General features: G+C 62.1%; 58 protein-coding genes. 10 read left to right on the forward strand and 48 right to left on the reverse strand.

What is annotated here, in order from left to right:
- Positions 1-97 precede the first annotated feature (97 nt).
- From N4Q37_RS03245 to N4Q37_RS03265, 5 genes are all read right to left on the reverse strand, one after another.
- Positions 98-1,924 carry an ABC transporter ATP-binding protein gene (locus N4Q37_RS03245; RefSeq protein WP_260955272.1) on the reverse strand — a complete coding sequence of 609 codons (1,827 nt, stop codon included), beginning with the start codon at positions 1,922-1,924 and terminating at the stop codon, positions 98-100.
- Positions 1,917-2,552: a DsbA family protein gene (locus N4Q37_RS03250; RefSeq protein ID WP_260955274.1), complete on the reverse strand. Its 636-nt coding sequence runs from the start codon at positions 2,550-2,552 to the stop codon at positions 1,917-1,919. The genes N4Q37_RS03245 and N4Q37_RS03250 overlap by 8 nt, the downstream gene beginning before the upstream one ends.
- Before the next feature lie 3 nt (positions 2,553-2,555).
- Positions 2,556-3,497, reverse strand: a complete 942-nt coding sequence (trhO, locus tag N4Q37_RS03255) for an oxygen-dependent tRNA uridine(34) hydroxylase TrhO (RefSeq protein WP_260955276.1) — start codon at positions 3,495-3,497, stop codon at positions 2,556-2,558.
- Between the two features lie 428 nt (positions 3,498-3,925).
- Entirely contained in the window at positions 3,926-4,225 is a 300-nt protein-coding gene (locus tag N4Q37_RS03260) for a BolA family protein (RefSeq protein ID WP_260955278.1), read from the reverse strand.
- Between the two features lie 13 nt (positions 4,226-4,238).
- Positions 4,239-4,766, reverse strand: coding sequence for a DUF2059 domain-containing protein (locus N4Q37_RS03265; RefSeq protein WP_260955280.1), 528 nt, complete (start codon positions 4,764-4,766; stop codon positions 4,239-4,241).
- Positions 4,767-4,968: 202 nt separating this feature from the next.
- Here N4Q37_RS03265 and N4Q37_RS03270 point away from each other — a divergent pair, with 202 nt between their 5' ends.
- Positions 4,969-6,363 (forward strand): class II fumarate hydratase, encoded by a 1,395-nt coding sequence (locus tag N4Q37_RS03270; RefSeq protein ID WP_260955281.1) that lies wholly within the window; start codon positions 4,969-4,971, stop codon positions 6,361-6,363.
- 67 nt (positions 6,364-6,430) lie between these two features.
- Here N4Q37_RS03270 and N4Q37_RS03275 read toward each other — a convergent pair whose 3' ends face one another.
- The gene (locus tag N4Q37_RS03275; RefSeq protein WP_260955283.1) at positions 6,431-7,393 is read right to left on the reverse strand and encodes a DMT family transporter; all 963 of its coding nucleotides are present in this window, start codon (positions 7,391-7,393) and stop codon (positions 6,431-6,433) included.
- 177 nt (positions 7,394-7,570) lie between these two features.
- Here N4Q37_RS03275 and N4Q37_RS03280 point away from each other — a divergent pair, with 177 nt between their 5' ends.
- The gene (locus tag N4Q37_RS03280; protein ID WP_260955285.1) at positions 7,571-7,768 is read left to right on the forward strand and encodes a DUF6316 family protein; all 198 of its coding nucleotides are present in this window, start codon (positions 7,571-7,573) and stop codon (positions 7,766-7,768) included.
- 159 nt (positions 7,769-7,927) lie between these two features.
- Here N4Q37_RS03280 and N4Q37_RS03285 read toward each other — a convergent pair whose 3' ends face one another.
- Together N4Q37_RS03285 and pap are read right to left on the reverse strand one after the other, a co-directional pair.
- Entirely contained in the window at positions 7,928-9,112 is a 1,185-nt protein-coding gene (locus tag N4Q37_RS03285) for a thiolase family protein (protein ID WP_260955286.1), read from the reverse strand.
- Between the two features lie 101 nt (positions 9,113-9,213).
- Positions 9,214-10,734 (reverse strand): polyphosphate:AMP phosphotransferase, encoded by a 1,521-nt coding sequence (pap, locus tag N4Q37_RS03290; protein ID WP_260955287.1) that lies wholly within the window; start codon positions 10,732-10,734, stop codon positions 9,214-9,216.
- A gap of 152 nt (positions 10,735-10,886) precedes the next feature.
- Between pap and mnmC the strand changes: the two genes are divergently transcribed.
- The 5 genes from mnmC (at position 10,887) to N4Q37_RS03315 (ending at position 18,127) form a co-directional block, all read left to right on the forward strand.
- A complete protein-coding gene (gene mnmC, locus N4Q37_RS03295; protein WP_260955289.1) occupies positions 10,887-12,866 on the forward strand; it encodes a bifunctional tRNA (5-methylaminomethyl-2-thiouridine)(34)-methyltransferase MnmD/FAD-dependent 5-carboxymethylaminomethyl-2-thiouridine(34) oxidoreductase MnmC in 1,980 nt (659 codons plus the stop codon).
- Positions 12,867-13,009: 143 nt separating this feature from the next.
- Positions 13,010-14,782: an N-acetylglutaminylglutamine amidotransferase gene (locus tag N4Q37_RS03300; RefSeq protein ID WP_260955292.1), complete on the forward strand. Its 1,773-nt coding sequence runs from the start codon at positions 13,010-13,012 to the stop codon at positions 14,780-14,782.
- A 3-nt stretch (positions 14,783-14,785) separates the two neighbouring features.
- Complete coding sequence (ngg, locus tag N4Q37_RS03305; RefSeq protein ID WP_260955294.1) at positions 14,786-16,531, forward strand: N-acetylglutaminylglutamine synthetase; 1,746 nt, start codon at positions 14,786-14,788, stop codon at positions 16,529-16,531.
- A gap of 65 nt (positions 16,532-16,596) precedes the next feature.
- Positions 16,597-17,787: an osmoprotectant NAGGN system M42 family peptidase gene (locus N4Q37_RS03310; RefSeq protein WP_390897886.1), complete on the forward strand. Its 1,191-nt coding sequence runs from the start codon at positions 16,597-16,599 to the stop codon at positions 17,785-17,787.
- A 112-nt stretch (positions 17,788-17,899) separates the two neighbouring features.
- On the forward strand, positions 17,900-18,127 hold the full coding sequence (locus N4Q37_RS03315; protein WP_260955296.1) for a YheU family protein: 228 nt from the start codon (positions 17,900-17,902) through the stop codon (positions 18,125-18,127).
- Here N4Q37_RS03315 and csrA read toward each other — a convergent pair.
- The 3 genes from csrA to N4Q37_RS03330 form a co-directional block, all read right to left on the reverse strand.
- Positions 18,116-18,316, reverse strand: coding sequence for a carbon storage regulator CsrA (csrA, locus tag N4Q37_RS03320; RefSeq protein WP_260955298.1), 201 nt, complete (start codon positions 18,314-18,316; stop codon positions 18,116-18,118). The genes N4Q37_RS03315 and csrA overlap by 12 nt on opposite strands.
- Before the next feature lie 151 nt (positions 18,317-18,467).
- Entirely contained in the window at positions 18,468-18,800 is a 333-nt protein-coding gene (locus tag N4Q37_RS03325; protein ID WP_260955300.1) for a YnfA family protein, read from the reverse strand.
- 70 nt (positions 18,801-18,870) lie between these two features.
- A complete protein-coding gene (locus tag N4Q37_RS03330) occupies positions 18,871-19,686 on the reverse strand; it encodes an SDR family oxidoreductase (RefSeq protein WP_260955301.1) in 816 nt (271 codons plus the stop codon).
- Between the two features lie 230 nt (positions 19,687-19,916).
- Between N4Q37_RS03330 and N4Q37_RS03335 the strand changes: the two genes are divergently transcribed.
- Complete coding sequence (locus N4Q37_RS03335; protein WP_018606531.1) at positions 19,917-20,069, forward strand: DUF3309 family protein; 153 nt, start codon at positions 19,917-19,919, stop codon at positions 20,067-20,069.
- A gap of 56 nt (positions 20,070-20,125) precedes the next feature.
- Here the strand turns inward: N4Q37_RS03335 and N4Q37_RS03340 are convergent, their stop codons facing one another.
- The 11 genes from N4Q37_RS03340 to ccmA form a co-directional block, all read right to left on the reverse strand.
- Complete coding sequence (locus tag N4Q37_RS03340) at positions 20,126-22,219, reverse strand: LTA synthase family protein (protein ID WP_260955313.1); 2,094 nt, start codon at positions 22,217-22,219, stop codon at positions 20,126-20,128.
- Positions 22,220-22,546: 327 nt separating this feature from the next.
- Positions 22,547-22,954, reverse strand: coding sequence for a hypothetical protein (locus N4Q37_RS03345; RefSeq protein WP_260955315.1), 408 nt, complete (start codon positions 22,952-22,954; stop codon positions 22,547-22,549).
- Between the two features lie 14 nt (positions 22,955-22,968).
- Entirely contained in the window at positions 22,969-24,171 is a 1,203-nt protein-coding gene (gene ccmI / locus N4Q37_RS03350) for a c-type cytochrome biogenesis protein CcmI (protein WP_260955316.1), read from the reverse strand.
- Positions 24,164-24,637 carry a cytochrome c-type biogenesis protein gene (locus N4Q37_RS03355; protein WP_260955318.1) on the reverse strand — a complete coding sequence of 158 codons (474 nt, stop codon included), beginning with the start codon at positions 24,635-24,637 and terminating at the stop codon, positions 24,164-24,166. Before N4Q37_RS03355 ends, ccmI begins: the two co-directional genes overlap by 8 nt.
- Positions 24,634-25,170 (reverse strand): DsbE family thiol:disulfide interchange protein, encoded by a 537-nt coding sequence (locus N4Q37_RS03360; RefSeq protein WP_260955320.1) that lies wholly within the window; start codon positions 25,168-25,170, stop codon positions 24,634-24,636. The genes N4Q37_RS03355 and N4Q37_RS03360 overlap by 4 nt, the downstream gene beginning before the upstream one ends.
- Positions 25,167-27,155: a heme lyase CcmF/NrfE family subunit gene (locus N4Q37_RS03365; RefSeq protein ID WP_260955322.1), complete on the reverse strand. Its 1,989-nt coding sequence runs from the start codon at positions 27,153-27,155 to the stop codon at positions 25,167-25,169. Before N4Q37_RS03365 ends, N4Q37_RS03360 begins: the two co-directional genes overlap by 4 nt.
- A 3-nt stretch (positions 27,156-27,158) precedes the next feature.
- The gene (ccmE, locus tag N4Q37_RS03370; RefSeq protein ID WP_260955324.1) at positions 27,159-27,614 is read right to left on the reverse strand and encodes a cytochrome c maturation protein CcmE; all 456 of its coding nucleotides are present in this window, start codon (positions 27,612-27,614) and stop codon (positions 27,159-27,161) included.
- Positions 27,611-27,787 (reverse strand): heme exporter protein CcmD, encoded by a 177-nt coding sequence (ccmD, locus tag N4Q37_RS03375; RefSeq protein ID WP_260955326.1) that lies wholly within the window; start codon positions 27,785-27,787, stop codon positions 27,611-27,613. Before ccmD ends, ccmE begins: the two co-directional genes overlap by 4 nt.
- Positions 27,784-28,539, reverse strand: a complete 756-nt coding sequence (locus tag N4Q37_RS03380; RefSeq protein ID WP_260955327.1) for a heme ABC transporter permease — start codon at positions 28,537-28,539, stop codon at positions 27,784-27,786. The genes ccmD and N4Q37_RS03380 overlap by 4 nt, the downstream gene beginning before the upstream one ends.
- Positions 28,540-28,634: 95 nt before the next feature.
- Positions 28,635-29,303 (reverse strand): heme exporter protein CcmB, encoded by a 669-nt coding sequence (gene ccmB, locus N4Q37_RS03385; protein ID WP_003183957.1) that lies wholly within the window; start codon positions 29,301-29,303, stop codon positions 28,635-28,637.
- A complete protein-coding gene (gene ccmA / locus N4Q37_RS03390) occupies positions 29,300-29,935 on the reverse strand; it encodes a cytochrome c biogenesis heme-transporting ATPase CcmA (RefSeq protein ID WP_260955332.1) in 636 nt (211 codons plus the stop codon). Before ccmA ends, ccmB begins: the two co-directional genes overlap by 4 nt.
- Positions 29,936-30,133: 198 nt before the next feature.
- Here ccmA and fliK point away from each other — a divergent pair, with 198 nt between their 5' ends.
- A complete protein-coding gene (gene fliK, locus N4Q37_RS03395) occupies positions 30,134-31,711 on the forward strand; it encodes a flagellar hook-length control protein FliK (protein ID WP_260955335.1) in 1,578 nt (525 codons plus the stop codon).
- Entirely contained in the window at positions 31,708-32,037 is a 330-nt protein-coding gene (locus tag N4Q37_RS03400; protein WP_260955337.1) for an EscU/YscU/HrcU family type III secretion system export apparatus switch protein, read from the forward strand. The genes fliK and N4Q37_RS03400 overlap by 4 nt, the downstream gene beginning before the upstream one ends.
- A 183-nt stretch (positions 32,038-32,220) precedes the next feature.
- On the opposite strand, the gene N4Q37_RS03405 is transcribed toward N4Q37_RS03400, so the two are convergent.
- The 26 genes from N4Q37_RS03405 to N4Q37_RS03530 form a co-directional block, all read right to left on the reverse strand.
- Entirely contained in the window at positions 32,221-32,616 is a 396-nt protein-coding gene (locus tag N4Q37_RS03405; protein ID WP_260955339.1) for a DUF2802 domain-containing protein, read from the reverse strand.
- Complete coding sequence (locus N4Q37_RS03410) at positions 32,617-33,102, reverse strand: chemotaxis protein CheW (protein ID WP_024778681.1); 486 nt, start codon at positions 33,100-33,102, stop codon at positions 32,617-32,619.
- Between the two features lie 71 nt (positions 33,103-33,173).
- Positions 33,174-34,046, reverse strand: a complete 873-nt coding sequence (locus tag N4Q37_RS03415; RefSeq protein ID WP_260955343.1) for a CheW domain-containing protein — start codon at positions 34,044-34,046, stop codon at positions 33,174-33,176.
- A gap of 96 nt (positions 34,047-34,142) precedes the next feature.
- Positions 34,143-34,934, reverse strand: a complete 792-nt coding sequence (locus tag N4Q37_RS03420; RefSeq protein ID WP_260955344.1) for a ParA family protein — start codon at positions 34,932-34,934, stop codon at positions 34,143-34,145.
- Between the two features lie 49 nt (positions 34,935-34,983).
- Positions 34,984-35,868, reverse strand: a complete 885-nt coding sequence (gene motD / locus N4Q37_RS03425; RefSeq protein ID WP_260955345.1) for a flagellar motor protein MotD — start codon at positions 35,866-35,868, stop codon at positions 34,984-34,986.
- Between the two features lie 15 nt (positions 35,869-35,883).
- Positions 35,884-36,624, reverse strand: coding sequence for a flagellar motor protein (locus tag N4Q37_RS03430; protein ID WP_260955348.1), 741 nt, complete (start codon positions 36,622-36,624; stop codon positions 35,884-35,886).
- The gene (locus N4Q37_RS03435) at positions 36,624-37,766 is read right to left on the reverse strand and encodes a protein-glutamate methylesterase/protein-glutamine glutaminase (RefSeq protein ID WP_260955350.1); all 1,143 of its coding nucleotides are present in this window, start codon (positions 37,764-37,766) and stop codon (positions 36,624-36,626) included. Before N4Q37_RS03435 ends, N4Q37_RS03430 begins: the two co-directional genes overlap by 1 nt.
- 48 nt (positions 37,767-37,814) lie before the next feature.
- Complete coding sequence (locus tag N4Q37_RS03440) at positions 37,815-40,085, reverse strand: chemotaxis protein CheA (RefSeq protein WP_260955352.1); 2,271 nt, start codon at positions 40,083-40,085, stop codon at positions 37,815-37,817.
- A gap of 37 nt (positions 40,086-40,122) precedes the next feature.
- Complete coding sequence (locus tag N4Q37_RS03445) at positions 40,123-40,911, reverse strand: protein phosphatase CheZ (protein WP_260955354.1); 789 nt, start codon at positions 40,909-40,911, stop codon at positions 40,123-40,125.
- Positions 40,912-40,929: 18 nt separating this feature from the next.
- Complete coding sequence (locus N4Q37_RS03450; RefSeq protein ID WP_003199125.1) at positions 40,930-41,301, reverse strand: chemotaxis response regulator CheY; 372 nt, start codon at positions 41,299-41,301, stop codon at positions 40,930-40,932.
- A 165-nt stretch (positions 41,302-41,466) separates the two neighbouring features.
- On the reverse strand, positions 41,467-42,210 hold the full coding sequence (gene fliA, locus N4Q37_RS03455) for an RNA polymerase sigma factor FliA (RefSeq protein WP_260955361.1): 744 nt from the start codon (positions 42,208-42,210) through the stop codon (positions 41,467-41,469).
- Positions 42,207-43,037, reverse strand: a complete 831-nt coding sequence (fleN, locus tag N4Q37_RS03460; RefSeq protein ID WP_003222917.1) for a flagellar synthesis regulator FleN — start codon at positions 43,035-43,037, stop codon at positions 42,207-42,209. Before fleN ends, fliA begins: the two co-directional genes overlap by 4 nt.
- Before the next feature lie 114 nt (positions 43,038-43,151).
- Complete coding sequence (gene flhF / locus N4Q37_RS03465) at positions 43,152-44,501, reverse strand: flagellar biosynthesis protein FlhF (RefSeq protein ID WP_260955389.1); 1,350 nt, start codon at positions 44,499-44,501, stop codon at positions 43,152-43,154.
- A gap of 11 nt (positions 44,502-44,512) precedes the next feature.
- Entirely contained in the window at positions 44,513-46,642 is a 2,130-nt protein-coding gene (gene flhA / locus N4Q37_RS03470; protein ID WP_260955639.1) for a flagellar biosynthesis protein FlhA, read from the reverse strand.
- A 245-nt stretch (positions 46,643-46,887) separates the two neighbouring features.
- Positions 46,888-48,024: a flagellar biosynthesis protein FlhB gene (gene flhB, locus N4Q37_RS03475; protein WP_260955391.1), complete on the reverse strand. Its 1,137-nt coding sequence runs from the start codon at positions 48,022-48,024 to the stop codon at positions 46,888-46,890.
- Between the two features lie 3 nt (positions 48,025-48,027).
- Positions 48,028-48,810 (reverse strand): flagellar biosynthetic protein FliR, encoded by a 783-nt coding sequence (gene fliR, locus N4Q37_RS03480; RefSeq protein WP_260955392.1) that lies wholly within the window; start codon positions 48,808-48,810, stop codon positions 48,028-48,030.
- A 4-nt stretch (positions 48,811-48,814) separates the two neighbouring features.
- On the reverse strand, positions 48,815-49,084 hold the full coding sequence (fliQ, locus tag N4Q37_RS03485; RefSeq protein WP_260955393.1) for a flagellar biosynthesis protein FliQ: 270 nt from the start codon (positions 49,082-49,084) through the stop codon (positions 48,815-48,817).
- Between the two features lie 23 nt (positions 49,085-49,107).
- Positions 49,108-49,857: a flagellar type III secretion system pore protein FliP gene (gene fliP / locus N4Q37_RS03490; RefSeq protein WP_260955395.1), complete on the reverse strand. Its 750-nt coding sequence runs from the start codon at positions 49,855-49,857 to the stop codon at positions 49,108-49,110.
- A complete protein-coding gene (gene fliO, locus N4Q37_RS03495; RefSeq protein ID WP_260955397.1) occupies positions 49,857-50,306 on the reverse strand; it encodes a flagellar biosynthetic protein FliO in 450 nt (149 codons plus the stop codon). The genes fliP and fliO overlap by 1 nt, the downstream gene beginning before the upstream one ends.
- Positions 50,307-50,765 carry a flagellar motor switch protein FliN gene (fliN, locus tag N4Q37_RS03500; protein ID WP_260955399.1) on the reverse strand — a complete coding sequence of 153 codons (459 nt, stop codon included), beginning with the start codon at positions 50,763-50,765 and terminating at the stop codon, positions 50,307-50,309.
- Between the two features lie 54 nt (positions 50,766-50,819).
- Positions 50,820-51,788, reverse strand: coding sequence for a flagellar motor switch protein FliM (gene fliM, locus N4Q37_RS03505; protein ID WP_260955401.1), 969 nt, complete (start codon positions 51,786-51,788; stop codon positions 50,820-50,822).
- A gap of 9 nt (positions 51,789-51,797) precedes the next feature.
- Positions 51,798-52,301 carry a flagellar basal body-associated protein FliL gene (fliL, locus tag N4Q37_RS03510; RefSeq protein ID WP_260955402.1) on the reverse strand — a complete coding sequence of 168 codons (504 nt, stop codon included), beginning with the start codon at positions 52,299-52,301 and terminating at the stop codon, positions 51,798-51,800.
- Between the two features lie 171 nt (positions 52,302-52,472).
- Complete coding sequence (locus tag N4Q37_RS03515) at positions 52,473-53,837, reverse strand: flagellar hook-length control protein FliK (RefSeq protein WP_260955404.1); 1,365 nt, start codon at positions 53,835-53,837, stop codon at positions 52,473-52,475.
- A gap of 89 nt (positions 53,838-53,926) precedes the next feature.
- Complete coding sequence (locus tag N4Q37_RS03520; RefSeq protein ID WP_260955406.1) at positions 53,927-54,271, reverse strand: Hpt domain-containing protein; 345 nt, start codon at positions 54,269-54,271, stop codon at positions 53,927-53,929.
- Between the two features lie 31 nt (positions 54,272-54,302).
- On the reverse strand, positions 54,303-56,018 hold the full coding sequence (locus tag N4Q37_RS03525) for an ATP-binding SpoIIE family protein phosphatase (protein ID WP_260955407.1): 1,716 nt from the start codon (positions 56,016-56,018) through the stop codon (positions 54,303-54,305).
- A 5-nt stretch (positions 56,019-56,023) separates the two neighbouring features.
- On the reverse strand, positions 56,024-56,329 hold the full coding sequence (locus N4Q37_RS03530; protein ID WP_260955409.1) for an STAS domain-containing protein: 306 nt from the start codon (positions 56,327-56,329) through the stop codon (positions 56,024-56,026).
- Positions 56,330-56,334 lie beyond the last annotated feature (5 nt).

Raw genomic sequence — 56,334 nt, forward strand, 5'->3', positions numbered from 1 at the left:
GATGAACGGATCCACAGTTTTCAGGAGGATTTGGGGAAGAAACGGGGGTGTTTGCCTGCTTTTTTTCGGATACTTAGCGCAGAAAAGCGCAGGAAACTCAAGGCTGCTGTATTTGCTGCAAATGACCGTAGAGTCGGGCATACAACCCGCCCTCGGCAATCAACTGCAAATGGTCGCCGTCTTCGGCGATTTGCCCGCCGTCGAACACCAGGACACGGTCAGCCTGCTTCACTGCCGACAACCGGTGGGCAATGATCAGCGTGGTGCGTCCGTTGAGGAAACGCGCCAGCGCTTGGTGGAGGTTGTACTCGGTGGCCGCATCGAGGGCCGAAGTGGCTTCATCGAGAATCACTACCCGCGGGTCGGCCAGGATCATGCGGGCGATGGCCAACCGTTGCCGCTGGCCGCCCGACAAACGCACCCCGGAGCGCCCGACGACACTGTCCAACCCTTGCGGCAGCGCCCGGACCGTGGCATCCAGCTGGGCGATCGCCAGCGCCCGCCAGCACGCGTCGTCAGTGCACTCGCGGCCCATGGAAAGGTTGGCGCGCACCGTGTCATTGAACAGCGCCGGGTGTTGCAGCACCACCGCGACATTCTCGCGGATGGTGTCCAGACCGATCTCCTGCTGCGTGGCACCGCCAAACCGGATACTTCCCGACTGTGGCGTGTACAACCCCAGCAACAATTGCACCAGGGTGCTCTTGCCGCCACCACTGGCGCCGACGATGGCGACCTTCTCGCCAGGTGCGATGGACAGGTTCAATTGGTCGAGCACCCGCTCCTCGCCGTAACCGAAGCTCAACCCCTGGATGTCGATGCCGACCGTGTCGCGACCCTTGAACGGATCGACGCTTGCCCGGTATTCCGGTTCATCGGCCCGGGCCAGCAGTTCGTTGATTCGGCTCAAGGCGCCGCCGGCCGCGTAATAGGCGTATTGCAGGTTCAACAGTTGCTCGACCGGACCGATCATGAACCAGAGATAGCTGAACACCGCGAGCATCTGGCCGATGGACAGGTCGGAAAACACCACGGTGAGCATGGCGGCGGCACGGAAAATGTCGATACCGAACTGGAACAACAAGCCACTGGCACGGTTCGAGGCGTCGGTTTTCCACTGGGAATTCACCGCGTAGTCGCGCACTTCCCTGGCACGCAGCCCCAAACGGCCAAGAAAATAACCTTGTCGGTTACTCGCACGAATCTCCTGGATCGCGTCCAGGGTTTCGGTCAGGGCCTGGGTGAAATGCGAGGTGCTGTCGTTCTCCAGCTTCTTGAGATGCTTGACCCGCTTGCCCAACTGCACCGTGGCATAGATCACCAGCGGATTGAACAACAGGATCAGCAGTGCCAGTTTCCAGTGCATCCAGACCAGGATGCCGGCGGTGCCCACCAGCGTCAGCATCGCCACCAGGAAACGACTGAGGGTTTCGCCGATGAATTTGTCCAGAGTGTCCAGGTCGGTGACCAGGTGCGCCGCCACGGTACCGCTGCCCAGGCTTTCGTATTCGCCCAGGGAAATGCGTTTGAGGCGCTCGATCAGCCGCTGGCGAACGCGATAGACGATGTCCTTGGCCAGCCCGGCAAACAGGCGCGCCTGCAGCACGTTGAACAGCAAGGCGCAGCACCGCAGCCCCAGGGTAGCCAGCAACATCAGGCCGATATAGCCGGCCGCGCTTTGCCAGCCCGTCGGCAACGCATGGTTCATGACCTTCAAAGCGGCATCGCCACGCCCCAGCAGCACCTCATCCACCAGCAACGGCAACAGCAACGGGATCGGCACACTGCACAGCGTCGCCAGCACGGCCACGCCGTTGGCAATCCACAGGGCTTTCTTGTGTTTGACGACCAGGCGCCGAATCTCTGCCCAGCTCAACCGATCGATGCGCTGCGGGGCAGGTGCGCCCTCCGGGCGGTCAGGCACAGGCCGCGCGCTCCAGCCAACGCTCGAGTAACGGCGCCAGTTGAGCCAGCGGCTGGTAACCGTTGGTGAGCAGCGCCAATTGGCCGTCGCGTTCGGCCAACAGGGTGGGGAACCCGGCGATACCCAGGTCCTGGACCCAAGTGAAATCCGCCGCGGTGGCGGCATGCTGGTCGGCGCGGTCGAACGCCCCGGCGAATTCGATGCGTGGCAACCCGGCCTGCTCGGCCAGTTCCACCAGGACGCTGGCGTGGGTGACGTCGCGGCCCTGCACATAAAATGCTTGCTGGATCAGCTTCACCAGGTTCCAGGCCAGATCCGGGGCCAGGCTGCGTGCCGTCACCACGGCCCGACAGGCCGGCTCGGTGTCGTAGACAAAACCGTCCGGTAACGCCCCTTCAAGCTTGAACGGCTGGCCGGTGGCCTGGATGACCGCCTGCCAGTGCTCGAGAATGTAGCGTCGGGTGGTGGGTTCCAATGCCGAACCACTTCCCGTGCGCAAACCGCCCATGACCAGGTGCAAGGGCACACCGGCGGCCTGCGCCTGCTCGACCAGTGCCTGGGCCACTGGCGCAAAGCCCCAGCACCAGGAACACATCGGGTCCATTACATAGAGCAGGCGTGACGCCATGATTCAAGCCTCGGAGGATGACTGCTTGTAGTTGTAGCCGATCGGGTGCGGCATGTTACGGGCCTTGGCCAGCTCGATCTGCTTCTGCCGGTCGATGGCGCTGCGACGGGTTTTCTCGCTCAGCGTGTCCCAGCAGTGCGGGCAGCTGATACCCGGTACATAGTGCTCCGAAGCGCGGTCCTCGACGCTCACCGGCGTGCGACAGGCATGACATTGATCATAGTCGCCTTCGCTGAGGTCATGGCGAACGGTCACGCGGTTATCGAACACAAAGCAGTCGCCGCGCCATTTGCTTTCTTCCTGGGGCACCTCTTCGAGGTATTTCAGGATGCCGCCCTTGAGGTGGAACACCTCGCCGAAGCCCTGGCCGAGCATATAGCTGGAGGCTTTTTCGCAACGAATGCCACCGGTGCAGAACATCGCGACTTTCTTGTGCCGGGCCGGGTCGAAGTTGGCCTTGATGTAGTCCGGGAACTCGCGAAAGCTGGTGGTCTTGGGGTCGATCGCCCCTTCGAAGGTGCCGATGGACACTTCATAGTCGTTGCGGGTGTCGATCAACAGCACTTCAGGGTCGCTGATCAGCGCATTCCAGTCCTGCGGTTCGACATAGGTGCCCACCTGCTTGTTCGGATCCACACCTTCGACGCCCAGGGTGACGATCTCTTTCTTGAGCTTGACCTTGGTGCGGTAGAACGGCTGCTCGTCGCAGTACGATTCCTTGTGGTCGATGTCGACCATGCGTGGATCGTTCCTGAGCCAGGCCAGCAAGCCATCGATGCCTTCACGACTACCGGAAACCGTGCCGTTGATGCCTTCTTCGGCGATCAGCAAGGTGCCTTTGATGCCGTTTTCGAGCATGGCGTTGAGCAAGGGCTCGCGCAGCTCGATGTAGTTTTCCAGGGTGACGAACTTATACAGTGCCGCCACGACAATGGGTTGTGTCATGGGTACTTCTCCAGGTGGCTACCCTCGCAAAGGGTGAACCGGATGCAAAAAAAACGCGCCGGTTCAACGGCGCGGTGCGGATTCTAACAAAAAACAGGGGACGCAGGATCACGATTGCTGTGGGGGCAGACTTGGAGAAAACCCTCAGTGAAGTAGAGTTCTGTGGGAGCAAGGCTTGTCCGCGATGAAGTTGCTGCGGTCCCTAGGCTCTGTACGAAAAGCCTTGATACTCGTTCATGCTGCGTTGAAAATAACCTCGGAATGCTCATGTACTCCAGTACACTCCGCTTCCTCGGCTGTTTTCGCCTTGCCTGACCTTCGTCTCAAGACTTTTCGTACGGAGCCTAGGCTCTGCATCGCGAGCAAGCTTTGCTCCCACAGCGATCTTGCTCCCCACAAATTCAGGCTTGTCAGCCCCAGCAGCCCAGTCAGTGCTTGCTGCCACCTGCACAGGTCGGCGAAGCCGGGGCTGCGTCGATCTGCGCCCACTCCTCGGGGGTGTAGGTGTGCAGCGCCAACGCATGGAATTCGCCCATCAGTTCGCCCAATGTGCCGTAGACCTTCTGATGACGCTTGACACGATTGAGCCCTTCGAACTGCCGGCTGACGATCACCGCCTTGAAGTGGGTCTGCAGGCCACGGCTGTGCATGTGGCTTTCATCCAGCACTTGCAGGTGCTCGGGTTGCAAGAGCGCTAGGGTCGACTCGATGCGTTGTTGCATGCTCATACCGAGGCTCCGCTTACGGCTTCTTCTTGGCAGGCGCAGGCGCCGCGGCTTTAGGCTCGAGCTCTGCGGTCATGTCCGAGAGCAGCTTGTTGACCACCGGCACCGCGCTTTCGAGCTTGGCCTGGGTCAGCTGGGCCGATTGCTGGGTCAACTGCGGCATTTTCTCCAGGACTTTCTTGCCCAGTGGCGACTGGTAGAAAGCCACCAGGTCCTTGAGCTCCGACTCACTGAAGTTGGTGGTGTAGAGCTTGACCATGTCCGGCTTGAGCTTGTCCCAGCCGATGGCCTTGTCCAGTGCGGCGTTGGCCTTGGCCTGGTAGGTTTCCAGGGTGGCTTTTTTCGACTCGGGGGCCTTGGTCTGCTCAAAGCGCTGGGCAAACATCTGCTGAACTTGCATGTACACCGGGGTGCCCAGTTTGTCAGCGTGCGCCAGGGTCAGGAAGGCTTCGGCGCTGGCGTTGTGGCTGGCGGTATCGGCGAAAACAGGGCCGCTGGCACACACCAGAGCAACTGCTGTACAGACGGCACGAAAACGGGTCATCGAGTTTCCTTTCATTACAGGCGAGGTAAAACCCCAAGGGCGACCATTCTGCGCCTAAAAAACGCCGCGCCTCAACCCCGATACGCACCGGGTCCGATTGACGGGGCAAACCCGCCGCGCCTAGATTGAAGGATGTTTGAAGGAACCGACGTCGCCCATCCGGGCCTAAACTGCGCATTCAGCCCTACAGGAGTTTGACCCGATGAGCCGTATCGAAACCGACAGCCTTGGCCAGGTGGAAGTCCCGGACGACGCCTACTGGGGTGCGCAGACCCAGCGCTCGATGATCAACTTCGCCATTGGCAACGAACGCATGCCGCTGTCGGTGCTGCATGCCTTGGCCCTGATCAAGAAGGCCGCCGCGCGGGTCAACGACCGCAACGGCGACTTGCCCGCCGACATCGCTCGCCTGATCGAACAGGCCGCCGATGAAGTCCTGGCCGGCGAGCATGACGATCAATTTCCGCTGGTGGTCTGGCAGACCGGCAGCGGGACGCAGAGCAACATGAACGTCAACGAAGTGATCGCCGGGCGCGCCAATGAGCTGGCCGGCAACCCGCGTGGCGGCAAGAGCCCGGTGCACCCCAACGACCACGTCAACCGCTCCCAGAGCTCCAATGACAGCTTCCCCACCGCCATGCACATCGCCGCCGCCCAGGCCGTCCACCAGCAGTTGCTGCCGGCCGTCGCGGAGCTGTCCGGCGGGCTGGCGGAACTGGCGGCGCGCCACATGAAGCTGGTCAAGACCGGCCGCACCCACATGATGGATGCCACGCCGATCACCTTCGGCCAGGAACTGTCGGCCTTTATTGCCCAGCTCGATTACGCCGAGCGGGCCATCCGCGGCGCCTTGCCGGCGGTCTGCGAGTTGGCCCAGGGCGGCACGGCGGTGGGCACCGGGCTCAACTCACCCCATGGCTTCGGCGAAGCGATTGCCGCCGAGCTGGCGGCGCTGTCCGGCCTGCCTTTCGTTACCGCACCGAATAAATTCGCCGCGCTGGCAGGCCACGAGCCTCTGACCACGTTGTCGGGCGCGCTGAAAACCCTCGCCGTAACCTTGATGAAGATCGCCAACGACTTGCGCCTGCTGGGTTCCGGACCACGGGCCGGGTTCGCCGAGGTGAAGCTGCCGGCCAACGAACCGGGCAGTTCCATCATGCCCGGCAAGGTCAACCCGACCCAGTGCGAAGCCCTGTCGATGCTGGCCTGCCAGGTCCTGGGCAACGACGTGACCATCGGCATGGCTGCCAGCCAGGGGCACTTGCAGTTGAACGTGTTCAAACCGGTGATCATCCACAACCTGCTGCAATCGATCCGCCTGCTGGCCGACGGCTGCAGCAACTTCCAACAACACTGCATCGCCGGGCTGGAGCCGGATGCCGAGCAGATGGCCGCGCACCTGGAGCGTGGATTGATGCTGGTGACCGCGCTGAATCCGCACATCGGCTACGACAAGTCTGCGGAAATCGCCAAGAAAGCCTATGCCGAAGGCTTGACCTTGCGCGAAGCGGCGTTGCAACTGGGGTACTTGACCGATGAGGAATTCGATGCCTGGGTAAGACCGGAAAATATGCTGGAAGCCGGTAGCCAAGGCTGATGTCCTGCTGAGGTCCTTCAGGGGCTGATGGTCCGCTATCGCGAGCAAGCTTTGCTCCCATAGGGGACTAACGCCCCAGGGCCAACCGCTCGCGCCGGGCCCTGAGGCCGGCGATCAGCGAAGGCCCCACTGCCACCAGCGCCGAGCCCAGCACCACCAGCACCGCTCCACCATAGGCCAGCAGATTGATCTGTTCGGCATGCACGTAGTCGGGCCACCACCAGGCGGCAATCGCCACCGCTGCGAAGGTCACCAGCGGCGTGATCGCCAGGGTCGCGCTGACCCGCGAAGCCTCCCAATGGGCCAGAGCTTCGGCAAACGCGCCGTAGGCAATCAGGGTATTGAGGCAGCAGGCCAGCAGCAGCCAGCCTTGCAGCGGGCTCAATTGCAACGCCTCCAACGGATGCACCCAGGGCGTGAGCAGCAACGCGCAGAACAGGTAGATCACCATCATCACCTGCAACGAATTCCACACCGTCAGGAGTTGTTTCTGGCCCAGGGCATAGAACGTCCAGACCGTCGAAGCCAGCAGCACCAGCAAGACCCCGGCGGTGTAGTCGCTCAGGGACGTCAGCAATTCGACCAGGCGTTGGTTGAAGAACAGGGCAAAACCGATCAGCAGCACCGCAAGGCCAATGCCCTGCCCCAAGCTGAAACGCTCCTTGAACACAAACAGGCTGGCGATCAGCAGCATGATCGGCCCCATCTGCACCACCAGTTGCGCGGTACCCGGGCTCAAGCGGTTCAAGCCCATCAGGTACAACACATAGTTGCCTACCAGTCCCAGCACCGCCATCGCCACCAGCCAGCCACCGCGCGAGCCCAACACTTTGCGGCTGGGCAAGCGACGGGTAGCCGCCAGGTAGATGAACAGCAAGCCGCCGGACACCAGCAGGCGAAACCAGGTCACGGTGACCGGATCCATCACTTGCAGCACCTGCTTGAGCTTGATCGGCAGGATTCCCCACAGCAACGCGGTCAGCAAGGCGAGAAACAGGCCGTAGACCCAGCGACCGGACGATTTGTGCATGCGACCCTCGAAGCTCAAGACGTGAGCGCTGATTCTAACCCGACGCCACGACGACGTTTGCATATTGACGTCGACAGGATGGCGCGGGTCGCGCCGTCGATCGGCTGGACAGGCGGAAATCGAGAACTGCACATAAGCTCATCTGAGAACGAACTCGCCCCCCTATGGAGACCCAACATGCTTGGCAAACGCGCCCAGGATCCCGCCCCTACGACCATTTTTCGCAGTGACCGGATTTGCCGGGTAAACGGCGAGTTCTACTTCAACACCCGGGAGGGCACACAGGAAGGTCCATACCCCACTCGGGAGGCTGCGGAACAGGGCATCGCCCAGTACATCACCCGGATGTTGCAACTGGCGCAAGTCGCCAGCTAGCGCAGCATTCTGTGGCGAGGGAGCTTGCTCCCGCTGGGCCGCGAAGCGGCCCTCTGCCCTATCCATAAGTAAATCGCATCGACTGGTTGGCGACTGCTTCGCAGTCGAGCGGGAGCAAGCCCCCTCGCCACAAGCACCTCTGACTTCCTAAGTTCGTGGTTATCTGAACGCCTCGAACAACCCCGTCGCCCCCATCCCACCGCCCACGCACATGGTCACGATGCCGTAGCGCAGGTTGCGCCGTTGCAGCTCGCGCACCAGATGACCCACTTGCCGCGAGCCGGTCATGCCGAACGGATGACCGATGGAAATCGAGCCGCCGTTGACGTTGTATTTTTCCGGATCGATTTCCAGGCGATCACGGCTGTACAGGCACTGGGAAGCGAACGCCTCGTTGAGTTCCCACAGGTCGATGTCGGCGATTTGCAAGCCCTTGGCCTTGAGCAACTTAGGCACCGAAAACACCGGGCCGATGCCCATCTCGTCCGGCGCGCAACCGGCTACGGTAAAACCACGGAAAAACGCCTTGGGCTTGAGCCCCAGGGCCAAGGCTTTTTCCAGACTCATCACCAGGGTCATCGAAGCGCCATCGGACAACTGCGACGAGTTGCCCGCCGTCACCGAACCGTCTTCGGCGAACACAGGTTTCAGACCGGCCAGGCTTTCATAGGTGGTGTCCGGGCGGTTGCAATCATCACGATCGACCACACCCTCAAGAACCTGCACCGCACCGGTGTTTTTATCTTCAACCTGGTATTTCACCGCCATCGGGATGATTTCATCGGCAAACAGCCCGGCCGCCTGGGCCCGGGCGGTGCGCTGCTGGCTTTGCAAGGCGTAGCGGTCCTGTGCCTCGCGGCTGACCTGGTAGCGGCGAGCGACGATCTCGGCCGTCTGGCCCATGGGGAAATAAATCCCCGGCACCTGCTCCTGGAGCAACGGGTTGATCAGGTGGTCGGTGTTGACGCTTTTCAGCGTCAGGCTGATGGACTCCACACCGCCGGCGACGATGATGTCGCTGCAGCCGGAAGCGATCTGATTGGCCGCGATGGCAATGGCTTGCAGGCCCGAGGAACAGAAACGGTTGAGGGTCATGCCGGCGGTGCCGGTGCCCAGTTGCGAGAGCACCGCCACATTGCGGCCGATGTTGTAGCCCTGGGCGCCTTCGTTGGAACCGGCACCGACGATGCAGTCTTCGACGCTGGCCGGGTTGATGTCGTTGCGCGCCAGCAAGGCATCGACACAGTGGGCCGCCATGTCATCCGGACGGGTCATGTTGAACTTGCCGCGAAAGGATTTGGCCAGGCCGGTCCGTACGCTGTCGACGATCACCACTTCACGCATGGCAGTTACCTCATTGTTGGAGTCGGTTGAGTGGATCGAGCATAAATCCACGACATAACCGACTGCGACAATCATTCACCCCGCGTATGCGCTGCCATGGCCTATTTCCTGGACTTTCGTTTGCGCGCCTGTTTGTCGGCGCGCTCGAAGGCGTCCTCCAGCGCCTGATTAAGGGTGCGCAGTACCTTGACCCGCGCCCAGCGCTTGTCGTTGGCCTCCACCAAGGTCCACGGGGAAATCTCGGTGCTGGTGCGGTCCACCATGTCGCACACCGCGGCCCGGTAGGCGTCCCATTTTTCACGGTTACGCCAGTCGTCCTCGGTGATCTTGAAGCGCTTGAACGGGATCGCCTCACGCTCCTGGAAACGCTCCAGTTGGGTTTCCTTGTCGATGGCCAGCCAGAACTTGACCACCACCACGCCGGCGTCGGCGATCTGTTCTTCGAAGTCGTTGATCTCACCGTAGGCGCGCAGCCAGTCGGCCTGGCTGCAAAACCCTTCGACCCGCTCCACCAGCACCCGGCCGTACCAGGAACGGTCGAACATGGTGAATTTTCCACGCGCCGGAATATGCCGCCAGAACCGCCACATGTAGGGGTGGGCGCGCTCTTCCTCGGTGGGCGCGGCAATCGGCACGATGCCGTACTGGCGTGGGTCGAGGGCCGCTGCGACCCGCCGGATCGCCCCCCCCTTGCCCGCCGCATCGTTGCCTTCGAACACCGCCACCAGGGCATGCCGGCGCATGCGCTTGTCGCGCAGCAAACCAGCAAACCGCGCCTGTTCGGTGATCAGTTGTTCTTCGTAATCGGCTTTGTCCAGGCGCTGGGTCATGTCCAGGCTATCGATCAGCGTCACCTGCCCGTCCAGCACCGGCAGCGGCGCCACGCTGACCTTGTCCGGCTTGACCCGGGTTCGGTCGAGGGCCTGGCGCATCCCTTCCAGCAGGATCCGCCCGACCGTCAGGCTGCGATAACACGCGTCCATGCCCTCGATGACATGCCAAGGCGCGTAATCGCGACTGGTGCGGCGCAACACCCGCTCGCCGTATTTGACGAACTTGTCGTAGGTCTGCGATTGCTGCCAGTCCAGCGGGCTGATGCGCCAGCTGTGCAGCGGGTCATCCTTGAGCCCCTTGAGCCGGGCCTTCATCTGTTTCTTGGACAGGTGGAACCAGAACTTGAAAATCAGCGCGCCTTCATCGCAGAGCATTTTTTCCAGGCGCTCGGCGGCGTTGATCGCCTGGTCGAGCCGTGGATCCTTGAATTCGCCATGGACCCGCCCCTGCAACATCTGACTGTACCAATTGCCGAAGAAAATCCCCATGCGCCCCTTGGCCGGCAGCATTCTCCAGTAGCGCCAGGCCGGTGGCCGCGCCAGTTCCTCGTCGGTCTGCTGGTCGAAGGTACGGACCTCGATCAGCCTGGGGTCCATCCACTCGTTGAGCAATTTCACCGTCTCGCCCTTGCCCGCTCCCTCGATGCCATTGATCAGCACGATGACCGGAAACCGACCCTGCTGTTGCAGTTCGAACTGCATTTCGAGCAGGGCTTCTCGCAGGGCCGGCACCTCGGCCTCGAAGGTGTCTTTATCGATGACATGACCGATTTCAGCGGATTCAAACATGGGCAACTCCTTGCGGTGATGGGCCAAGACTAGCGGATTGACTGCCATCCCGTGCAGCAGATTCCCACCCAGGCACGCCCTCTCTTGTCTTGGATCAAGCAAGCCGACACCGATCGGCTAGAATGGCCGCCTTGATGTTGACCGAGCCTGCCATGACCCCCATCCAGCACCACGCCCAACTCGACTGGGATGACCAGGGGCGCCCGCGCTCGCGGGTATTCGACGACGTGTACTTTTCCGACCAGTCGGGGCTGGAAGAAACCCGCTACGTGTTCCTGGAACAGAACGACCTGGCCGAACGTTTTGCGGCGCTGGCCGATGGCGAACGACTGGTGATCGGCGAAACCGGTTTCGGCACCGGCCTGAATTTTCTCTGCGCCTGGCAATTGTTCGAACAGTGCGCACCGGCCGGTGCCCGGCTGCATTTCGTCAGCGTCGAGAAATTCCCCCTGAGCCCGGAGGATCTGCACCGCGCCCTGGCCTTATGGCCGTCACTCAAACAGCAAGCCGACCCATTGCTTGAACAGTACGTGGCGATCCATCAGGGCTTTCAGCGCCTGATGCTGGCCGATGGCCGAGTGACATTGACGCTGTTGATCGGCGATGTCCTGGAACAGTTGCCGCAACTGGACGCACAAATCGACGCCTGGTTCCTCGACGGTTTCGCGCCTGCGAAAAACCCGGACATGTGGACCGCCGAACTGTTCGCCGAACTGGCGCGACTGGCGGCACCCGGCGCGACCCTCAGCACCTTCACCAGCACCGGTTGGGTCCGGCGACTGCTGAACGCGGCGGGTTTCAAGATGAAGCGCACGCCGGGCATCGGCCATAAATGGGAAATCCTGCGCGGTGTGTTTCTCGGCTGGCCGGAACAGACACCATTGCCCTCCCCGGCGAAACCCTGGTACGCCCGCCCCTTGCGGCCAACCGACGAGCGCCGGGCATTGGTGATCGGCGGCGGCCTGGCCGGTTGCGCCAGCGCCGCGAGTCTCGCCGCCCGAGGCTGGCAAGTGACGCTGCTGGAGCGTCACGCCGGGTTGGCCGAGGAAGCGTCCGGCAACCCCCAAGGCGTGTTGTACCTCAAGCTGTCGGCCCACGGTACGGCGTTATCACAGATGATCCTCAGTGGTTTCGGTCACACCCGACGCCTGCTCGGACATTTGCAGCGCGGCGTTGACTGGGACGCCTGCGGGGTCTTGCAACTGGCATTCACCAGCAAGGAAGCCGAACGCCAGGCGCAACTGGCCGAGGCGTTTCCGGCCGATTTGCTGCACATTCTCGATCAGGCTGCGGCGCAGGCCCGCGCCGGTATCGGCCTGGCCTGTGGCGGTTTGTTCTACCCCGAGGGCGGCTGGGTGCATCCCCCGGCGCTGTGTCGCTGGCAAGCCTCAAGCCCGACGATTGACGTCCAGACCCACCATGAAGTGCTGACGTTGCGCCGCATGGAGAACCAATGGCAGGCGTGGGACGGCGAACGCTGCCTGGCCAGCGCGCCCGTGGCGATTCTCGCCAGCGCCGCCGAGATCAAGCGTTTCGACACTGCCGCCGACTTGCCGCTCAAGCGTATTCGGGGACAGATCACCCGCCTGCCCCAGACCCGCCGCAGCCAGAGCCTGGCGACAGTGGTCTGCGCAGAAGGCTACGTGGCCCCGCCACGGCTGGGCGAACACACCCTGGGCGCCAGCTTCGATTTCAACAGCGACGACTTGACCCCGACCGCCGCCGAGCACGCCGGCAACCTGCAGATGCTCGAAGAAATCTCCGAGGATCTGGTCGACCGTCTGGACGCCCGCACTCTGGATCCGCAACACCTCGAAGGCCGCGCGGCGTTCCGTTGCACCAGCCCGGATTACCTGCCGATCGTCGGGCCCTTGGCGGACCACCAAGCATTTACCGAGGCCTACGCGGCCCTCGGCAAGGACGCCCGCCAGGTCCCTGACGTCCCCTGCCCTTGGCTCGACGGCCTGTATATCAACAGCGGCCACGGTTCCCGAGGCCTGATCACCGCGCCCCTGTCGGGCGAACTGATCGCCGCGTGGCTGGAGAACGAACCCCTGCCGCTACCCCGCAGCGTCGCCGAGGCCTGCCACCCGAATCGGTTTGCGTTGCGGGGGGTGATTCGCGGCAAGTGATTGAGGAGTGGCTCAACGCCACCCTTCGGCTTATAACGCATCGATATAAAACTCATAGCCATCCCTCCGGTCACTTTCAGGGTACCCGCCATTCCGGCGTGGACTGCTTGACCCCTCCCCAACGGAAAAACCGGTAAGGACCTATGTGCGGATTAGCTGGAGAGTTACGTTTCGATCAACAACCTGCGGACCTTGCGGCCGTGGAACGCATCACCCATCACCTGGCGCCTCGCGGCCCTGACGCGTGGGGTTTTCATAGCCAGGGGCCGATTGCCCTGGGCCACAGGCGCCTGAAAATCATGGACCTGTCGGACGGCTCGGCCCAGCCGATGGTCGACCTGCAACTGGGCCTGTCCCTGGCCTTCAACGGCGCGATCTACAACTACCCGGAACTGCGCACCGAGCTGGAAGGCCTGGGCTACAGCTTCCATTCCGGTGGCGACACCGAAGTGCTGCTCAAGGGCTACCACGCCTGGGGCGAAGCGCTGTTACCCAAGCTCAACGGCATGTTCGCCTTCGCCCTCTGGGAACGCGATGCCAAGCGGCTGTTCCTCGCCCGCGACCGCCTCGGCGTCAAGCCACTGTACCTGTCACGCACAGGCTCGCGCTTGCGCTTCGCCTCGACGTTGCCGGCCCTGCTCAAGGGCGGCGACATCAACCCGCTGCTCGACCCGGTGGCCCTCAACCATTACCTGAATTTCCATGCGGTGGTCCCGGCACCGCGAACCTTGTTAGCCGGCATCGAAAAACTGCCACCCGCCACCTGGATGAGGATCGACGCCGACGGCCACACCGAGCAAAAAACCTGGTGGACCCTGCCCTATGGCCCCCGTGCCGACGAACAGCACCTGAACCTGGAAGACTGGGTCGAGCGCGTGCTCGACAGCACTCGCGAAGCCGTCGCCATTCGCCAACGCGCCGCCGTGGACGTGGGCGTGCTGCTGTCCGGCGGCGTCGACTCGAGCCTGCTCGTGGGCCTGCTGCGCGACGTTGGCGTGGAAGACTTATCGACATTCTCCATCGGCTTCCAGGATGCCGGCGGCGAGCGCGGTGATGAGTTCCAGTACTCGGACCTGATCGCCAGGCACTACGGCACTCGCCACCACCAACTGCGCATCGACGAAAAAGAGATCATTGAACAACTGCCCGCGGCGTTCCGCGCCATGAGCGAGCCGATGGTCAGCCACGACTGCATCGCCTTCTACCTGCTGTCGCGGGAAGTGGCCAAGCATTGCAAAGTGGTGCAAAGCGGCCAGGGCGCCGACGAACTGTTCGCCGGTTACCACTGGTATCCGCAAGTGGATGGCGCCAGCGATCCGTATGCGGCCTATCGCGCCGCGTTCTTCGACCGCAGCTACGAAGAATATGCCGCCACCGTGCAGCCCAAATGGCTGACGGCCAATGACGCGGCCGGTGATTTCGTCAAGGAACATTTCGCCCAACCCGGCGCGCAGGCCCCGGTGGACAAGGCCCTGCGCCTGGACAGCACGGTGATGCTGGTGGACGACCCGGTCAAGCGCGTCGACAACATGACCATGGCCTGGGGCCTGGAGGCGCGCACGCCATTCCTCGATTACCGGTTGGTGGAACTCTCGGCCCGGATCCCGGCAACCTTCAAGCTGCCCGACGGCGGCAAGCAGGTGCTCAAGGAAGCGGCCCGACGGGTGATTCCCAGTGAAGTGATCGACCGCAAGAAAGGCTATTTCCCGGTGCCGGGCCTCAAGCATCTGGAAGGCGACACCCTCGCCTGGGTCCGCGAGCTGTTGCTGGATCCGAGCCAGGATCGCGGGCTGTTCAACCCGGCCATGCTCGATCGCCTGCTCACCGACCCCAACGGCCAACTCACTCCGCTGCGCGGCTCACGACTGTGGCAACTGGCGGCGCTGAACCTGTGGCTCAGCGAGCAAGGAATCTGATCGATGAAAGCCAACCCTACAGTTCACAATCAGCGCCTGTTACGCGGCCAGGCCCCCTCTTATGAACGCTTGCAGGCGCGCCTGGCCGAAGACGGCAGCGCGCTGGGCGCTGACCCGATCGCCGTGCATTGCGGCTGGGGCCGGCTGCTGATCGGCCATACCTTCCCGGACCCGGCCAGCCTGGCCCGGGAGCTGCTCAACGAACAACCCGGCGAGCGCGACATTGCCTTGTACGTGGCCGCGCCCCAGCAAGTGCTCGGGCTGGAACCGGCGCAGTTGTTCCTCGATCCGTCCGACACCTTGCGCCTCTGGTTCAGCGACTATCGCCAGGCTACCCGGGTGTTTCGCGGCTTCCGGATTCGCCGGGCCCAGGGCGAAGCCGATTGGCGGGCCATGAACCAGCTCTACCAGGCCCGCGGCATGCTGCCCATCGATCACAAGCGACTGACTCCGCGCCACGAAGGCGGCCCGGTCTACTGGCTGGCCGAAGACGACGACACCGGCGCGGTGATCGGCAGCGTCATGGGCCTGAATCATCAGAAAGCCTTCAACGATCCGGAAAACGGCAGCAGCCTCTGGTGCCTGGCCGTGGACCCGCAATGCCCACGGCCAGGGGTTGGCGAGGTACTGGTGCGGCATCTCGTCGAGCACTTCATGAGCCGTGGCCTGAGCTACCTCGACCTGTCGGTACTGCACGACAATCGGCAGGCGAAGAACCTCTACGCCAAGCTCGGTTTTCGCAACCTGTCGACTTTCACCATCAAGCGCAAGAACGGTATCAACCAACCGCTGTTCCTGGGGCCGGGCCCCGAGGCGCCCTTCAACCCCTATGCGCGGATCATCGTCGAAGAGGCCCACCGGCGCGGGATCGAAGTGCAGGTGGACGATGCCGAAGGCGGCTTGTTTACCCTGGTCCACGGCAGTCGCCGGATACGCTGCCGCGAGTCCCTGAGTGACTTGACCAGCGCCATCAGCATGACCTTGTGCCAGGACAAGAGCCTGACCCACAAGGTGCTGAAAAACACCGGCCTGAAACTGCCGGCCCAGCAATTGGCGGGCAATGCCGATGACAACCTGGCGTTTCTCGATGAGCACGAACGGGTGGTGGTCAAGCCGCTGGACGGTGAGCAGGGCCAAGGCGTGGCGGTGGATCTGCGTACCATCGAAGAGGTGCAGAACGCCATCGAGACAGCCCGGCAGTTCGACAGTCGGGTGCTGCTGGAAAGCTTCCACGAGGGGCTGGATTTGCGGGTCCTGGTAATCGGCTATGAGGTGGTGGCGGCAGCGATCCGCCGCCCGGCGGAAGTGATCGGCGATGGCCAGCACCGCATCGGTGCCCTGATCGAAGCCCAGAGTCGCCGTCGACAGGCGGCCACCGGCGGCGAAAGCAAGATCCCGATGGACGCCGAGACCCAGCGCACGCTAAGCGCGGCGGGATACGATTTCGACAGTGTGCTGCCGGCGGGCGAGCACCTGTTCGTACGGCGTACGGCGAACCTGCATACCGGTGGCATCCTGGAAGACGTCACCGGCATCCTCCATCCGGCCCTGGCCGACGCCGCGGTACGCGCCGCGCGGGCGCTGGACATCCCCATGGTCGGCCTCGACCTGCTGGTGCCGGCGGCCGATCAGCCCGAATACGTGTTCATCGAAGCCAACGAACGCGCCGGCCTGGCCAACCATGACCCCCAACCCACCGCCGAACGCTTTGTGGATTTGTTGTTTCCCCATAGCCAAGCGGTGGCCTGACCCTTCTTCTGTGGCGAGGGAGCAAGGTTTCCCTACTTCAACGTTATGTTCCGCGAGGAGTTTCCATGATCAACAAAATTCCCGAACCGGACCTCGAATACCTGCGAAAAGTCCTGCTGGAAATGCTCGCCATTCCCAGTCCGACCGGTTTCACCGACACCATCGTGCGCTATGTCGCCGAGCGACTGGAAGAACTCGGCGTGCCTTATGAAATGACCCGGCGCGGGACGCTCCGGGCCACGCTCAAGGGTCGCAAGAACAGCCCCGACCGTGCCGTATCGGCGCACCTGGACACCATCGGCGCCGCCGTACGGGCGATCAAGGACAACGGTCGCCTGACCCTGGCGCCAGTGGGCTGCTGGTCCAGCCGATTTGCCGAAGGCAGCCGGGTCAGCCTGTTCACCGACACCGGCGTGATCCGCGGCAGCGTGTTGCCCTTGATGGCGTCCGGGCACGCGTTCAACACTGCCGTGGATGAAATGCCCATCAGTTGGGACCACATCGAGCTACGCCTGGACGCCTATTGCGCCACCCGCGCCGATTGCGAAACCCTGGGCGTTGGCATCGGCGACTACGTAGCCTTCGATCCCTTGCCGGAGTTCACCGAGAGCGGCCACATCAGCGCCCGGCACCTGGACGACAAGGCCGGGGCCGCCGCGTTGCTGGCGGCGCTCAAGGCGATCGTCGACAGCGGTGCGCAACTGCAGATCGATTGCCACCCGCTGTTCACCATCACCGAGGAAATCGGCAGCGGCGCCGCCGCCGCGCTACCTTGGGATGTCAGCGAATTCGTCGGCATCGATATAGCCCCGGTCGCGCCGGGCCAGCATTCGAGTGAACACGCCGTCAGCGTGGCGATGCAGGACTCCGGAGGCCCCTACGATTACCATCTATCGCGCCACCTGTTGGCGCTAGCCAAGGAAAACGAACTGCCGGCACGCCGCGACCTGTTCCGCTACTACTTCAGCGACGCCCACTCCGCCATTACCGCCGGCCATGACATCCGCACCGCCCTGCTCGCCTTCGGTTGCGATGCTACCCACGGCTACGAACGCACCCACATCGACAGCCTCGCCGCCCTCAGTCGCCTGCTCGGTGCCTATATTCTCAGCCCGGCGGTGTTCGCCAGCGACGCACAACCGGCGCAAGGCTCGCTGGACCGCTTCAGTCATCAGATAGAACACGATGCCCAGATGGAAAGCGACACGCGGGTGCCTTCGGTGGACAGCCTGGTGGGGCAGCGTGCCGATAACTGATCCAGCATTTTCACTGTCTGTTCCGGAGGGCGTTCCGACGATGGGGTCGCAAGGCTAGCCGCAAAACCCCATTGGCCGTAGCATCGCCACATTGTCTAGCCGAGGCCCTTCCATGCTCATCCCCCACGACCAACTCGAAGTCGACACGCTCACCCGCCTGATCGAGGATTTCGTGACCCGCGACGGCACCGACAACGGCGACGAAACACCCCTGGAAACCCAGGTATTACGGGTCAGACAGGCGTTGACCAAAGGCCAGGCGATGATTGTCTTCGACCCGGAAAGCGAACAGTGCCAGTTGATGCTCAAGCACGACGTGCCCAAGCATCTATTCGACTGAGCAGGCTTTGCGCTCGGCCCGGGCCTTTTTCCGCTGGATCTTTTCGTAGATTTCAGAACGATGGACATCCACGTGCCGTGGCGCTTCCACGCCAAAGCGCACGGTGCTGCCACTGACCGACAGCACACGGACGGAAATATCGTCACCGATGGAGATCAATTCACCTACAGCACGGCTGAGTACGAGCATGGTTCTTGTCCTTAAGAATGTCTGGACCTTGACCATGCCCGGCCTGCTTCGTGTTCTCAAGACGCCGAAGAGAAATCAGTAACCCCCTACAAGCAAAGCTCCGCCGCCTGAAGGAAACTTCCCGCAAAAACCTGCTCGAACCCTGTTTATTTCACGCTGCGGAGAATCGTGGCCCGAACAGAATCACACTCGCACCTAACACACAGAGCGCCACGCCAATCCAGTCGGAACCCAATGGCCGCGCGCGCTCCACCACGGCCAGCCAGGCAATCGAGGCGATGATATAGATCCCGCCATAGGCGGCGTAGGCACGACCGGCATAGGTTGCTTCGACCCGGGTCAGCAGCACGGCAAACAGTGTCAGGCTGAGCAGCGCCGGCACCAGCCACCAAGCGCTCTTGCCCTGGCGCAGCCACAGCCAGAAGGCGTAGCAGCCGGCAATTTCAAACAGCGCGGCAAGGAAGAACCACAGATAATTAAGCATGCGGATGTCCATCAGGAGGGCCAAGGGCGCCATCCTGAGGACACCGGGCATCGCGGTCAACTCATCAAGGTCAATTCGGATTCTGGCGAGCCTTGGCGCGCATCTTGTCGGCCATGGTGGCCATCTCGTCGTACAGCAATTGTGGATTCTTCTGCTTCATGGCCCAGGCCACCCGCCCCTGCTCGTGGGGCAGGATCATGAATTGGCCCTGGGCGACCTGCTGGTAAATGTAATCGGCAATGTCGGCCGCGGTAATCGGCGAGCTTTCGAGCAATTTGCCAACCTGGGCTTTCATGGCCGGGGTCGGGCCACGGAAAGAGTCCAGCAGGTTGGTCTGGAAAAAGGACGGGCAGACCACGTGCACGCCGATTTCCTGATGCGCCAGTTCAGCCAGGAGGCTCTCCGACAGGGCCACCACGCCGGCCTTGGCCACGTTGTAGTTGCTCATGGCCGGGCCCTGCATCAGCGCCGCCATGGAGGCGATGTTGATGATCTTGCCGCGGCTTTTTTCCAGCAAGGGCAGGAACGCCTTGCAACCCTTGACCACGCCCATCAGGTTGATCGCTATCTGCCAGTCCCAATCTTCCAGGGACAGCTCGCTGAAAAACCCGCCTGAGGCCACCCCGGCGTTGTTGACGATGATGTCGATGCCGCCCAGTTTCTCTTCGCACGCCTGGGCGAGTGCGGTCAGTTGGCTGTAGTCGCGCACATCACAACGCTGGATGAAGCCGTCGCCACCGGCGGCGCGCACCATTTTGAGGGTTTCCACCAGACCGGGCTCGCTGACATCCGACAACGCCAGCCGCCAGCCTTCGCGGGCCCAGCGCAGCGCGATTTCGCGACCCAGGCCGGAGCCGGCACCAGTGATCATCATGCGATTTTGCATAGCAGACAGCCTTGTTCGGGAGAGATGGGCCGAGTGTAGCGAAGGACTTTCCCGGACCCATGCTCCATCAGAGTGCTGAATGGCGAGGGCAAACCGTAATGGGGATATTAAAAAACACTGAATTTTTTACAGGACGTTACGGTCGACTGATTAAGCCGCCCGGATTTAACGCATGCGCGCTGACCGTTAAACGTTGTATCCCCAAAACTGACCAATTAAGGAAATCAACGATGGGCACAATACTTATCATTATCCTGATCCTCCTGCTGATCGGTGGCCTGCCGGTCTTTCCGCACTCCAGAAGTTGGGGCTACGGCCCGTCCGGTATCATTGGCGTAGTCCTGGTGGTGCTGTTGATCCTGCTATTACTGGGCAAGATATAAACCACGGCGAAAAAAAAAGAGGCCTTCGCAGGCCTCTTTTTCATGCTCGCCGGTAATCAGTCCGGCTTGCCGTCAACCACGCCGGCGGTGTTATCCAACAGGCTCTTGGTGGCCGTCTGCAAGAACGACTCAAGTTGCAGCTTCATCTGCGCGGTGCCCGGTGCATCCGGGATAATTTCCGCATGCGGGTTGGCGCCCAGCTCATAGCGGTACATCTTCGCTGGCATTTCCTTGTCTTTCGGCAACACCAGGATCTGATCGTCGCGCACGATCGCCGTGGTCTGCTCGCTGCCCGACGGCTTGATCACACCAAAACCGGTATCGCCCTGCGGCAGGTTCAACAGGTCGCGGCCCCAGCACTGGTTGCGCACCTGGCCGCCGATCCGGCCCATGATGGTTGGGACGATATCGACCTGGGTGCCCACGGTGTGGCTACGCTGGCCAAACTTTTCCTGGATGCCCGGGCCGATCAATAGCAACGGTACGTTGAAACGGCCCAGGTCCATTTCGGTGATCTGCCGTTCGTTACCAAAGCCATGGTCGCCGACCACGACGAACAGGGTTTCCTTGAAGTAAGGCTCCTTGCGCGCCTTCTCGAAGAACTGGCCAAGCGCCCAGTCGGCGTAGCGCATGGCGGTCAAGTGTTCATTCAGACTGCCACGGTCGGTGACCCGCTCCACCGGCAACGGTGTCGGCAGTGCATACGGCGTGTGGTTGGACAGGGTTTGCAGCAAGGCATAGAACGGCTTGCCGTTTTCCCGCGCCTTGAGCTCGATCAGGCCACGGTCGAACATGTCCTGGTCGGAGACGCCCCAGGTCGGGTCGGAAAACACCGGGTTCACGAAATCGTTGCGCCCGATGAAATTGGTCATGCCCTGGTTGCTGAAGAAACCCGACTGGTTGTCCCAGGCGAAATCGCCGTTGTAGACATAGACGTCGTCGTAGTCGCGGGCGCTGAGCAACTGTGGCAGGCCCGACAGCTTGTGGCTGCCCTCGGGCGTCTGCATCAGGTATTCGAAGCCCGGCAGGTTCGGGAAGCACGCCATGGTGGCGAACATGCCCTGGTGGGTGTGGGTACCGTTGGAGAAGAAGCGGTCGAACAGCAAGCCTTCCTTGGACAGCTTGTCCAGGTAAGGGGTGATGTTGCCCGGCGCGCCCAGGGCCCCGACCGAGTGCCCGGCCATGCTTTCCATGAGGATCACGACGACGTTCTTGATCGGCAGCGTCTTGTCGGCCGGCGGCGTGTAGTCACGACGCACGGCGGCTGTCGCGGTGTCCACCAGCTTGTCGTCGGACATGACCAGCATGTCGCGCACGGTCTGCTGCGCCAGTGGCTGCTCCAGGGTGGCTTTCCAGATGTTGTCGCGGTCTTCGGACATCCGGCTCTTGGCCGCCGCCACCAGCGACAACGTACCGTTGAGGCCCAGTTGGTTGGCGAAGTTCGAATCGGTGGTGTAGACGTCGCCCCAACGCAGCGGTGGCCCCTGGCGCAGGGTGCCACGGGCCGCCGTCACGGCCACCAGCAGGCAGACCAGGAACACCGCGACGCGGCTGTACCATGGGGCGACCTGACGCACACCGATGCTGCCGCCGCTGAACGGCCCGCGCGGCCGGGTCGCGCGGTCGGCGCCCTTGAAGGCCAGGCTCAGGATCAGCGTGCCGCCCGCCCAGGCCAACAGGTAACGCACTACCGGGAAACCATACCAGAGCATGCTCATCACGGTTTTCGGGTCTTCCTTCACATACTGGAAGACCAGGCCGTTGAGGCGCTGGTGGAATTCACGGTAGAAGTCCATCTCCATCAAGCCCAGGAACAACGCGATGCTCGAGGTGACCGTCAGCCAGAAACGAAAGAAACCGCGAGCCGCCATGGCCCGGGGGCTGAACAAAGCCAGCAGCAGCGGGACGCTGAGGTACACCACCAGGCGCAGGTCGAAACGCAAGCCGTTGGCGAACGCCTCGATGAAAGTCGACGCCGGGGTATCGAGGATCATCTCGCGGTTGTAGACCAGCAGCGCCAGGCGCAGCAGGCTGAACATGACCATCATCACCAAGGCACAGAGCAACGTGTAGGCCAAGTGTGATTTGACGGTCGGTTGCAGCAAGCGATGCGTAGTGCGCTGCTGACTCAGGGCGTCCGGGATTGCCATGTCGTTTAAGGACCTATTGGAGTTAAGTGACAAAAAGAAACAACGGCGCGCCCTCTGTTGGCCAATGCATGGCCCCGGGGCTTGCGCGAGTGGGCAAATGTTGCACGAACGGCGGTGGCATTGCCATTAAATAACCGGCGGCAATAAAAGCGCGGGAGATTGTCCGTAAGGTTTTGTGAAAATTTCGTTCAATGAATATTCAGAAACACAAAAAACCCAGATTTCCTCCGTCACTGAGGCGAACCCCGTTGTAGCGAGGGAGGCTCATGTGGGAGCAAAGCTTGCTCCCACAGATAAATCCCCCGGCTCCGGGGAATTCCCGGGGGCTTAATGAAACTGCCGCCCCAACCCCGCCGGCACGCCTTCGATGGTGGTGTCCTCCCACGGCCCGTTCGGGCTGACGGAGCGGCTCCAGCCGTTGTTCCAGCGGTAGTAGGTGCGTTGGCGATAGAAGGTGTTGGTCTGGTTGTCCAGCACATAGACCCCCAGCTTGGCGTCCCAATGGCTGTTGCCGCCCGGTGGCGGGGCGAAACTGGCGGAAGTACGCGGCAGCGGCTTGCTCGGCTTGTTCGGAGTCACTGGCTTGCCCGGCGGTGTCGACGGGCCCGGCTTGTGGGTCGGGGTCGACGGCGTGATGGGCGGCAGCGGTGCCGAAGGCTCCGGTGGGCGCTGGACCGCACAAGCGCTCAGGCCCAGGACGAGGGTGAGCAAGGTGATACGAGCGATGGCGGTCATGGTGCGAATTCCTGTTATTTGTCCGGGCTGTCGATGATCAATTGTTGCGGCGTCGTGGTGCTGCTCGCCAGGGGTTGGCTGCGGCCGACCCACTCGCCGGCGGTCGGTTGACCGGCGCGGGAAATCCGCGCCACCAGTTGGACTTCAGGGAAGTTCGACAGTTTCAGCTGCGGCATCATCGCGTCCGCGTCACCCAGTTCGACCGTGGCGGGCAGGTCAGCGACCGTCAGGCGCTTGGCCGCCAACGGTGCCGGCGGACCGGAAACGGCGCGGGCGAAGACGAACACGCTGTCACCCGGCTGCACATTGGCCTTGAGCGCCGGTGCCAGGTCGACACGCACTTTCAACAGTGCCGCAACCTTGGCCGCCGGGGCCTGGGCGACCTTGCCGCCGCTGGCGTGCAGTTTTTCGGTGGCGCGGGCGATGCCGCCTTGCAGCGCTTCGCGGGACTTGTCGCCCTCGGGCAGTTCCGCGAGCAGACGCCCCCAGTAGTCGATCGCCTGCTGGTAGCGTTCGCCTTCGAACGCGGCGATGCCCAATAAGCCGAGGCTGGTGACTTCTTTCGGATCGAGCTTCAGCGCTTCGTCGGTCAGGGCCTGGGTCTTGTCCGACCATTTCTTGCCATCGGCGAAATACTGCGCCTGGGCCCACTGGCCCAGCAGTTCCGGTTGGCGGCCGGCCACGGCCACGGTGCGTTCGAAGATTCTCGCCGCATCCGCCGGGCGATCTTGCGCCATGTAGGTACGCCCGAGGAAATACAGGCCCTCGGCGGAATCCGGTTGCGCCGCCACCGCACGCTCCAGGCGCTGGGTCATTTCTTCCATGGACTGCGGCGCCTGGGCGAATTCGCGGGTCAGCTCGACCTTGTCGCTGGCGCCAAAGTGCAAGTACAGCGCCAGGCCCAGCACGGGCACCAGCACAGCGGCGAGCACCGGCAACGGCTTGCCCAAGCGGGACTCGCGCGGTGCTTCGGCCCCTTCGGTGTCAGCCAGCAGCTCACGGGCGGCTTCGGCGCGACCGGTGTCCAGTTGCGCGGCGTTGAGCACGCCCTCCTCCCGCTCGGCCTGCAATTCGGCGACGCGCTCCTGGTACAACGCCACGTTGAGCGCCGTACGGTCCTCTTCCAATTGGGCACGACGACCGCGCAGAACAGGGATCAACACAAAACTCAGGGCAACCAGGAGAAGCAGACCTGCGGCGAGCCAGAAATCAATCATGCTTGGTTTTATCCAACAGTTGGTCGAGGCGCTGGCGCTCTTCGACAGAAAGCGTGTCCGGGGCGGCGCTGCGCTGGACACGACGGCGACGCACGATCACCGCGATGACGACGAAACCACCGAGCAACAGCGCGGCAGGGCCAAACCAGAGCAGCGCAGTCTTGGAGGACAGGGCCGGGTTGTAGCGCACGAACTCACCGTAGCGATCGACCATGAAGTCGATGATCTGCTGGTTGTCCTTGCCCTCGCCCAGCATGCGGAAGATTTCCTTGCGCAAGTCGGCGGCAATCGGGGCGTTGGAGTCGGCGATGTCCTGGTTCTGGCACTTGGGGCAGCGCAGTTCCTTGGTCAGCTCGCGAAACCGCTCGCGCTCGCCATCGTTGGCGAACTCGTAGGTGTCGATGGCGGCATGGGCCACGCCGGCCAGGCCCAGACCGAGGATGACGGCGGCTAACCAACGCCTCATGGCTTGGCCTCGTCCACCAGTGCCTGGTACGTGGCGGCGAGCTTCTCGCGCCAGACCTGCTCATCGATCACGCCGACGAACTTGTCGCGGATGATGCCCTTGGCGTCGATGAAGAAGGTTTCCGGCGCGCCATACACACCAAGGTTCAGGCCCAGGGAGCCGTCTTCGTCGCGGATGTCCAGTTGGTACGGATTGTGGAATTCGCTCAGCCACTTCAAGGCGTCGGCATTGACGTCCTTGTAGTTGACGCCGTAGATCACCACGCCGTTCTGCGCCAGCTTGTTGAGCACCGGGTGCTCGACCCGGCAGGAAATGCACCAGGTCCCCCAAACGTTGACCAGTGCCGGCTTGCCCAGCAGGTCGGCACGGGTCAGGGTTCTGTCACCCTGCACGTTGGGCAGGGAAAACTCCGGGAACGGTTTGCCGATCATCGCCGACGGCAGTTGCGCCGGGTTGAGGAAAAGCCCTCGGTACAAAAAGACCGCCACCACCAGGAACAGCGCCAGTGGCAACACCATCATCCAACGTTTCATGCAGTGGCTCCCGTCATGCCCAGGGTCTCACGCACCCGGGCCTTCACCTTGACTCGATAACGACGATCCAGCGCCGCCAGCATCCCGCCCAGGGCGGTGAGCAGGCCACCAAACCAGATCCAGCGCACGAACGGCTTAACGTGGACCCGCACCGCCCAGGCACCGTCGCCCAAAGATTCTCCCAACGCCACGTAGAGGTCGCGCGTGAACCCGGCATCGATCCCGGCTTCGGTCATCATCGAGCCCTGCACGGTATAGAGGCGTTTTTCCGGATGCAGCACAGTGATTTCCTGGCCGTTGCGCATGACCCGAACGGTGCCTTTGTCGGACGTGAAATTCGGACCTTCAAAATGCTTGGCACCGTCGAAAACGAACTGATAGCCGGCCAGGTCCATAGCGTCTCCCGGAGCCAGGCGCAGGTCACGCTCGGCACTGTTCTGGCTGGAGAGCACCACACCCAAGGCGCAGACGGCGATGCCCAGGTGCGCGAGCTGCATGCCCCAATAGCTGCGGGTCAAGGTCGGCAGGCCCTTGATCAAGCCCTTGTGGCGAGTCTTGTCGAAGATGTCCCGCACGCCGGCCAGCAGTACCCAGGCGGCCAGCACGAAGGTCGCCAGCACCGCCCAGTTGAAGTCGCCATAGGCAACACCGGCAATCACCGCCAGGGCAGCCGTGCCCAACATCACGGGGGTCAACATGCCCAGTAGCCATTTGACCGGCGTGTCTTTCCAGCGCACCAGCACGCCGACGGCCATCACCACCATCAGGATCGCCATCAGCGGGATGAACAACGCGTTGAAGTATGGCGGTCCGACCGAGAGCTTGGCGCCGGACAACGCATCGAGCACCAGCGGGTACAACGTCCCCAGCAAGATCATCGACGCAGCCACCACCAATACCAGGTTGTTGCCCAGCAACAGGGTTTCCCGCGACCAGAGGTTGAAGCCGACCTGGCTTTTCACCACCGGCGCGCGCAAGGCGAACAACGTCAGCGAGCCGCCGACCACGAACAGCAGGAACATCAGGATGAACACGCCGCGCTCGGGGTCCGAGGCGAACGCATGCACCGAGGTCAGCACGCCGGAACGCACCAGGAAGGTCCCCAGCAGGCTCAGGGAGAACGCCGCGATGGCCAGCAGCACCGTCCAGCTTTTGAACACGCCGCGTTTTTCCGTGACGGCCAGGGAGTGAATCAATGCCGTACCCACCAGCCAGGGCATGAAGGAGGCGTTTTCCACCGGGTCCCAGAACCACCAGCCGCCCCAGCCGAGTTCGTAGTAAGCCCACCAGGATCCCAAGGTGATGCCGATGCCCAGGAAGGCCCAGGCGACGATGGTCCACGGACGCGACCAGCGCGCCCACGCGGCATCGAGGCGACCACCGAGCAACGCGGCGATGGCGAAGGCGAAGGCTACGGAGAAACCGACGTAGCCCATGTAGAGCATCGGCGGGTGGACGATCAGGCCGATGTCCTGCAGCAACGGGTTGAGGTCGCGGCCATCCGTTGGCATCTGCGGCAGGATGCGTTCGAACGGGTTGGACGTGACGATCAGGAACAGCAGGAAACCGCTGCTGATCATGCCCATCACCGCCAGCACCCGGGTCAGCATCACTTGCGGCAATTGCCGGGAGAACACCGAGACGGCGAAGGTCCAGCCGCCAAGAATCAGTGCCCAGAGCAGCAACGAGCCTTCGTGGGCGCCCCACACGGCACTGAACTTGTAGTACCAGGGCAAGGCACTGTTGGAGTTGCTGGCCACATAGGCGACGGAGAAATCGTCGGTCATGAAGGCGTAGGTCAGGCAACCGAAAGCGAACACCATGAACGCGAACTGGCCCCATGCCGCCGGCCGGGCCAGGCCCATCCACAGACGGTCGCCGCGCCAGGCACCGAGCAACGGCACCACGGCCTGTACCAACGCAAGGCACAAGGCCAGGATCATCGCCAGGTGACCCAGCTCGGGAATAAAGATGCCGGTATTCATCGCTCAACCCTCCTTCGCTGGGACAGGCGCCGACTGGCCGCTGTCTTTCAGGGCCTTGGTCACTTCCGGCGGCATGTATTTTTCATCGTGCTTGGCCAGCACTTCGTCGGCCACCACCACACCGTCGGCGTTGAGCTTGCCCAGGGCGACGATGCCCTGGCCTTCGCGGAACAGGTCCGGGAGGATGCCGCGGTAGGTGATGGTCACGGTCTTGTTGAAGTCGGTGACGTTGAATGTCACGTCCAGCGAATCCCCGGAACGCACCAGCGAGCCCTTTTCAACCATCCCCCCGGCGCGGATGCGGGTATCCTTCGGCGCTTCGCCGTTGGCGATCTGGGTCGGGGTGTAGAACAGGTTGATGTTCTGCTGCAAGGCGCTCAAGGCCAGGGCGACCGCGGCGCCAACGCCGACCAGGATTGCAAGAATGATGACAAGACGTTTTTTGCGCAGCGGATTCACCGACCGTTCTCCCGGCGCAGACGACGCGCCTCTTGTTGCAGATACCGCTTGCGGGCCAGGATCGGCACCGCCACGTTGAGGGCCAGCACCGCCAGGCAGATGCCATAGGCTGACCAGACATACAGGCCATGATGGCCCATGGCGAGAAAATCACCGAATGAAGCAAAACTCATCGAGCGACCTCCAGGCTGTTCTGTACTTCGGCTTTCACCCAGCTGGCGCGGGATTCGCGCTTGAGCACTTCCAGGCGCATGCGCAGCAACAGCACGGCGCCGAAGAAGCAATAGAAACCCAGCGCGCAGAGCAGCAGCGGCAGCCACATCTCGACAGGCATCGCCGGTTTTTCGGTGAGTTTGAAGGTCGCGCCCTGATGCAGGGTGTTCCACCACTCCACCGAGTACTTGATGATCGGGATGTTGATCACCCCGACAATCGCCAGCACCGCGCAGGCCTTGGCGGCACTGTCACGATTACTGATGGCGTTGCCCAGCGCAATAAGACCGAAGTACAGGAACAGCAGGATCAGCATCGACGTCAGTCGGGCATCCCAGACCCACCATGAACCCCAGGTCGGCTTGCCCCAGATCGCGCCGGTCACCAGCGCCACGGCGGTCATCCAGGCACCGATGGGCGCGGCGCATTGCAGGGCCACGTCAGCCAGTTTCATTTTCCACACCAGGCCGACCACGCCGCACACTGCCAGCATCACGTAGATGGACTGGGCCAGCATCGCCGTGGGAACGTGGATATAAATGATGCGGAAGCTGTTGCCCTGCTGGTAATCCGGCGGGGCGAAGGCCAGCCCCCAGACCACGCCGCAGCCGATCAGCAGCAGAGCGAAGAGGCTCAACCAGGGCAGCAGCTTGCCGCTGATACCGTAGAACCACTTGGGTGAGCCAAGCTTATGAAACCAGGTCCAGTTCATTGCAGTTTCCATCACGGTTGCGGCTCGCCATCACGAACCGCCGGGTCTGCCTTTACTTCACACGGAAGTGGTCGTTTCTTGACCAGGCCTCGTTATTATTCGCCGACGCTGATCTTCAGGCCAGCGGCTATTGCAAAGGGTGTCAGGGTTATCGCCAGGGCGGTCAGGCTCCCAAGCCACAGCAGATAACCGGTTGCCGGCATGCCTTGCAGGGCCGCCTGCAAGGCGCCACTGCCCAGGATCAACACCGGGATATACAGCGGCAGGATCAGCAGCGCCAACAACAGGCCGCCACGCTTCAAGCCCACCGTCAACGCCGCGCCCACCGCACCGAGCAGGCTCAGCACTGGCGTGCCCAGCAACAACGAGACCAGCAGCACCGGCATGCAGGCAGCGGGCAAGCCCAGCATCATCGCCAGCAGCGGCGAGAGCAGCACCAGCGCCAGGCCGGAAAAAACCCAGTGTGCCAGTACCTTGGCCAAAACCAGAAGGGCCAGGGGGTGCGACGAAAGGACCCACTGTTCCAGGGAACCGTCTTCGAAATCACTGCGGAAAAGCCCGTCCAGCGAGAGCAGGACCGATAAAAGTGCCGCCACCCAGACCAACCCCGGCGACAAGGTTTGCAACAATTGAGTCTCCGGCCCGACCGCCAGCGGGAACAGTGCGATGACGATTGCAAAGAACACCAGCGGATTGGCCAACTCGGCCGGACGACGGAACAACAAGCGCGCCTCGCGGGCGAGCAACAGGCCAAACACACTCATACGGCCCAATTCCCCAGATCGATGTTGCGATAACCGGACGGCATCCGCGCCAAGGTGTGATGGGTGGTCAACAGCACCATGCCGCCCTGCTCGCAGTGTCGGGCCAGGTGCTCTTCGAGCTGCGCCACCCCTTGCTTGTCCAGGGCGGTGAACGGTTCATCGAGGATCCACAGCGGTGGGCCGTCGAGGTACAACCGGGCCAGGGCCACGCGGCGTTGCTGGCCGGCGGAAAGGGTGTGACATGGAACATCTTCGAAACCACGCAGTCCCACCGTCGCCAACGCCTGCCAGATCGCCTCGCGCGCCACCGGTCGATGCAGCGCGCACAACCAACTGAGGTTTTCTTCGGCGGTCAACAGATCCTTGATGCCAGCGGCATGGCCAATCCAGAGCAGGTTGCGGGCCAGTTCGCTGCGCTGGCCATGCAACGGCTGGCCATTGAGCAGCACTTGGCCTGCGGTGGGGTGCATCAATCCGGCCAGCAGCCGCAACAGGCTGGTCTTGCCGCTGCCGTTGGGCCCGCTGATCTGCACCATATCGCCAGGCGAGAGTCTCAATTCGAGGTGTTCGAAAAGCAGCCGCGAGTCTCGCTCACAGGCGAGGCCGACGGTTTGCAAAAGAGGACTGGTCAAGGGATTGCGGGCCTTATACGGTTCAAGTCGGCGCTGCTGCGGCCGTTAAAGAGATGCAGCATAGATGCATTGACGGCCTGTTCCACAGAGCTGCGTCAAACAATTGCAAGGTTTTCGCCACACCCTGAAAGACGGGCGGCATTATACATGCGATGCCCTACTCTAATGAGGGCATTTTTCTCCAAGGTAAGCGCTTAGATGACAGGCGACATGAACATCCCGCCGCTGCCCCAGCCCACGGCGGCGACGCGTATGCCAGCAGTCAGCGGCGAGTTGCTCAAGCTGCTGGTGCCAGCCGAAGGCCTGATTCGCTCGGGCCAGACCGCACAGGCCGAAGTGCTGTCGCTCAAGCAGGCCGACCAGACTTTCCAGCTGTTGCTCAAGGTCACCCTGGAGGGCGGCCGCCAGACCACCGTGCAGGCCACCAGCACCCAACCGTTGCCCCAAGGCACCAGCCTGGCCGTGACCCAGCCATCGGCCAGCAACCTGGCGATTACGGTGCAACAGGCCATCGTCTCCAGCGTCGCCACCCTCACCCGTCTCGACACCGCACAGATGCCGGTAGGCACGCTGCTGCAAGGCAAGGTGCTGACCAGCCAGGCGTTGCCAACGGTGCCAGGGCAGCCGGCGGTCTATCGCTCGTTGGTGAACCTGGTCAACACCGCCCAGGCCGGCAGTACGCTGGACATCGACAGCCCCCAGCCGCTGCGCGTCGGCACGCTGCTCAGCGCCCAGGTGCAAGACGCCCAGACGCTGAAATTCGTTCCGCTGAGCAACCGCCAGGAGCAACTGGCGGTGAGCCAGCAACTGGTCACTCAAATCAGCCGCCAGGGTTCGCTGGACAATCTGATCAGCGCCCTGCAAAACCTGCCGGCCACTGACGATACCGGCGCCGAACTGCGTGCCGCGGTGACGCGCTTGCTGGCTGGCCTGCCGGATGCCCAGCAACTGAGCTCGCCCAAAGGCCTGGCCCAAGCCATGGCCGCCAGCGGCGTGTTCCTGGAAAGCAAACTGCTGGCCGGGCAGCCCCCGGCGCTGGTGCCGGACATGAAAAGCGACCTGCTGAAACTGATCGCCCAACTGACCCCGGCCCTGCCCGCCTCCACCAACCTTGGCGCCATCATCGCTGCCAACACACTGGCCCAGGCGCTGCCCAGTTTCGTGCGCAGTGCCCTGGGGATGCTCGGCCAGGTCAGCGCCAAGCCGCCACCTACCAGCTTCCCCCTGCCCTCGCGGCTGCTCAAGGAGCAGGACGAAGAAGGCGATCTGGAGCACCTGTTGCGCCTGGCCGCTGCCGCGGTGTCACGCCTGCAAAGCCACCAGTTGTCGAGCCTGGAACAGACCGGCCTGACCGATGACGGTCGGTTGATGAGCACTTGGCAGTTGGAAATCCCGATGCGCAACCTGCAGGACATCGTGCCGTTGCAAGTCAAGCTCCAGCGCGAGGAAACCCCGTCCCGCGAGCATCCCCCAGAACGCAAGGAAGAGCGTGAGCGCGAGCCGAAACAGCAACTCTGGCGGGTAGAACTGGCGTTCGACATGGAACCGCTCGGGCCGCTGCAGGTTCAGGCCCAATTGCTCAGCGGCAGCCTGTCCAGCCAGCTGTGGGCGGAACGGCCCTATACCGCGAGACTGATCGAAAGCAACCTGAAGGCACTGCGTGAACGCCTGCTGGACTGCGGCCTGGATGTCAGCGAACTGGATTGCCATCTCGGCATTCCCCCCCAAGGCCCCAAGACACGCCTGGAACAACGCTGGGTGGACGAAACCGCATGACAAACCACACCGAAGCGCGCCAGGCCATCGCCCTCAAATACGACGGCCACCACGCCCCGACCCTCACCGCCAAGGGCGACGAAGCCCTGGCCGAGGAAATCCTGCGCATTGCCCGGGAAAGTGAAGTGCCGATCTACGAGAATGCCGAGCTGGTGAAGTTGCTGGCGCGACTGGAACTGGGGGACAGCATCCCGGAGGAGTTGTACCGCACGATCGCCGAGATCATCGCGTTTGCCTGGAACCTCAAGGGCAAGTTTCCCAAGGGCTTCGATCCGAATGCGCAAGAGAGGGAGAAGGATGTAACGGGACGTGGCGAGGACTACTGACCACGATAACCTCGGGATAAAAAGATCCTTGCTGCTACTCGATGTGTCCGGAATCAAACGGCGCACCAACCTGTGGGAGCAAAGCTTGCTCGCGATTGGGGCAGGTCAGTCGACAATTGTCTTGACTGGTCTACCGCTATCGCGAGCAAGCTTTGCTCCTACAGGTTTTGCGGCTTGAGGCGCTCACCCGCCCCTATGCAGCTTGCTCATCAACTCCGCCTCGGCCTGGGTCAAGCCGCAAGCCTGGGTCAGTTCGTCGACGCTGGCGCCCATGCCCACCAGGCGGGCGGCCTGGGCGAAGGACAGGCTGGAGGGGTCGCGTTGCTCCAGCTGGGCGAGTTTGTCCGGCAACGGCGCGAGCACGGCACGCAGTTCATGGATGGCTTCGCCCATGCGCACGGTGCCGTTCTGATAATCGTCGACGCGCTTGGCCAGGTCTTTGATGCGCTGGTCGCGCAGCGCATCACCCTGGGCCTGCTGAGCGGCGACCTGCCGCTGGCCACGAATGTAGGCCAGGAACATCGCCAGCGTGCCTGCCCAGAACAGGAACAGGACAATGACTGCTACCTCAAGAATCAATCAGATACTCTCCAGTTCCGACCATTCTTCTTCACTCATCATTTTTTCCAGCTCGACCAGGATCAGCAACTCATTGTTCTTGTTGCAAACGCCCTGGATGAACTTGGCCGACTCTTCGTTACCCACGTTAGGTGCGGTTTCGATTTCCGACTGACGCAAGTAAACCACTTCGGCGACGCTGTCGACGAGGATGCCGACCACTTGCTTGTCAGCCTCGATGATCACGATACGGGTGTTGTCGTTGACCTCGGTGGAGTTCAGGCCGAAGCGCTGGCGGGTATCGATCACCGTGACCACGTTGCCACGCAGGTTGATGATCCCCAGCACGTAGCTGGGTGCGCCCGGTACCGGAGCGATCTCGGTATAGCGCAACACTTCCTGAACGCGCATCACGTTGATGCCATAGGTTTCGTTATCGAGCTTGAAGGTCACCCATTGCAAGATCGGATCTTCGGAACCCTTGAGAGACGACGCCTTATCATTCATACCCTGACCCCTCGAAAAACCGCCTGTGGCGGTGTGTGTTCTGCCCGGCGACGCGGTGCGTCACCGGTTTTCTATTTCGGTTTCCGGACCGGCTTGGCGCCGCCCAGGTGTTTTGCCCCGCCACTGGCAATCAGCTCGGCCAGTTCGGAAACGTCCAGCAAGGCGCACATGTGCTCGATCACCGTGCCGGCCAGCCATGGCCGTTGCCCTCGATGGCTGCGCCACTTGATCTCGTTCGGGTCCAGGCGCAACGAACGGCTGACCTGATGCACCGCCAGCCCCCACTCGTAACCTTGCACCGAAATCACGTACTGCAAGCCCTGGCGAAAATCATCGCGATAGCGGTCGGGCATCACCCAGCGAGCAGTGTCCAGCACCTTCAGGTTGCCGGCCTGGCTCGGCAGGATGCCGAGAAACCATTCCGGCTGGCCGAACAACGGTGTCAATTCATGCCCAGCCAGGGAATAAATCGATCCCAGGCATACCAGCGGCACCGCCAGGGTCAACCCGGCCACATCGAACAACAGACACTCGAACGGCTCGGCGGCCCAGGCCGGACGATCATCGACCTGCACCGGCGGCGGTGTATTGCTCGGTGGCAGATGGACCTCCACCACGGGCGTCACCAGGCCCTGCAACAATGGGGCGACGGTGGACACCGGCGCCAGGATCGGCGCGGGAGCATCCAGCACCGCCACCTTAGGCTTGCTGAACGGTGCCTCGACCGCTGCGGCAATCACTGACTGCTTCGCATCACGGGCCTGCTCTTCGAGCACGGCCGCCTGGAACTCATCCAACACACCTTCGGCTTCGACGGGTTCGGGCAATGCCTCGACCACGCTCGGTTGCGGTGGCAGTTCTTCAGTCGCTTCCTGCAATAGCCCGTCCAGGTAGGACTGCAAGGCCAGTTGCGGGCGCGAGGTTGTCTTTATCGGGCGGCTCATGAAAACAACCCGCCCCTTGAAAAGGTTATCGGCACGGATACCTCAGGACTTGAGCGCTCGCAGGCAAGCGCGATGCCGGTGGAAAGCCTCATCACTTCAAGCCACCTGCTGCGGGACGAGCTGCTGGGCCAGCAGGTGCTTGAGCAGCGCCCGGTACGCCAGCACGCCACGGCTCTTGCCATCGAATTGCGAAGGGGTCACACCGGTACGGCTGGCGTCGCGCAAGCGCGTGTCGACCGGGATATAGCCCTGCCAGATGTCATCCGGGTATTTGTCGCGCAATACGCGCAAGGTGCCCAGGGACGCCTGGGTACGACGATCGAACAAGGTCGGCACGATGTTGAAGGCCAGCGACTGCTTGCGCGAGCGGTTGACCATCGCCAGGGTATTGACCATGCGCTCCAGGCCCTTGACCGCCAGGTGCTCGGTCTGCACCGGGATCACCAGTTGCTGGCTGGCCGCCAAGGCATTGACCATCAACAGGCCAAGCAAGGGCGGGCTGTCGATGATCGCGTAGTCGAAATCCTGCCAAAGCTGCGCCAGACTCTTGGCGATCACCAGGCCCAGGCCGCTCTGCCCCGGCGACTGCCGTTCGAGGGTGGCCAGCGCGGTGCTCGACGGCAACAGGGAAATCCGCTCGTCGCTGGTGGACAGCAACAACTGCCCCGGCAACCCCTCTGGCACGCTGCCCTTGTGCAGGAACAGGTCATAGTTACTGTGCTCGAGGCTGTCGGGGTCGTAGCCAAAATAGCTGGTCATCGAGCCATGGGGGTCCAGGTCGACGATAACGACGCGCTTGCCCGCCTCGGCCAGCAACCCGGCTAACGCAATGGAAGATGTGGTCTTGCCCACACCACCTTTTTGATTGGCGACTGCCCAGACTCTCATTCGGATCGTTCCTCCCGGTCGAAACAGGCTCGACCGAGAAATAGCTCGGTTATAAGGCGGGTGACGGAGAATTGACGGCACTCTGTCTTCCCGACGATTTGATCGGGGACGGTGCAGTTTGTGTGCCAGCCCGCTTCAATGCGGCATCCGGAGTTGCATTGGCGGTGCCTGTACCGGTCAGGCTGCGCCGTACGTCGAGGTTGCGCGAGACCACCAACACCACGCGGCGGTTGCGTGCCCGCCCCTCGGCGGTGGCGTTGTTGGCCACTGGCTGGAACTCGCCGTAGCCCACCGAGGCCAGGCGGCCGGGGTTCACACCCTGCATCGCCAGCATGCGCACGATGCTGGCCGAACGGGCCGAGGACAGCTCCCAGTTGGTCGGGTATTGCGCGGTACGGATCGGCTGGTCATCGGTGAAGCCTTCGACATGGATCGGGTTGTCGAATGGCTTCAGGATCGCCGCCACCTTGTCGATGATATTGAATGCCATGTCGCTGGGCATTGCGTCGCCGCTGCCGAACAACAGGCTGGAGTTGAGTTCGATCTCGACCCACAGCTCGTTGCCGCGCACGGTCATCTGGTTGGATTTGATCAGGTCGCCGAATGCCGCGCTGATGTCGTCGGCGATGCTCTTCAACGGGTCGTTGCTGCCGGCAATGCCAGCCTCGACCTGTTCGGAGTCCTTGACCAGCGGCTTGGCCGGCGTGCTGCTCCTGGGCCGCTCCTCGCCAATGGGAATAGGCTTGAGGGCGCGATCGGAATCGGTGAAGACGCCGATCAAGGCCTCGGAAATGATTTTGTACTTGCCTTCGTTGATCGACGAGATCGAATACATGACCACGAAGAAGGCGAACAGCAGCGTGATGAAGTCGGCGTAGGAAACCAGCCAGCGTTCATGATTGACGTGTTCTTCATGATGCCTGCGGCGCGCCATGATCCATTACTCCCATTAATCCATGAAGCCCTGGAGCTTCAATTCAATGGAACGCGGGTTTTCACCTTCGGCGATGGACAGGATGCCTTCAAGCAGCATTTCGCGATAACGCGACTGGCGCAACGCGATGGACTTGAGCTTGGCGGCAATCGGCAGCAACACCAGGTTGGCACTGGCCACGCCATAGATCGTGGCGACGAACGCCACGGCGATGCCGCTGCCCAGCTGCGAGGGGTCGGCCAGGTTGCCCATCACATGGATCAGCCCCATCACCGCCCCGATGATACCGATGGTTGGCGCGTAGCCGCCCATGCTTTCGAACACCTTGGCCGCTTCGATATCACGGCTTTCCTGGGTGTAGAAATCCACTTCGAGAATGCTGCGAATGGCCTCCGGCTCGGCGCCGTCGACCAGCAATTGCAGGCCCTTGCGCGAGTAATTGTCGGGCTCGGCGTCAGCGATCCCTTCCAGGCCCAACAAGCCTTCCTTGCGCGCGGTCAGGCTCCAGTTCACCACGCGGTCGATGCCACCGGCCAGGTCGACCCGTGGCGGGAACAGGATCCAGGCCAGCACCTGGATGGCTCGCTTGAAGGCACTCATGGGCGACTGCAACAGCGCCGCGCCAATGGTGCCGCCGAGCACGATCAACGCCGCCGGACCATTGGCCAAGGCCCCGAGGTGACCGCCCTCCAGGTAATTGCCGCCAATGATGGCGACGAACGCCATGATGATGCCGATCAGGCTGAGCACATCCATTACTGGCAGGCCTCGACGAGGTGTCTACCGATGTCATCCAGGCTGTACACTGCATCGGCGAGGTCGGCCTTGACGATGGCCATCGGCATGCCGTAGATCACGCAGCTCGCTTCGTCCTGGGCCCAGATCGAACTACCCCCCTGCTTGAGCAGGCGGGCGCCTTCGCGACCGTCGGCGCCCATACCGGTGAGCACCACCGCCAGAACTTTGTCACCGTAGGACTTGGCGGCGGAACCGAAGGTAATGTCCACGCAAGGCTTGTAGTTCAGACGCTCATCGCCTGGCAGGATTTTCACCGCGCCACGGCCATCGACCATCATCTGCTTGCCCCCCGGCGCCAGCAGTGCCAGGCCAGGACGCAGGATATCGCCATCCTCGGCTTCCTTGACGCTGATGCGGCACAGCTTGTCCAGGCGCTCGGCAAACGCCTTGGTGAAGGCAGCGGGCATGTGTTGGATCAGCACGATGGGCGCCGGGAAGTTGGCCGGCAGTTGGGTCAGGACCCGCTGCAACGCCACCGGACCGCCCGTGGAAGTACCGATGGCCACCAGTTTGTAGGCTTTGCGCTTGGGCGCGACGGACGATGAGGCAGACGATGGCGCCGGAGCTGGCGCAGCGACTGCCGGACGGGCAGGCGCACTGCGAACCGGTGGCGGATTGAAGCTGCTCGACGGAGCCGTCGGTGCCGGCGCAGGGCTTGGCGCAGCCGCGGGTGCCGACGGGCTGAAGGAGCCGAAACGTCGGTTGCTGCGGGAAATGCTGTGGACCTTTTCGCAGAGCAATTGCCGGACTTTGTCCGGGTTGCGCGAAATGTCTTCGAAATTCTTCGGCAGGAAATCCACTGCCCCGGCGTCCAGCGCATCGAGGGTCACCCGGGCGCCTTCGTGGGTCAGGGACGAGAACATCAACACGGGGGTCGGGCAGCGCTGCATGATGTGCCGCACAGCCGTGATGCCGTCCATCATCGGCATCTCGTAGTCCATGGTGATCACGTCTGGCTTGAGACTCAGCGCCTGATCGATCGCCTCTTTACCATTGGTCGCCGTACCGACCACCTGAATGCTCGTATCCGCTGAAAGAATTTCCGAGACGCGACGGCGGAAGAACCCCGAATCGTCCACCACCAGGACTTTAACTACCATAAACACTCCGTTAGGCGAGGCGCGGCCCTGGGCCACGCCCCTCCAGAATCAAATACGCCGTGCGGCGTAACGCTTGAGCATGCTTGGCACATCGAGGATCAAGGCGATGCGGCCGTCACCGGTGATGGTGGCGCCAGACATGCCCGGTGTGCCCTGGAGCATCTTGCCCAACGGCTTGATGACCACTTCTTCCTGGCCCACCAACTGGTCGACAACGAAGCCGATCCGCTGGGTACCTACCGAAAGGATCACCACATGGCCTTCACCCTGCTCCTCGTGGACCGCAGAGCTGACCAGCCAGCGCTTGAGGTAGAACAGCGGCAGCGCCTTGTCCCGCACGATCACCACTTCCTGGCCGTCCACCACGTTGGTGCGCGACAGGTCGAGGTGGAAGATCTCGTTGACGTTGACCAGCGGGAAGGCGAACGCCTGGTTGCCCAGCATCACCATCAGGGTCGGCATGATCGCCAGGGTCAGCGGGACCTTGATCAGGATCTTCGAACCCGAGCCCTTGACCGAATGGATATTGATCGAGCCATTGAGCTGGGAGATCTTGGTTTTCACCACGTCCATGCCCACGCCGCGGCCCGATACGTCGGAAATCTCGGTCTTGGTGGAGAAGCCCGGGGCGAAGATCAGGTTGTAGCACTCGGTATCGCTCAAGCGGTCGGCGGCGTCCTTGTCCATGACACCACGCTTCACCGCGATGGCACGCAACACTTCCGGGTCCATGCCCTTGCCGTCGTCGGAGATCGACAGCAGGATGTGGTCGCCCTCCTGCTCCGCGGCCAGCACGACCTTGCCGCTACGGGCCTTGCCCGAGGCCTCGCGCTCTTCCGGCGACTCGATACCATGGTCGACCGCGTTGCGCACCAAGTGGACCAGCGGGTCGGCCAGGGCCTCGACGAGGTTCTTGTCGAGGTCGGTCTCTTCGCCCACCAGTTCCAGGTTGATTTCTTTCTTGAGCTGGCGAGCCAGGTCGCGAACCAAACGCGGGAAGCGGCCGAAGACTTTCTTGATCGGCTGCATCCGGGTCTTCATCACCGCGGTCTGCAGGTCGGCCGTGACCACGTCGAGGTTCGACACGGCCTTGGACATGGCTTCGTCCTGGCTGTTGAGGCCCAGGCGCACCAGGCGGTTACGCACCAGCACCAGTTCGCCGACCATGTTCATGATCTCGTCCAGGCGTGCGGTGTCGACCCGAACGGTGGTTTCGGCTTCGCTGGTCGGTTTTTCCGCCGGCGCAGCCGCCGGGGCACGGGCAGGCGTCGCAGCCGCAGCGGCTGGCTTGGCGGGCTCGGTCTTTGGCTCCGGCGCCTTGGCAACAGGTTTTGGCGCAGCCTTGGCCGCCGGTGCGCTGGCTACGGTTGCTGCGGCGGCAGGCGCAGCGGTGGCTGTGCCGACTTCGCTGAACTTGCCCTTGCCATGCAACTCATCGAGCAACGATTCGAATTCGTGGTCAGTGATCAGGTCACTGCCTGCCGCCGCGGCGGCAGGCTGGGCCGGCGTCGGCGCCGAAGCGATGGCCGAATCCAGTGCCTCGACGGCAAAGTTGCCCTTGCCGTGCAACTGGTCGAGCAAGGCTTCGAATTCGTCATCGGTAATGTCGCCACTGTCGCTCTCGACCTTCGCTGCAACGGGTGCGGTCGGTGGAACGAGCGAATCGGCAGCGAACTGACCCTTGCCGTGGAGCTGATCGAGCAACGACTCGAACTCGGCATCGGTGATCTCGTCACCGGCTGCATCGCCCGTCGAGGCAGCCGCAGCGGCAGGTTGCGCCGGAGCCTGGGCCTCGGCCTTGGCCGCGCTCAGCGAATCCAGCAGTTGTTCGAATTCGTTATCGGTGATGTCGTCCGACGCCTCGGCGACCGGTTCTTCGACCACCGGCTCTTCAACGACCGGCTCGACCGCTACGGCCTCATCGGCCGACTGCGGCTCGGCCAGGCGCGACAGCGCGGCGAGCAACTCTGGTGTGGCGGGAGTGATCGGCGAACGGTCACGCACTTCGCTGAACATGCTGTTGACCGCATCCAGCGCCTCAAGCACCACGTCCATCAATTCCGCATCAACGCGACGCTCACCCTTGCGCAGGATGTCGAACACGTTCTCGGCAATGTGACAGCACTCCACCAACTCGTTGAGCTGGAGGAAGCCGGCGCCTCCTTTTACAGTGTGGAAACCGCGAAAAATTGCATTGAGCAGGTCCGCATCGTCAGGCCGGCTTTCCAGCTCGACCAGTTGCTCGGACAGTTGCTCTAGAATCTCGCCGGCCTCAACCAGGAAATCCTGAAGGATCTCTTCATCGGCGCCGAAGCTCATTAATGGATGCTCCTAAACAGGGCTAATACTCTAAAACTCAGAACCCAAGGCTGGACAACAGATCGTCCACATCGTCCTGACCAGACACAACGTCTTCTCTTTTATCGGCATGAATCTGCGGACCTTCACCCTGAGAGAGATGTTTTTGTGGATCTTTTTCAGCGAGTATTGCCGCACGGTCATGTTCGATGCCCGCAAAGCGGTCCACCTGACTGGCCATGAGCACGAGCTTGAGCAAATTGCTTTCGACTTCGGTGACCAGTTGGGTCACGCGTTTGATCACCTGGCCGGTCAGGTCCTGATAGTCCTGGGCCAGCAGGATGTCGTTGAGGTTGCTGGCCACGGCACGGCTGTCGGTGCTGCTGCGCGCCAGGAAACCGTCGACCCGACGAGCCAGCTCGCGGAATTCTTCAGCACCGACTTCGCGACGCATGAAACGGCCCCAGTCGGCGCTCAACGCCTGGGCTTCGTCACCCAGGCCGTTGACCAGCGGCGTAGCGTTTTCCACCAGGTCCATGGTGCGGTTGGCCGCGGCTTCGGTCAGCCTGACCACATAACCCAGACGCTCGGTGGCGTCGGTGATCTGCGAGACTTCCTCAGCCTGCGGCATGTGCGGGTCGATCTGGAAGTTGACAATCGCGCTGTGCAGTTCACGCGTCAGCTTGCCGACTTCCTGATACAGGCCGCGGTCACGGGTCTGGTTGAGCTCATGGATCATTTGAACAGCATCGCCGAAGCGGCCTTTTTCAAGGCTGTCGACGAGTTCGCGGGCATGTTTTTTCAGGGTCGATTCGAAATCGCCCATTGAAGATTCGTTATGCTCCATAGCTCCCCCGGGGCGCCGTTAACCGATGCGTTCGAAGATTTTTTCGATCTTCTCTTTCAACGCCTGGGCCGTGAAGGGTTTGACCACATAGCCGTTCACACCGGCCTGGGCCGCTTCGATGATCTGCTCGCGCTTGGCTTCGGCAGTGACCATCAGCACCGGGAGGTGCTTGAGTTTTTCGTCGGCACGCACCTGACGCAGCAGGTCGATACCGGTCATGCCCGGCATGTTCCAGTCGGTGACCAGGAAATCGAAATTGCCACTGTGCAACATCGGGAGCGCGGTGGTCCCGTCATCTGCCTCGGCCGTGTTGGTGAACCCCAGGTCACGCAACAGGTTTTTTATGATCCGCCGCATCGTTGAGAAATCATCAACGATGAGGATTTTCATGTTCTTGTCCAATTCGACCTCCAAGCAGTCTTAAACGCGCCCAGCACCTGGGCGCGCCATTTCAATCAATCCGGCACAACGCTCGACAACGGTATGGAGCGCGACGGACAAGGACTGACGCAATGCACGCCAGGCCAACCTCGTTCGCAGCGCCCAACACTGCCGTCAACGCGCTCGCCACTCCCCCAAACGCCCCCGCAAACGGGCCGCGCACTGGCTGTGTAACTGGCTGACCCGCGATTCGCTGACCCCCAGGACCTCACCGATTTCCTTGAGGTTCAGCTCTTCGTCGTAGTACAGCGCCAAGACCAGTCGCTCACGCTCCGGCAAATTGGCAATCGCATCCGCCAGCGCACCCTGGAAGCGCTCGTCTTCCAGGTCACGCGCCGGCTCCATGTAAGCACTTGCGCCATCCTCATGCAGTCCTTCGTGTTCGCCGTCCTGCAACAGGTCGTCGAAACTGAACAGGCGACTGCCCAAGGTATCGTTCAAAATCCCGTAATAATCATCGAGACTCAACTGGAGTTCGGCCGCAACCTCATGATCTTTAGCGTCACGCCCGGTTTTAGCTTCAATTGCACGGATTGCGTCGCTGACCATGCGGGTATTGCGGTGCACCGAACGCGGTGCCCAGTCACCCTTGCGGACCTCGTCGAGCATCGCACCGCGAATGCGGATACCGGCATAGGTCTCGAAACTGGCACCTTTGCTCGCGTCGTATTTGTTCGCAACTTCCAGCAAGCCAATCATGCCCGCCTGGATCAGGTCCTCGACCTGCACACTGGCCGGCAGCCGCGCCAGCAAGTGGTAAGCGATGCGCTTGACCAGCGGCGCGTAACGCTCGATCAATTCGTATTGGGCGTCCCGTGCCGATTTCTTGTAGAGATGGTTGTAACTGCTGGCTGTCATAACACGGGCCCTGCTGTTTGTTGCACGAGACGCTCGACGAAAAATTCCAGATGCCCGCGCGGATTGGCCGGCAGCGGCCAGGTATCGACCTTCTGGGCGATCGCCTTGAACGCCAGCGCGCATTTGGAACGTGGAAAAGCTTCATAGACGGCGCGCTGCTTCTGGACGGCCTTGCGCACGCTTTCGTCGTAAGGCACCGCGCCGACGTATTGCAGGGCGACGTCCAGGAAGCGATCCGTGACCTTGGTCAGCTTGGCGAACAGGTTGCGCCCTTCCTGCGGGCTCTGCGCCATGTTGGCCAGGACACGGAAGCGGTTCATGCCATAGTCGCGATTCAACAGCTTGATCAGGGCATACGCGTCGGTGATGGAAGTCGGTTCGTCGCAGACCACCAGCAACACTTCCTGGGCCGCGCGGACGAAGCTGACCACCGAATCGCCAATGCCGGCGGCGGTGTCGATCACCAGCACATCGAGATTGTCGCCAATATCGCTGAAGGCCTGGATCAGGCCCGCGTGCTGGGCCGGAGACAGGTGAACCATGCTCTGGGTGCCAGAGGCCGCCGGCACGATACGAATCCCGCCAGGCCCCTGCAGCAACACGTCGCGCAGTTCGCAGCGGCCTTCGATCACATCCGCCAACGTGCGTTTGGGGGTCAGCCCCAGGAGCACGTCGACGTTCGCCAGGCCCAGGTCGGCGTCCAGTAGCATGACCCGTCGGCCAAGCTCTGCCAGAGCCAGGGACAAGTTCACTGACACGTTAGTCTTGCCGACGCCACCTTTGCCGCCGGTCACCGCGATCACCTGTACGGGATGCATGCTGCCCATGTTCGTTCTTTACCTTGTCTTCTTAGACGGAGGCCACATTACTGGCTGCGCGTTCACACACGGAACAATGCATGGCAGACCATCGATGTAGGTACAAAAAATATTCATATTACCTCAGCTGACCTGTTTGGTCGGGCTGTGGTAGATGTCAGCGAACATGTCAGCCATGGCTTCTTCGCTGGGTTCTTCCTGCATTTGCACACTCACGGCACGACTGACCAGTTGATGACGACGCGGCAGATGCAAATCATCCGGGATCCGCGGCCCATCGGTCAGGTAGGCCACCGGCAGTTCATGACCGATCGCCAGGCTCAACACCTCGCCCAGGCTTGCCGTTTCGTCCAGCTTAGTCAGGATGCAGCCGGCCAGCCCACAGCGCTTGTAGCTGTGATATGCGGCGGTTAGAACCTGTTTCTGGCTGGTGGTTGCCAACACGAGATAATTTTTTGACTTGATACCGCGCCCAGCCAGACTTTCGAGCTGCATGCGCAGGGCCGGGTCGCTGGCTTGCAGGCCGGCGGTATCGATCAACACCACGCGTTTGCGCAGTAACGGCTCCAGCGCCTGGGCCAGGGATTGGCCCGGGTCCACATGGGTCACCGACACATTGAGGATCCGGCCCAGGGTCTTGAGTTGCTCCTGGGCGCCGATACGGAAACTGTCCATGCTCACCAGGGCAATGCTCTGGGCGCCGTACTTGAGTACGTAACGGGCGGCAAGCTTGGCCAGGGTGGTGGTCTTGCCCATGCCGGCAGGACCGACCATGGCAATCACCCCGCCCTCTTCCAACGGTTCGACGTCCGGGGTGGCGATCATGCGCGCCAGGTGTGCCAGGAGCATACGCCAGGCCTGGCGAGGTTCTTCGATGCCTTTGATCAACGCCAGCAGGTCCCGGGACAACGGGCCGGAGAGGCCGATGCGTTGCAGGCGGCGCCACAGGTTGGCTTGCGCCGGCTGGCTACCTTGCAACTGGTTCCAGGCCAGGGAACCCAGCTGGACTTCCATCAATTCACGCAGGCTGTTGAGTTCGGAGCGCATCGAGTCCAGGGTCCGCGTGTCGACACCCCGGGCCGGTGCGGCGGGCTCAGGTTGCGGACGACGCGGCTCGGCCTGGACCTGTTCGACCAGTGGTTCGGCAGCCGTCAGCGGCAGGCCGGCGGTCAACGGCTGACCGGCGAACAATTGACGATTGGTGCCCGCAGCGGCCTCGCCTTCGCTGCTGCGCAAGCTCAATTCTGCCTGGGCGCTGGCGATGCGCGACTGGGTCTTGCGCAGCTCATCCTCGAGTTCCATGTTCGGAACACGCGGGGCCAGCGCCGACAATTTGTAATCCAGTGCCGCTGTCAGTTCCACACCGCCGGCGATCCGGCGATTACCGATGATGGCCGCTTCAGCGCCCAGCTCGTCACGAACCAGCTTCATGGCCTGACGCATATCGGCGGCGAAAAAACGCTTCACTTGCATAAACCACTACCTCAGCCGTTGGGCCCTACTGTCGCAACGATGGTCACTTGCTTGTTGTCCGGTATTTCCTGGTAAGCCAGCACATGCAACCCCGGAACCGCGAGGCGCCCGAACCGCGAGAGCATCGCGCGAATCGGACCGGCCACCAGCAGGATCACCGGTTGGCCTTGCATCTCCTGCCGCTGGGCTGCATCGATCAGCGAACGTTGCAGCTTCTCGGCCATGCTTGGCTCCAGCAGAACGCCCTCTTCCGAGCCTTGTCCTGCCTTCTGCAAACTATTGAGCAATATCTGTTCCAACCTTGGTTCCAGGGTGATCACAGGCAGCTCGGACTCAGTGCCTACAATGCTTTGGACGATTGCACGGGATACGCCGACACGTACCGCAGCCACCATTGCGGCGGTATCTTGACTCTTGGAAGCGTTGTTGGCGATGGCTTCGGCAATGCTGCGAATGTCGCGCACCGGCACCTGCTCGGCCAACAGCGCCTGCAGGATCTTGAGCAACTGCGACAACGACAGCACACCGGGCACCAGCTCTTCGGCCAATTTTGGCGAGCCTTTGGCCAATACTTGCAGCAATTGCTGGACTTCTTCGTGACCGATCAGCTCGCTGGAGTGCTTGTACAGAATCTGGTTCAGGTGGGTCGCTACCACCGTACTGGCGTCCACCACGGTATAGCCGAGGGACTGGGCCTGGGCGCGCTGGCTGATTTCGATCCACACCGCCTCCAGGCCGAAAGCCGGATCCTTGGCGGTGATACCGTTGAGCGTACCGTAGACCTGCCCCGGGTTGATCGCCAGCTCGCGGTCCGGATAGATCTCGGCTTCCGCCAGGATCACGCCCATCAACGTCAGGCGATAGGCACTCGGCGCCAGGTCGAGGTTGTCGCGGATGTGCACGGTGGGCATCAGGAAGCCCAGGTCCTGGGACAACTTCTTGCGCACGCCCTTGATCCGCGCGAGCAACTGGCCACCCTGGTTGCGGTCGACCAGGGGAATCAGGCGATAGCCGACTTCCAGGCCAATCATGTCGATGGGCGTCACGTCATCCCAGCCCAGTTCCTTGGTTTCCATGGCGCGGGCCGGCGACGGCAACAGCTCCTGCTGACGCTTGACCTCTTGCAGGGCCAGCGCCTTCTTGGTGTTTTCTTTCTTCCAGAACAGGTAGGCACCACCCGCCACTACGGCGGCCATGGTCAGGAAGGAAATATGGGGCATGCCCGGCACCAGGCCCATCACCGCCATCAGGCCGGCCGCTACCACCAGGGCCTTGGGCGAAGCGAACATCTGCCGATTGATCTGCTTACCCATGTCTTCCGAACCGGAAGCACGGGTCACCATGATCGCCGCGGCGGTGGACAACAGCAGTGATGGCAATTGCGCCACCAAACCGTCACCGATGGTCAGCAAGGCGTAGACCTTGCCCGCATCGCCAAAGGACATGCCGTGCTGGAACATGCCCACGGCCATACCGCCGATCAGGTTGATGAACAGAATCAGCAGGCCGGCGATGGCGTCGCCGCGCACGAACTTGCTGGCACCGTCCATGGAGCCATAGAACTCGGCTTCCTGGGCCACTTCCAGGCGGCGGGCCTTGGCCTGGCTCTGGTCGATCAGGCCGGCGTTGAGGTCGGCGTCGATCGCCATTTGCTTGCCTGGCATCGCATCGAGGGTGAACCGCGCGCTTACTTCGGAAATCCGCCCGGCGCCCTTGGTCACCACCACGAAGTTGATGATCATCAAGATCGCGAAGACCACGATACCAACCACATAGTTACCGCCGATCACCACCTCGCCGAAGGCCTGGATCACCTTACCAGCCGCGGCGTGGCCCTCCTGGCCATGGAGCATCACCACCCGCGTGGATGCCACGTTCAGCGCCAGGCGCAACAACGTCGCCACCAGCAGGATGGTTGGGAATACGGCAAAATCCAGCGGCCGCAGGGCGTATACGCACACCAGCAGCACAACGATCGACAGGGCGATGTTGAACGTGAAGAACACGTCCAGCAGGAACGGCGGCACCGGCAGCATCATCATGGCGAGCATGACCAGCAGCAGCAGCGGCACGCCCAGATTACCTCGACTGAGGTCTACGACATTGCTACGCGCGGCGCTGAGTAACTGAGAGCGATCCACCAATAATCCCCGTTCCTGTGAAGCAAACTTTTGACGCCCTGGACGGGCGCAGACGGGGTATTGCAAGAAGCCTTCCAACTTTTGCCGGAGGCTGAAATAGAGGGGCCGAAGCGACTTCAGCCCAATGGAAGCGAGCCTGCTCCGGGCGGCGATCCGACGATTGCGGTTTGTTCAGTCACATCGATCTCGACTGGATCACCTGATCGCGAGCAGGCTCGCTTCCACAGGTTTTGTGCCGGCCCGACTCAGGAATCCCGCCGCAAATCCGGCGGGATCGGCAAGTCCTTGAGCGGTTCGGGGCGCTTGCCCTTGCCAGCGCGGTACTGGCGGATCTGGTAGACATAGGCCAGGACCTGGGCCACGGCCAGGTACAGGCCGCCAGGGATTTCCTGCTCGAGTTCAGTGGAGTAGTAGATCGACCGCGCCAGGGCCGGGGATTCGAGCAACATCACCTCGTTGCTCACGGCGATCTCGCGAATCTTCAACGCGAGGAAGTCGCTACCCTTGGCCAGCAGCACCGGGGCACTGCCTTTCTCGGGATCGTACTTGAGCGCCACGGCGTAATGGGTCGGGTTGGTGATGACCACGTCGGCGCTCGGGACCGCGGCCATCATCCGGCGCTGGGACACCTCGCGCTGCAATTGCCGGATCCGCTGCTTGACCTCAGGCTTACCCTCCTGCTCCTTGTACTCGTCGCGAACCTCCTGCTTGGTCATCATCAGCTTCTGCTTGCTCTGGTACAGCTGGAGCGGCACATCGATGGCGGCAATCAGGATCAATCCACAGGCCATCCACAAGGTGCTCCAACCCACCAGTTGCACACTGTGGATAATGGCTTGTTCGAGCGGTTCGTGGGCGATACGCAGCAGGTCGTCGATGTCGGCCTTCAACACCGTCAAGGCGACAAAAAGAACCAGGAAAAACTTGCCCAGCGCCTTGAGCAGCTCCATCACGGCACTGGTGGAGAACATCCGCTTGAACCCGGCCGCCGGGTTCATCCGGCTGAACTTGGGCGCCATGGTGCTGCCGGAAAACAGCCATCCACCCAGGGAAATCGGGCCAATCAGGGCCGCCAGCAACAACGAGATCAGCACGGGCTGCACCGACACAATCGCGATCTGGCCCGAGTGCAACAGATACTGCGCCATGGCTCCCGGACTGAGCAGCACTTCGCGGGGCAGCGAGAAGTTCAGCCGCATGATTTCCATCAGGTCCAAGGCCAACCCGCCCCCGTAGATCAGCAAGCCGCCCGCGCCGACGAGCATCACCGCCAGCGTATTCAGCTCCTTGGAACGCGCGACCTCACCCTTTTCCCGGGACTCGCGCCTGCGCTTCTCCGTGGGGTCTTCTGTCTTGTCCTGACCACTTTCGCTTTCGGCCATGGTTCAGCGTGCCTGTGCCATGTCGCGTAGCAGCTGCAAGGCCTCGGTGGCCAGCGGCTGATACTGGTTGAGAATGTCCCCCAGACTGACCCAGAAAATCACCATGCCCAACACCAGGGTCAGCGGGAAACCAATGGAGAAGATATTCAATTGCGGCGCCGCCCGGGTCATGACGCCAAAGGCAATGTTGACCACCAGCAATGCGGTAATCGCCGGCAACACCAACACCATCGCCGCCCCCAGGACCCAGCCGAGCTTACTGGCCACTTCCCAGAAGTGATTGACCAGCAAGGCGCTGCCCACCGGCAGGGTGGTGAAGCTCTCGGTCAGCACTTCGAACACCACCAGATGGCCGTTCATGGCGAGGAACAACAGGGTCACCAACATGGTCAGGAACTGGCCGATCACGGCTGTGTTGACGCCGTTGGTCGGGTCGATCATGGACGCGAACGCCATGCCCATCTGAATCGAAATGATCTGCCCGGCGACCACGAACGCCTGGAAAAACAGTTGCAATGAAAAGCCCATCAAGGCGCCAATGAGGATTTGCTCGGCCACCAGCATCAGCGCACTGAGGTCCAGCGCATGAACCTCCGGCATCGGTGGCAGACCGGGCACGATGACCACCGTGATCGCCAGGGCGAAATACAGACGTATGCGCCGGGGCACCAGGGTCGTGCCGAAGACCGGCATACTCATCAGCACCGCAGTGACGCGAAACAGCGGCAGGATGAAAGACGCCACCCAAGAGCCGATCTGGGTGTCTGTCAGCGCGAGCATCGACATCCGTTCAGCCGATCAGCTGCGGAATACTGCCGTACAGCTGCAGGATGTATTCCATGAAAGTTTGCACCAGCCAGGGACCGGCGACGATCAGCGTCACCAGCATGACCAGCAGGCGCGGCAGGAAGCTCAGGGTCTGTTCGTTGATCTGGGTCGCGGCCTGGAACATCGCCACCAGCAAGCCCACCAGCAGGCTGGGGACCACGAGGATGGCGACCATCATGGTCGTCAGCCAGAGCGCGTCGCGGAACAGGTCTACCGCTACTTCAGGCGTCATATCTCGCTACCTGCATAAAGGACCTAAACACCGCCGAAACTGCCGGCCAAGGTACCGATGATCAACGCCCAGCCATCCACCAGCACGAACAGCATGATCTTGAACGGCAGGGAAATAATCAGCGGCGACAGCATCATCATGCCCATCGCCATCAACACGCTGGCAACCACCAGGTCGATGATCAGGAACGGAATGAAGATCATGAAACCGATCTGGAACGCGGTCTTGAGCTCGGACGTCACGAACGCCGGCACCAGGATCGTCAGCGGCGCCTGGTCGGCACTGGTGATGTCGGTGCGCTTGGACAGGCGCATGAACAGCTCCAGATCGCTGCTGCGGGTCTGGGCCAGCATGAAGTCCTTGATCGGTACTTCAGCCTTGGCCACGGCATCCTGGGCGCTGAGTTTTTCCGCCAGGTAGGGTTGCAGGGCATCCTGGTTCACCCGGTCGAATACCGGCGCCATGATGAACATGGTCAAGAACAGCGCCATACCGGTGAGGATCTGGTTCGATGGCGTCTGTTGCAGCCCCAGGGCCTGGCGCAGGATCGAAAACACGATGATGATCCGGGTAAAACTGGTCATCAGCATGACGAACGCCGGGATGAAACTCAGCGCGGTCATGATCAGCAAGATCTGCAGGCTGACCGAGTATTCCTGCGCGCCCTGGGCATTGGTGCCCAGGGTAATGGCCGGGATCGACAGCGGGTCGGCAGCGAACACCAACGGCGCAGCCAGCATCAGGGCCAGCGCCAACAGAATGCGCAACGACATTACTTTTTATCCTTCTGGTCTTTACCCAGCAGTTCCATGAGACGCTGGGCAAATTCAGGCGCGACCTGTTCGGCGTTGGAGGACACTTGCACCGGCTCCTTGAGCACGTGCAAGGCCGTGATGGTCCCGGGACTCAGGCCCAGCAGGATCTGCTCGCCCCCCACCTGCACCAGGATCAAACGGTCCCGTGGACCCAGGGCACGTGAACCGACGATGTCGATCACCTGCCCCTTGCCGGCCGGCCCGGCCTGCTGCACCCGCCGCAGCAGCCAGGCAAGAAAGAAGATCAAGCCCAGTACCAGCAGCAGGCCGAGCACCAGTTGCGCCAATTGCCCCGCCATGCCGCCGCCCACCGCCGGCGCGGCGGCCGCTGTGGCCGCTGTGGCCGCTGGTTCGGCCGCCAGCACGCTGAGCGGCATCATCAGGAGGGTTGCAAAGAAAATTTTCATTCAGCGCAGCTTCTTGATGCGTTCGCTCGGGCTGATGACGTCCGTCAGGCGAATACCGAACTTTTCGTTGACCACCACCACTTCACCGTGAGCGATCAGCGTCCCGTTGACCAGTACATCCAGCGGCTCGCCAGCGAGACGATCGAGCTCGATCACCGACCCCTGGTTCAGTTGCAGCAGGTTACGGATGTTGATATCGGTACTGCCCACTTCCATGGAAATCGACACTGGGATATCGAGGATCACATCCAGGTTCGGACCGTCCAGCGTCACTTGCTCATTGCTTCTGGGCACGCTGCCAAACTCTTCCATCGGCAAGCGGTTGGAGGTATGAGGGCCCGTGTCGGCTGCCAGCAACGCGTCGATGTCGGCCTGCCCGGATTCGCCGGCCTCTTCCAGGGCCGCAGCCCACTCGTCGGCCAGCGCCTGGTCTTGCTGGGTATTCATATCGTCAGCCATCATTTGTCCTCGGCGGGCAAAAATCAGTTAGGAACGTAAAAATTTCGACACCGCTCAGCGGCGTTCGATCGGCTCGATCACCTGCAACGCGAGGTTGCCTTTGTGAGAGCCCATCTTGACCTTGAAGGCCGGTACGCCATTGGCGCGCATGATCATGTCTTCAGGCATCTCGACCGGAATGACATCCCCAGGTTGCATGTGCAGGATGTCGCGCAGGCGCAATTGACGCCGGGCGACCGTCGCGCCAATCGGCACGTCGACATCCAGCACGTCCTGGCGCAAGGCGTTGATCCAGCGTTCGTCCTGGTCGTCGAGATCCGACTGGAAGCCGGCATCGAGCATTTCGCGCACCGGCTCGATCATCGAGTACGGCATGGTCACGTGCAGGTCGCCACCACCACCATCGAGTTCGATATGGAAGGTCGAGACCACGATGGCTTCGCTCGGGCCGACGATGTTGGCCATGGCCGGGTTCACTTCCGAGTTGATGTACTCGAAGTTCACTTCCATGATCGCCTGCCACGCCTCCTTCAAGTCGACGAAGGCCTGCTCCAGCACCATGCGTACCACCCGCAGCTCGGTCGGGGTGAACTCCCGCCCTTCGATCTTGGCGTGACGACCGTCACCGCCGAAGAAGTTGTCCACCAGCTTGAACACCAGCTTGGCATCGAGGATGAACAATGCAGTGCCGCGCAACGGTTTGATCTTCACCAGGTTGAGGCTGGTGGGCACATACAGCGAGTGCACGTACTCACCGAACTTCATCACCTGCACGCCACCGACGGCGACGTCAGCCGAGCGACGCAGCATGTTGAACATGCTGATGCGCGTATAGCGGGCAAAGCGCTCATTGATCATTTCCAGGGTCGGCATGCGTCCGCGAACGATGCGATCCTGGCTGGTCAGGTCGTAGCTTTTGACGCTGCCCGGATCAGCAGCGGTTTCGGTTTGCACCAGGCCGTCGTCGACACCATGCAGCAGCGCGTCGATTTCGTCCTGGGACAACAGGTCCTGCACGGCCATGTCGTGTTCCTACTGCAATACGAAGTTAGTGAAGAGCAACTGTTCGATCACCACTTTGCCGAGCTCTTTCTGAGCCACTTCCTGCACGCTGGCCGTGGCTTTCTGACGCAGCATTTCCTGGCCGACGGGGGTGGCCAGGGTGTCGAAGTTCTGTCCGGAAAACAGCATCACCAGGTTGTTGCGGATCAGCGGCATGTGCACTCGCAGCGCCTCCAGGTCAGCCTGGCTGCGCCCCATCAGGGTAATGCTCACCTGCATGTAGCGCTGGCGACCATTCTGGGTGTAGTTGGCCACGAAGGCCGGGGCCATGGGCTCGAAAATCGCTGGCTGCTTGCCCACCGGCGCCGCTTCGGCCACCGCTTCGGGCTTTTTCTGAGCGCTGTGCATGAAATACCAGGTCGCTCCCACGGACACACCGATCGCCAGGAGCAAGCCCACCACGATCAGAATGATCATCTTGAGTTTGCCCTTGGTTGCCGGGTCTTTTACCGGTGCTGCTTCGCTCTTCGCCATGCCAATAATCCGTCACTCATCGGGGGGTTCACTGTTGCCTGGCAAGGCAGGAGCAAGTGTTATGCCAGAAAAGGAAGACACCACAAAGCAATGTGGGGCGGGCCTGCTCACAAAAGCGGTGAGACACCGCCTTCGCGAGCAAGCCCGCCCCACAGGTTCTATTGCGTTGAATCAGGCGTAGTAATCGACCGCGCTGCTGCCAATGACGCTGACGGTATTGGCCGCCACCTCGGTGACACTGGCCGGCAGGCTTTCATCCACCGAATCCACCCGGCCACCAGACGACGAAGTGCGTCCAGCCTGGGCCTGCTGCTGCGCCTGCTGTCCCTGGTTCTGCGAGCCACGGGATTGATCGGACACGCTGACGTCGACCTGCCCCATGCCCTGCTGGGCGAAACTGTCTCGCAGGCGATGCATCTGGCCTTCCAGAGCTTCACGAACACCTGAGTGGGCGCTCATGAACGTGACCTGGGTCTGTTGGTCCGGAACCATATTGATCCGGATGTCCAGGCGACCGAGCTCGGCAGGTTGCAACTGGATGTCGGCCGCCTTGAGATTGGCGCTCGAGAGGTACATCACCCGATTGACCACTTCCTCGGTCCAGCCGCTCTGGTTCATGGCGATCGGCTGGTTGACCGGCACGGCATTGGCGGTCTTGGGCGTGGCAGCCTGGGTCAACGCCGCCAGACGGTTGGCGAAGTCGTCCACACGGGTGTCACTGGAGGCTGCGGTCAGGTCCTTGAGGCCTTCGTTGATCAGGCCGCTGAAGGCCTTGTCACCACCTTGGCTACCTGGGCCGGTACTGTTCTGGTCGGCTTGTACCGTAAGCATGTTCGCCATGCCAGCGGCATAGGTTTGGGCGGAGGTCGGTTCGCTGTCGAGGGCTGCCGGGGGAGCAGCCTTGGGCTGTGCCTGGCTGCTGGCGGAGACATGGCCGCCCTGCTCCATGGCCAGACGCAAGGCCGGCAAGGCGTCGAGCGGATCCGCCTCGGGATCGAATTGCGGATCGACCGGAGCACTCGCCACCGGCGGCGAGGTCAGCGCAATGGCCGGAGCCGTCACCGCAGCAGCCACTTGAGGCGTGACGTCGTCGGGTGCGGGTGGCGCTTCGACAGTGACCACTGGCACGCCGGCATCAGGCAGCATCGCAGGATCGAGCGTCGGGTCCTGGGGCGCGGTCTCTGCCAGCGGGCTTTCAGCCGTCTCGGTGTCGTCGTCGGTAGCCGACGGGTCATCAGCCACGGCAGGCTTGTCGGCAGGCAATGCTTTGCCGCTATCGGCAACCGTCGGTTGGGCAGCGGCAGCTGTTTCATCGTCGGAGTCTTTTTTGACGGTGGTGTCGGAGGCCTTGTCGCGCGTCGGCTTCATCGTTGGCTCAGGGGCCGTCGGTGATTTGGCGGGAGCTTGCCGGGCAAACACCTGAGCGAAGCTGGAGGCTCTATCCCCATGGTCCGGGGCCACTGCCGGTGAATTGACGGAGGCCTGAGGCTTGGCCTGGGCAGCGGCCTGAAGCAGTGTATTGGGGGTTACGGGCATAAAAAAGGTCTCCGCTGCACTGAGTCATAGGTACAGTCGAGACAAGTCAATGCAAGGGATGGGCCAACGTCCGCCGGGCAGGCCGGATCTCAGCAATGGAAGCCTTCGCGCTCTTCGCGGCACAGCGTCCGAACATGAGCAAATTCGCTGTCGATTTCGCTGACCAGCTTCTCGATACCGCCCAATGAGGGCTGCTTGGCACGCTGCTCCAGTTCGCCGCACAGCTCGGCCAGGCGAATGGCGCCCATGTTGCTGCTGCTGCCCTTGAAGCTATGGGCCGTGGCGCTCAGCTTTTCAGCGTCACGCGCTTCATGCAGCACCCGCAGGCGAGCCTCGGAATCATTGAGGAATGTATCCAGCAGTTCCAGATACCCTTCCTCCATGACTTCCTTCAATGTGCTGAGCACATCGCGATCCAGATGAATCTCACTCACTTGTTCGCTCCCTGATCAAGAACGGCTCCGATTATGCCAGAGCCTCCCAGAAAAACTCCACGCGTGCCCTACGACCATCGTCGGACCAGGAGGCCCGATGACACAGTTGGCGCACCAGGCCTACGCCACGCCCCGACAACCGATCACTGTCCACCGGCCGCGCCAGCACCCGGCTCACATCGAAACCCTCGCCACTGTCCTCGACTTCGATGACCAGGCGGCCACCGTTGCCATCGTCGCCCTGGGGGGTGACTTGCAAATGCACCCGCACATGACCGCTATCGAGTTCATCCAGGCGCGTACTGCGCTCACGGTAGTACCTGGCAAAGCCCGACGCATCACGCTTGAGGCTCGAATCGAGACCCAGCACCCCATGCTCAAGCGCATTGGAATAGAGCTCCGACATGACGCTGTAAAGGGCGCCACTCTGGGCCCTGAGCCCATGGACCTCAAGCAGCAACTGCATCAGGTACGGCATCGGGTTGAAACGCTTGAGCGTCTGCGCCCGGAACTCGAAGCTCACCGACCAATCCAGCGGGCTGGACTGACCGCTATCGGAATAGACCGGCGGCGGTGGGTTGAGTTGCGTCGGGGCGACCAGCCGCACCTCGACCATGCTGAAGTCGTCTCGGGCCTCACCGCGAAAATCCCGCAAGGCCTGCTGGATATCTTCGAAGAGAAGATCCGGCTCACGATTGGCGGCGAACACCTGCTGCAGCCCCTCCACGCCAAACGGCCGGTCCTGCTCATCACTGGCCTCGATCACACCGTCGGACAGCAGGAAAACCCGATCCCCCAGCGACATGGCGTGCACTTCGGTGCGGTCATCGAATAACTGGGGCGAGAGCACCCCCAGTGGCAGGTGCCGCGCAGGCAACGGCGTGCGCACGCCGCTGAGACTGTCATGCAGGTAGCCATCGGGCATGCCGCCGTTCCAGATTTCCACCGTGCGACGCTGGAAGCTCAGGCACAGCAGCGTCGCGCAGCAGAACATGTCCACCGGCAGGATACGCTTGAGCTTGGCATTCATCTCCCGCAGGATCTGCGCCAGCCCGTAGCCCTTGGCGGTCATCCCGTAGAACACTTCCGCCAGCGGCATCGCCCCGACCGCCGCCGGCAGGCCGTGCCCGGTGAAATCGCCAAGCAGGACATGCATATCGCCGGCCGGATTGAAGGCCGCCAGCAGCAGGTCGCCATTGAACAAGGCATAGGGCGATTGCAGGTAGCGGATATTTGGCGCGCTCAGGCAGCCGGAGTGGGCGATCTTGTCGAATACGGCCTTGGCGACCCGCTGCTCGTTGAGCAGGTAGTCATGGTGCCGGGCGATTTGGTCGCGCTGTTCCACGACCGTGGCTTGCAACCGACGCAAGCGGTCCATGGCCTTGATCTTGGCGGCCAGTATCACTTGGTTATAGGGCTTGGCCAGGAAATCGTCGCCACCGGCTTCCAGGCAGCGGGCCAGGGCTTCGCTTTCGGTCAGGGAGGTAAGGAAAATGATCGGGACCAACTGGTCCCCCGCCAACTGCTTGATCTTTTGCGCCGCCTCGAAGCCGTCCATCACTGGCATCATCGCGTCCATCAACACCAGGTGCGGACGCTGTTCCAGGTAGACCTCGACGGCCTCGGCACCGTCGGCCGCCGTCAGCACGTGATGGCCCTGGCGCCGGACGATCGTCGACAGCAGCAGTCGATCAGCGGCGCTGTCTTCGGCAATCAGGACCGTCAGCGACTCCGACGACGATTGCATGGCGATCAACTGATATCGAACAGCTTGTCGAAGTTGGAGATCGCTAGGATTTTCTTGACGTCGCTGTTGCTGTTGACGACCCGGATATTCGAGTCGTCGCCGCCGGCATGATCGCGCAGCAGCAGGAGCATCCCCAGGGCGGAACTGTCGAGATAAGTGGCGTCTTTCAAATCCACCACGATGGAATTGGGTGTTTTGTTGAGCCGCTCATAAGATTCGCGAAATTCCTGATGCCGACCGAAGTCGAAACGACCCTTGATCGAAATCGTCAGCTTTTGCCCATCGGGAGAAACTTCGGTAATAACTGACATGATCG

This window comes from Pseudomonas citri, assembly GCF_025336485.1.
In the GTDB taxonomy this organism is placed as follows: domain Bacteria; phylum Pseudomonadota; class Gammaproteobacteria; order Pseudomonadales; family Pseudomonadaceae; genus Aquipseudomonas; species Aquipseudomonas citri.

Coding starts and splice junctions, on each gene's coding strand:
- N4Q37_RS03250 (WP_260955274.1), bottom strand. CDS start 2,552: ATGGCGTCACGCCTGCTCTATGTAATGGACCCGATGTGTTCCTGGTGC.
- trhO (WP_260955276.1), bottom strand. CDS start 3,497: ATGACACAACCCATTGTCGTGGCGGCACTGTATAAGTTCGTCACCCTG.
- N4Q37_RS03260 (WP_260955278.1), bottom strand. CDS start 4,225: ATGAGCATGCAACAACGCATCGAGTCGACCCTAGCGCTCTTGCAACCC.
- N4Q37_RS03265 (WP_260955280.1), bottom strand. CDS start 4,766: ATGACCCGTTTTCGTGCCGTCTGTACAGCAGTTGCTCTGGTGTGTGCC.
- N4Q37_RS03270 (WP_260955281.1), top strand. CDS start 4,969: ATGAGCCGTATCGAAACCGACAGCCTTGGCCAGGTGGAAGTCCCGGAC.
- N4Q37_RS03275 (WP_260955283.1), bottom strand. CDS start 7,393: ATGCACAAATCGTCCGGTCGCTGGGTCTACGGCCTGTTTCTCGCCTTG.
- N4Q37_RS03280 (WP_260955285.1), top strand. CDS start 7,571: ATGCTTGGCAAACGCGCCCAGGATCCCGCCCCTACGACCATTTTTCGC.
- N4Q37_RS03285 (WP_260955286.1), bottom strand. CDS start 9,112: ATGCGTGAAGTGGTGATCGTCGACAGCGTACGGACCGGCCTGGCCAAA.
- pap (WP_260955287.1), bottom strand. CDS start 10,734: ATGTTTGAATCCGCTGAAATCGGTCATGTCATCGATAAAGACACCTTC.
- mnmC (WP_260955289.1), top strand. CDS start 10,887: ATGACCCCCATCCAGCACCACGCCCAACTCGACTGGGATGACCAGGGG.
- N4Q37_RS03300 (WP_260955292.1), top strand. CDS start 13,010: ATGTGCGGATTAGCTGGAGAGTTACGTTTCGATCAACAACCTGCGGAC.
- ngg (WP_260955294.1), top strand. CDS start 14,786: ATGAAAGCCAACCCTACAGTTCACAATCAGCGCCTGTTACGCGGCCAG.
- N4Q37_RS03310 (WP_390897886.1), top strand. CDS start 16,597: ATGATCAACAAAATTCCCGAACCGGACCTCGAATACCTGCGAAAAGTC.
- N4Q37_RS03315 (WP_260955296.1), top strand. CDS start 17,900: ATGCTCATCCCCCACGACCAACTCGAAGTCGACACGCTCACCCGCCTG.
- csrA (WP_260955298.1), bottom strand. CDS start 18,316: ATGCTCGTACTCAGCCGTGCTGTAGGTGAATTGATCTCCATCGGTGAC.
- N4Q37_RS03325 (WP_260955300.1), bottom strand. CDS start 18,800: ATGCTTAATTATCTGTGGTTCTTCCTTGCCGCGCTGTTTGAAATTGCC.
- N4Q37_RS03330 (WP_260955301.1), bottom strand. CDS start 19,686: ATGCAAAATCGCATGATGATCACTGGTGCCGGCTCCGGCCTGGGTCGC.
- N4Q37_RS03335 (WP_018606531.1), top strand. CDS start 19,917: ATGGGCACAATACTTATCATTATCCTGATCCTCCTGCTGATCGGTGGC.
- N4Q37_RS03340 (WP_260955313.1), bottom strand. CDS start 22,219: ATGGCAATCCCGGACGCCCTGAGTCAGCAGCGCACTACGCATCGCTTG.
- N4Q37_RS03345 (WP_260955315.1), bottom strand. CDS start 22,954: ATGACCGCCATCGCTCGTATCACCTTGCTCACCCTCGTCCTGGGCCTG.
- ccmI (WP_260955316.1), bottom strand. CDS start 24,171: ATGATTGATTTCTGGCTCGCCGCAGGTCTGCTTCTCCTGGTTGCCCTG.
- N4Q37_RS03355 (WP_260955318.1), bottom strand. CDS start 24,637: ATGAGGCGTTGGTTAGCCGCCGTCATCCTCGGTCTGGGCCTGGCCGGC.
- N4Q37_RS03360 (WP_260955320.1), bottom strand. CDS start 25,170: ATGAAACGTTGGATGATGGTGTTGCCACTGGCGCTGTTCCTGGTGGTG.
- N4Q37_RS03365 (WP_260955322.1), bottom strand. CDS start 27,155: ATGAATACCGGCATCTTTATTCCCGAGCTGGGTCACCTGGCGATGATC.
- ccmD (WP_260955326.1), bottom strand. CDS start 27,787: ATGAGTTTTGCTTCATTCGGTGATTTTCTCGCCATGGGCCATCATGGC.
- N4Q37_RS03380 (WP_260955327.1), bottom strand. CDS start 28,539: ATGAACTGGACCTGGTTTCATAAGCTTGGCTCACCCAAGTGGTTCTAC.
- ccmB (WP_003183957.1), bottom strand. CDS start 29,303: ATGAGTGTGTTTGGCCTGTTGCTCGCCCGCGAGGCGCGCTTGTTGTTC.
- fliK (WP_260955335.1), top strand. CDS start 30,134: ATGACAGGCGACATGAACATCCCGCCGCTGCCCCAGCCCACGGCGGCG.
- N4Q37_RS03400 (WP_260955337.1), top strand. CDS start 31,708: ATGACAAACCACACCGAAGCGCGCCAGGCCATCGCCCTCAAATACGAC.
- N4Q37_RS03410 (WP_024778681.1), bottom strand. CDS start 33,102: ATGAATGATAAGGCGTCGTCTCTCAAGGGTTCCGAAGATCCGATCTTG.
- N4Q37_RS03415 (WP_260955343.1), bottom strand. CDS start 34,046: ATGAGCCGCCCGATAAAGACAACCTCGCGCCCGCAACTGGCCTTGCAG.
- N4Q37_RS03420 (WP_260955344.1), bottom strand. CDS start 34,934: ATGAGAGTCTGGGCAGTCGCCAATCAAAAAGGTGGTGTGGGCAAGACC.
- motD (WP_260955345.1), bottom strand. CDS start 35,868: ATGGCGCGCCGCAGGCATCATGAAGAACACGTCAATCATGAACGCTGG.
- N4Q37_RS03430 (WP_260955348.1), bottom strand. CDS start 36,624: ATGGATGTGCTCAGCCTGATCGGCATCATCATGGCGTTCGTCGCCATC.
- N4Q37_RS03435 (WP_260955350.1), bottom strand. CDS start 37,766: ATGGTAGTTAAAGTCCTGGTGGTGGACGATTCGGGGTTCTTCCGCCGT.
- N4Q37_RS03440 (WP_260955352.1), bottom strand. CDS start 40,085: ATGAGCTTCGGCGCCGATGAAGAGATCCTTCAGGATTTCCTGGTTGAG.
- N4Q37_RS03445 (WP_260955354.1), bottom strand. CDS start 40,911: ATGGAGCATAACGAATCTTCAATGGGCGATTTCGAATCGACCCTGAAA.
- N4Q37_RS03450 (WP_003199125.1), bottom strand. CDS start 41,301: ATGAAAATCCTCATCGTTGATGATTTCTCAACGATGCGGCGGATCATA.
- fliA (WP_260955361.1), bottom strand. CDS start 42,210: ATGACAGCCAGCAGTTACAACCATCTCTACAAGAAATCGGCACGGGAC.
- fleN (WP_003222917.1), bottom strand. CDS start 43,037: ATGGGCAGCATGCATCCCGTACAGGTGATCGCGGTGACCGGCGGCAAA.
- flhF (WP_260955389.1), bottom strand. CDS start 44,501: ATGCAAGTGAAGCGTTTTTTCGCCGCCGATATGCGTCAGGCCATGAAG.
- flhB (WP_260955391.1), bottom strand. CDS start 48,024: ATGGCCGAAAGCGAAAGTGGTCAGGACAAGACAGAAGACCCCACGGAG.
- fliR (WP_260955392.1), bottom strand. CDS start 48,810: ATGTCGATGCTCGCGCTGACAGACACCCAGATCGGCTCTTGGGTGGCG.
- fliQ (WP_260955393.1), bottom strand. CDS start 49,084: ATGACGCCTGAAGTAGCGGTAGACCTGTTCCGCGACGCGCTCTGGCTG.
- fliP (WP_260955395.1), bottom strand. CDS start 49,857: ATGTCGTTGCGCATTCTGTTGGCGCTGGCCCTGATGCTGGCTGCGCCG.
- fliO (WP_260955397.1), bottom strand. CDS start 50,306: ATGAAAATTTTCTTTGCAACCCTCCTGATGATGCCGCTCAGCGTGCTG.
- fliN (WP_260955399.1), bottom strand. CDS start 50,765: ATGGCTGACGATATGAATACCCAGCAAGACCAGGCGCTGGCCGACGAG.
- fliM (WP_260955401.1), bottom strand. CDS start 51,788: ATGGCCGTGCAGGACCTGTTGTCCCAGGACGAAATCGACGCGCTGCTG.
- fliL (WP_260955402.1), bottom strand. CDS start 52,301: ATGGCGAAGAGCGAAGCAGCACCGGTAAAAGACCCGGCAACCAAGGGC.
- N4Q37_RS03515 (WP_260955404.1), bottom strand. CDS start 53,837: ATGCCCGTAACCCCCAATACACTGCTTCAGGCCGCTGCCCAGGCCAAG.
- N4Q37_RS03525 (WP_260955407.1), bottom strand. CDS start 56,018: ATGCAATCGTCGTCGGAGTCGCTGACGGTCCTGATTGCCGAAGACAGC.
- N4Q37_RS03530 (WP_260955409.1), bottom strand. CDS start 56,329: ATGTCAGTTATTACCGAAGTTTCTCCCGATGGGCAAAAGCTGACGATT.